This window comes from Streptomyces sp. NPDC059169, assembly GCF_042755225.1.
Taxonomy (GTDB): domain Bacteria; phylum Actinomycetota; class Actinomycetes; order Streptomycetales; family Streptomycetaceae; genus Streptomyces.
The window spans coordinates 114,371-165,057 of record NZ_JBHZCF010000006.1; the positions used below are offsets into that span (position 1 = coordinate 114,371).

Here is a 50,687-nt window from a genome sequence, read left to right on the forward strand (position 1 = left end):
TACTGGATGGGTCCTTCGATCTTCAGCTCGGGATGGCGCTCCCTGACCAACTTGGTCGCCTCGCGCACCTTGTCGACGTCGACGCCGGAGCCGGAGGTGCCCGTCGAGTACGACAGCATCGCGATCCGGGGCTCGACGCCGAATCGGGCGGCCGTGGCCGCCGATTGCACGGCGATGTCCGCGAGCTGCTCGGCATCCGGGTCGGGGTTGACCGCGCAGTCGCCGTAGACGAGTACCCGGTCGGCGAGGCACATGAAGAAGACCGAGGAGACGATCGAGGCCTCGGGCTTGGTCTTGATGATCTCGAAGGCGGGACGGATGGTCGCCGCGGTGGAGTGCGCCGAACCCGAGACCATGCCGTCGGCCAGGCCCTCCTGCACCATCAGGGTGCCGAAGTAGTTCACATCGGAGACGACGTCGTACGCGAGTTCCACGGTCACCCCGCGGTGCGCCCTCAGCTGCGCGTACCGCTCGGCGAACCCCTGGCGCAGCTCGGAGGTGGCCGGGTCGATCAGCTGGGTGTCGGCGAGGTCGATCCCGAGGTCGGCGGCCTTCTTGCGGATGGCGTCGGCGTCGCCGAGCAGGGTCAGGTCGCAGACGTTGCGGCGCAGCAGCACGTCGGCGGCGCGCAGCACCCGCTCCTCGGTGCCTTCGGGGAGGACGACGCGACTGCGGCGGGCGCGCGCGTGCTCCAGCAGGTCGTACTCGAACATCATGGGGGTGACGCGTCCGGTACGGGCGACCTCCACTCGGGCCAGCAGCTCCGCGGTGTCGACGTGCCGTTCGAAGAGGCCGATCGCGGTCTCCGCCTTGCGCGGTGTCGCCGCGCTCAACCTGCCTTCGAGCGCGAAGAGTTCGGCTGCGGTGGGGAATGAGCCACCGGAGACCGAGAGCACCGGGGTGCCGGGCGCGAGCCGGCTCGCCAGGGCGAGGATCGCGTCGTCGGGGCGCTCGTCGAGGGTGAGGAGCAGTCCGGCGATGGGCGGGGTGCCGGCCGAGTGCGCGGCCAGTGCTCCCACGACCAGGTCGGCGCGGTCGCCGGGCGTCACCACCATGCAGCCGGGGGTGAGGGCCTTGAGGAACTTCGGCAGCATCGCACCGCCGAACACGAAGTCGAGTGCATCACGGGCCAGCCCGGAGTCGTCCCCGAGCAGCACGGTGGCTCCCAGCGTCTGACTGATCTGGGAGACCGTGGGCGCGGAGAGCGCGGGCTCGTCCGGCAGCACGTAGCAGGGGACGGGGAGACGGGCCGCCAGTCGCTCGGTGATCGCCTCGCGATCCTCGGGTGCCACCCGGTTCACGACCATGGCGAGGATGTCGCAGCCCAGGACGTCGTAGGCCCGATGGGCGTTGCGGGCCTCCGCGCGGACGGACGCGGCGGTCTGTCCCCTGCCGCCCACCACGGGTATCACCGAGGCTCCGAACTCGTTGGCGAGCCGGGCGTTCAGGGCCAGCTCGTCGGGGAGCTGGGTGGCGTGGAAGTCCGTGCCGAGGACCAGTACGACCTCGTAGCCGCGGGCCACCTCGTGGAAGCGGTCGACCAGGTGGGACACCAGTTCGTCGGTGCCCTTCTCCGCTTGCAGGGCGGCCGCTTCGTGGTAGTCCATGCCGTAGACGGACGACGGGTCCTGGGAGAGGCGGTAGCGGACGCGCAAGAGATCGAACATACGGTCGGGTCCGTCGTGCATCAGTGGCCGGAACACCCCCACCCGGTCCACCTGGCGGGTCAGGAGCTCCATGACTCCCAGTTCCACCACCTGGCGCCCGTCCCCGCGGTCGATCCCGGTCACGTACACGCTGCGCGTCACGCGTGCTCTCCTGTTCCTGTTCGATCGGTCGAGCTCGTGCGCTCGGGAAAACTCGATAGGGTGAGATTGCCCCCTTGACAATACCTCCGCGGGTGGATAGGGCGCCCGCCAGTACGGCCGCACGGCGAGCGGGTCGGGGAGGGGTGTGGTCCAGACCACCCGGGTGGGCGTGGAAAAGGCCCACACGTATCGCAAGCGAGCAGGAGACACGGCACGATGCGCATCGGAATACTCACCGCAGGCGGGGACTGCCCCGGCCTGAACGCCGTGATCCGGTCGGTCGTGCACCGGGCCGTGACCGGTTACGGCGACGAAATCATCGGATTCGAGGACGGGTTCAAGGGACTCCTCGACGGCCACTACCGTCCGCTCGACCTCAATGCGGTGAGTGGCATCCTCGCCCGCGGTGGCACGATCCTCGGCTCGGCCAGGCTGGAGCGCGCCCGGCTGCGCGAAGCCGCCGAGAACTGCGAGGAGTTGGCCCGCAGGTACGGCATCGACGCGCTCATCCCGATCGGCGGCGAGGGCACGCTGACGGCGGCCAGGATGCTGGCCGAGGCGGGGATGCCGGTCGTCGGTGTACCGAAGACCATCGACAACGACATCTCCTCCACCGACCGCACCTTCGGGTTCGACACCGCCGTGACGGTCGCCACGGAAGCCATCGACCGCCTCAAGACCACGGCCGAATCGCACCAGCGGGTCATGGTCGTCGAGGTGATGGGCCGACATGCGGGATGGATCGCGCTGGAGTCCGGCATGGCGGGAGGTGCGCACGGCATCTGCCTGCCCGAGCGCCCCTTCCAGGTGGACGACCTGGTCAAGATGGTCGAGGAGCGTTTCGCCCGTGGCAAGAAGTTCGCGGTCGTCTGCGTCGCCGAAGGCGCGCACCCCGCCCAGGGCTCCATGGAGTACCAGCGGGGCGAGATCGACCAGTACGGTCACGAGCGCTTCCAGGGCATCGGTACCCGGCTCGCGGTGGAACTCGAGCGTCGGCTCGGCAAGGAAGCCCGGCCCGTCATCCTCGGGCACGTCCAGCGCGGCGGGGTGCCGACCGCCTACGACCGGGTGCTCGCCACCCGTTTCGGCTGGCACGCGGTGGAGTCCGCGCACCACGGCGAGTTCGGCGTGATGACGGCGCTGCGCGGCACGGAGGTCGTCATGGCTCCGCTGGCCGAGGCGATCGTCCGGCTCAAGACCGTGCCCGAGGACCGGATGCGCGAGGCCGAGTCCGTCTTCTGAACCCGGTCGCGGACGGGGCGCGTCGTGGCGGGAACCGCAGCGCCCCCCGGCGCCGTCCGCATCGCTCCCCCGACCGCCGGCGCCGTGCGCGCCGGCCCGGCGTGCACGGTGGACGGCGCGGGCCCGCCGGCGGTTGCGGACCGCCGCCGGAAACCGGCCGCGCGTCGCGCTGCCCGCGTCCGGTGCGGCCCGCGCGGGGGCGCCGGCCGCAGTGACCGCCCACCGACGGGGAAACCGAGGGGTGTCCGGCGGGCGGTCCGCTCGTCCGCGCGGTGTCAGGACAGCTTGCCGTCGTAGTCCGGCAGCTTGAACGTCCGCTCCGCGTGCCCGCCGACCAGGTCGCTCGGCCGGTTGCCGACGTTGGCGATGATCGTGTAGCCCTTCGCCTCGATCTCCGCGCGCTTGGCGGTCTTGTACTTGCTGACCTCCTCGAACAGGTCGGGCAGGTCGCGCACGTACAGCCCGTCGACCGGGTAGCCGACCTTCCGCAGGTTGTACGACGTCAGGGGCGCGATGATGCCCGGGCGGGCCGTCACGAAGAAGACGTCCACGCCGCGCGAGTCCGCATAACGTGTCAGGTCCAGCACCTGCCTGACCGCCGGGGTCGGGTACTCCCAGAAGTAGTGGAAGTCCGTTTCCAGCGAGGTGTTGTCGATGTCGAGGACCATCGCGAGCCGTTGGCCGGAGGCGTCGGCTGTGCGCTGCTCGATGTACGGACGTGCCGTGGCGACGACGTCGGAGACGTCGCGCTGCCAGGTTCCGTAGTCCACCCCGGCGAGGGCGGCGGCGGTGAGCCCTCCGGTGTGCGCCGCGGTCGAGGTCAGGCCGGCGGTGGTGGCCCCGGGGCGGACCGACGCGCTCGCCGCCGGTGCGGAAAGGGACGAGGCGAAGGCGAGTGCGGCGATCGAGACCGCGACCCGGTTTGTCCATCGGCGTGCATGCATGGGGGGTTTGCTCCTTGGGGATCCGGTGGGGGTGCGCCCTGGTGGTGACTTCCAGGGTGTTGGCATGCTCGCGACCAACTATGGCCGGAATGCTTCGTTCCCTCTACCGGCTGGTAGCAACGATGTTGCGAAAGGGCGTACTTCGGTGTCCTCCGGTGCGGCCGCACCGGACGGGACCCGGCTCCGCGCCCCGGCCGCGACCGGCGCCGGGGCCCCCAGGGCCCCGTCCGCGAGCCTGCTGCACGGTGAATCGCCGTATACCACGGTCGAGTTGAATGACCTGACCTGACCTGACCCGATCCGCCCGGCACGGCGTGCCGGTGTCCGGGCGCCTCGGCCCGAGTGCGGCCCCGCGGTGGTCCCCTTCGCGGCCGGTCAGTCCGGTATCAGCGCCCAGAAGTGTTCGGTGATCCGGTCGAGGAACTCCTTTCCCGCCTCACCGGAGCCTCCCGACGCACCCCAACTGGACGTCGCCGCCATCCGGGCCTGGTAATCCGCGTGCAACTGCCTCAGGACGGACTCCCCTTGCGACCGGGGAGTCGACAGGAGCTTCGTCAGCGGCTTGACGTACGCCTGCCAGCGGGTCGTCACCGCGCTGCGCAGCAGCTCGTCCAGTTCGGCCCCGCGGCCGGTCGCCGCCAGCAACTCGCGCGGGGACAATGCGAGGGCGTCGGCCAGCGCGGCGGTCTGCCGCTCGTTGCCGCTCCACCGGCCGGTGTCCTCCATGCGCCGGTACGACCCCGGGTCCACACCCACCCGGCGCGCCAGGTCATCGGCGGACACCCCCCGGGACAAGCGGTACTCCCGCAAGGTCCTGGGAGAGCCGAGCAGCTCGGCGGGCGAGCACCAGAGCACTCCGGCGAGGGCGTTCAACTCGCGGGAGTCCGGCGCGAGCAGGCCGCGTTCCCAGGCGATCACGACGTCCGGGCCGACGGCGAGTCCGTACTGGGCCCGGAGCCCGTAGGCGACGTGGCCGGGAGCCATTCCCAAGGCCTCGCGCAATCGGCGGGCGGCGGGTGCGTTGAAGGGCGGAGTGGAGTGCACGCGCACACGGTAGGAGCTGCGTGTCACCGGTGGCCACGGTGCGTTCGGACGACGTCACAGCTCGTAGGAAGGTCCAGGCGGGGCCGGGGCGCCCACTCTCCCCTTCGCACGGCGAGGTGGCGGGCGCACCCGTGGTGAGCGGCGGGGCGGCCCCGTCGTGCGGAACGGCCCCGCCGGCAACCGGTGCGTGCTCCTCGTACCGGGCCCGGCGGCGACCCGGCCCCGTTGCCGAAGGGTCCCGGCGCCGACCGGTCCCGACCGGGACGGCGGACGCGCTGGGCGGAGCGAGGCGGCTCAGCGGCCCGAGGGGATCCAGCGGTACTGCAGTTCTGGTCGCCCGACCTGTCCGTACTGCGGGCTGCGCGCGGCCCGTCCGGCGGTGACCAGGTGTTCCAGGTAGCGCCGTGCGGTGATCCGCGAGATGCCCACCGCGTTCCCGGCCCCGGTCGCGGTCAGACCGCCGGGGGCGTCGCGAAGGCTCCGGGACACGGCTTCCAGGGTGGGCGCGCTGAGCCCTTTGGGCAGCGCGGCGGGTTGCGGCGCACGCAGTGTCGCCAGCGCCCGGTCCACCTCGTCCTGCCCCGATGCCTCGCCCGCCGCGGCGCGGAATTCGGCGTAGCGCACGAGCCGGTCGCGGAGCGTGCTGAAGGTGAAGGGCTTCAAGACGTACTGGACCACCCCGAGGGACACTCCCTCGCGGACGACGGCCAGGTCGCGCGCCGATGTGACGGCGATGACGTCCGCCGAGTGACCGGCGGCGCGGAGCGAACGCAGCAACTGGAGCCCGTGGCCGTCGGGCAGGTAGAGGTCGAGCAGGATCAGTTCGACGGGCGTCCTGTCCAGCAGCCGGTACGCCTCGCCGCGGGAGTGCGCCACTGCGGCCGCGGTGAATCCCGGCACGCGCTCCACGTACAGCGCGTGGGCGGCGGCGGCCACGGGGTCGTCCTCGACCACGAGGACGCGAAGGGCTGCGGTTTCGGTCACGGGGCCACCCTGGCCGCGGGCACGGGTCTCCGGGTCATGGTGTCGTCTCCAGGGTGCGCAGGGGCAGTCGTACGGTGAACTCGGCGCCGCCGTCCGGCCCTCGGGCCAGCTCGACCGTTCCTCGCCCGCGGTGCGCGGCCTGCCGCACCAGCGCGAGCCCGAGTCCGCGCCCCGGCCCCCGTGTCGACCAGCCGCGCTCGAAGACGACGTCGGAGTCGCCCGGGCGCACGCCGGGTCCCGTGTCCGCTACCCGGAGGACGAGTTCGTCCTGGACGGTCCGGGCCGTGACGGTGACCCGGGGACGCGGGGCCGTCGGCCGGACGGTCCGCTCGCCGGCGTCCGGCCGGGGGGTTCCGGAGCAGGATTCCGCAGTGGCCTCGCCGTGCGGGACGTCACCAGCCGTGCCGTCGTGCGGGACGCCCCGGGCGGCCGGGACGGCAGGAGCGGGCCGGTCGTCGCCGGTGTGGGGCCCGGCCCCCTGCCCACCGGCGGAGCCGCGTGGAGGCGCACCCACCGTCCCCTCCGTCGTACCCGCGGCGCGGTGCCCGGCCGCGGCACCCGGAGCCGCACGCGGAGCGGGCTCGTGCCCGGCCTGCGGTGCGGACGCCGCCTCGACCGCGTTGTCGATCAGGTTGCCGAGGATCGTGACGAGGTCGCGCGGGGGGAGCCAGGGCGGCAGGACGCCGTCGTCGATGCGGCTGTCGTCCGCGAGGACGAGCTCCACCCCGCTTTCGTTCGCCTGGGCCGCCTTGCCCAGCAGCAGCGCGGCCAGGACCGGCTCGCCGACCGCCGACACCACGCGGTCGGTGAGGACCTGCGCCAGCTCGAGCTCCGCGGTGGCGAAGGCCACGGCTTCGTCCGTGCGGCCCAGTTCGATCAGGGACACCACGGTGTGGAGCCGGTTGGCGGCCTCGTGCGCCTGCGCTCGGAGTGCCTGGGTGAAGCCGCGCTCGGAGTCGAGTTCGCCCGTCAGGGCCTGGAGGTCGGTGTGGTCCCGCAGGGTCACCACGGTGCCGCGCTGTTCTCCGCCGACCACCGGCTGGGTGGAGACGACGAGCACCCGGTCCGCGGTCAGGTGCACCTCGTCGACCCGCGGCTCGCTGGCCAGCAGCGCACCGGTCAGCGCCCGAGGCAGGCCCAGCGAGTCCGCCGGTCGTCCCACCGCGTCCGCGCCGAGGCACAGCAACTCCCGGGCACCGTCGTTGATCAGCGCGATCCGCCGCCGTCCGTCCAGCATCACCAGCCCTTCGCGCACCGCGTGCAGGGTGGCCTGGTGGTAGTCGTGCATGCGGCTCAGCTCGGCGGCGTTCATCCCGTGCGTGTGCCGCCGCAGCCTGGCGTTGATCACGTACGTACCGGCCCCGCCGAGCAGCAGCGCGGCACCCGCCATCCCCAACAGTGCGATGACCTGTTTGCGCACTTGCTCACTGATCCGTTCGATCGTGATGCCCGCGCTGACGAGGGCCGTGACCCGCCCGCCGTCGTGCACCGGAGCCACGGTCCGCACCGACGGGCCGAGCACCCCCATGTGCGTCTCGGAGAAGGTCTCGCCCGCGAGGGCCCGGTCGATGTGGCCCAGGTACGTCCTGCCGATCTCGCCCGGTTCAGGATGGGTCCACCGGGTGCCGTCGGGAGCCATGACCACGACGAAGTTGACGCCGGCCGTCCGCCGAAGCTCCTCGGCGTACGACTGGAGCACCGCCGTCGGGTTCGGGCTCCTGGCCGCCTCGACGACCGTGGGCGACTTCGCCACGGCGATCGCGACCGACGTCGACTGGCGGCGTGCGGTCTCCTCCGCCTGATCGAGGTCCGTCAGATAGGCGAAGGCCGCGCATCCCGCCACGACCGCGGCGACCAGCACGACCTGCATCGCGAAGAGCTGGCCGGCGAGGCTCCGGGGGAGGGGTATGCGCATGGCGTAAGTCTGCCTGGCCGGTTTCGCGTGAACGAAACGCACGCAACGGTGACCGGGGTCACAGGGTGGTGGATAGTCGCGGCAGTCCACCGGGACGTGGACGTGTTCACCAGGCCGAGGAGGAATCCCCGTGGCAAGCACCGGAGCCGCAAGGCGGGACCGCACCCACTATCTGTATCTCGCCGTCATCGGAGCCGTCGTGCTCGGCATCGTCGTGGGCTTCGCCGCGCCCGGCGTCGCCGTCGAGCTCAAGCCGCTCGGTACCGGATTCGTGAACCTGATCAAGATGATGATCTCGCCGATCATCTTCTGCACGATCGTGCTCGGTGTCGGATCGGTGCGCAAGGCGGCCAAGGTCGGTGCGGTCGGCGGCCTCGCCCTCGGCTACTTCCTCCTGATGTCGACGGTGGCACTCGCCATCGGTCTGGTCGTGGGCAACATCCTGGAGCCGGGCTCCGGCCTCCACCTCACGGACGCCGCCAAAGCCGCCGGCGAGAAGCAGGCGGCGGGCGCCAGCGAGGGCACCGCCGACTTCCTGCTCGGCATCATCCCGAAGACGATGGTCTCCGCGTTCACCGAGGGCCAGGTGCTCCAGACGCTGCTGGTGGCGCTGCTGGCGGGCTTCGCGCTGCAGGCCATGGGCAGGGCCGGTGAACCCGTGCTGCGCGGGATCGGTCATGTCCAGCGGTTGGTCTTCCGCATCCTCGCGATGATCATGTGGGTCGCCCCGGTGGGCGCCTTCGGCGCCATGGCCGCCGTCGTCGGCGCGACCGGGGTCGACGCCCTGAAGTCGCTCGCGGTCATCATGATCGGCTTCTACATCACCTGCGCGCTCTTCGTCTTCGTCGTCCTCGGCACCCTGTTGCGCATCGTCTCCGGGGTGAATCTCTTCGCGCTGCTGAAGTACCTGGGGCGGGAGTTCCTGCTGATCCTCTCCACCTCCTCCTCCGAGTCGGCGCTGCCGCGGCTCATCGCCAAGATGGAGCACCTGGGCGTCTCCAAGCCCGTCGTCGGCATCACGGTGCCGACGGGGTACTCCTTCAACCTCGACGGCACTGCCATCTACCTGACGATGGCCTCGCTGTTCGTCGCCGAGGCGATGGGCGACCCGCTCTCGGTGGGGGAGCAGGTCTCCCTGCTCCTCTTCATGATCATCGCATCCAAGGGGGCGGCCGGAGTGACGGGCGCGGGGCTCGCCACGCTGGCCGGCGGACTCCAGTCGCACCGGCCCGAACTGGTCGACGGCGTGGGCCTGATCGTCGGCATCGACCGTTTCATGAGCGAGGCGCGCGCCCTCACCAACTTCGCCGGCAACGCCGTGGCGACGGTCCTCGTCGGCACGTGGACCAAGGAGATCGACAAGGAGAGGGTCGCGCAGGTGCTGGCCGGACGCCTTCCGTTCGACGAGCAGACCTTCGTGGACGACCACGCCGCCCCACCCGCGGACGTCCCCGTGCAGCGCGCCGACCGCCCCGGGGACGGGCCGGACCACGGGAACCCGGGGAGCGGGAAGACGGCCGCCCGGGTCTGACGTGCCGCGCCGCTCGTACGGGCCCCGGCTCCCCCCGGGGCCCGTACCCGTCGACCCCGTACGTCGTCGGCCCCGAACGTCCTATTCCGTGGGGAACGGGAACACGGCGCAGGTCGTCGTCCCGTGCGCGTAGAGCCTGCCGTCCTCGACGCCGATCACGCGCCCCTCCGCCGTGGCCGTCGTGCGGCCGACGTGCAGCACCGTGCCCGTCACCCGCAGCGCCGCGGTGTCCGCGAACAAGGCCGGATCAGGTTCAGGTTGAGCTGCGTCGTGGTGTACGTCGAGCCTGCCGGCAGCCTGCTCATCACCGCCGAACCGAGGACCGCGTCCATCACCGCGGCCAGGTAGCCGCCGTGCACGCTGCCCATCGGGTTGTAGAGGTGCTCACCGTGCTCGGTCTCGAACACCGCGAGTCCGTCCCGGATCTCGACGAAGCCGAAGCCGAAGCCGAGGGTGCTCATGATGGGCGCCGCGGGGAGGCGGCGGTCGACCGCCGCCTGGAGCACCTCGCGACCCGTCATCTTCAGGACCCCGGCTGTCGGACGCACGGGGGCGCACCACGTGTGCGTACAGGACCTGGTGGTCGTGGGGGTTCTTCCGGCTGCGGGCTGCTGGTGTTCATGCTCGTTGCGCGAACCTAGGATTACCGCGTGGTCGGCGCCGAGTGTCGTATCCGACGCACTTGATACGGTTCCCGACATGAAGGTGGCTGTTCTCGCTCTCGACGGGGTCTTCGGGTCCGGGCTCTCCGCGATCCTCGACGTCCTCCACTCGGCCAACGCCATGCGCAGCCAGCTCCCCAAGCCCCCACCCGAGTGGGACATCCGAACCGTGGGATTCCGCCGACGCGTCACCACCGGCGTGGGCCACACCGTGCCCGCCGAACCCGCGGCCACCGCCGCCGAGGCGGACCTGGTGATCGTCCCGGCGATCACCGAGCGGCGCCCCGACGCCCTCGTCGCGCACGTCTCCGGCACCGAGGCCCGTCCCGCGCGCAGCCTGCTCGCCCGGGTCCGGTCCGCGGGCACCCCGCTCGCCTCCGCCTGTACCGGCACCTTCCTGCTGGCCGAGTCGGGCGTACTCGACGGGGAGCGGGCGACGACCAGTTGGTGGCTGTCGCCCGTCTTCCGCGGACGCTACCCGGCCGTCGACCTCGACGAGACCTCGATGGTCACGGTCTCGGGCGGGATCACCACGGCGGGTGCGGCCTTCTCCCACCTGGACCTCGCACTGTCCGTGGTGCGTTCGGCCAGCCCGGCACTCGCCGACCTCGTCTCCCGCTACCTCGTCGTCGACGACCGGCCGTCCCAGTCCGCGTACACCATTCCCGCGGCGCTCGCCCAGAACGACCCGACCGTCTCGGCCTTCGAACGATGGGCCCGCGAGCACCTCCACGAGCCGCTCGTGGTCTCCGAGGCGGCCGACGCCCTCGGCATCAGCGAACGCACCCTGCAGCGGGCCGTGTCGCGGACCCTCGGGACCACCCCGGTGCGTTTCGTCCAGGACCTGCGCGTGGAACAGGCGAGCCACCTGCTGCGCACCACGTCCCTGCCGCTGCCCGTCATCGCCCGCCGCGTCGGCTACGAGAACCCGGGCACCCTGCGCCTCCTGCTGCGCACCCGCGCGGGAACGACGGTTACGCACCTGCGGAGCCGCTCCTGAGGACGCCTCTCGGCACCGCCCGCCGACGAGGTGCCTCCCGCGGCGGTCTCCGGATGGCCGAAGCGCGTCCGGTGCCCAAGGGTGAAACCGCGGCCGCACCCGCGGTGGCATCCGTTGAACGGGAGAGGCACATGCCGAAATACCTGGTCCAGGCCAGCTACACCGCGGAAGGAACCACGGGCCTGCTCGCCGAAGGCGGTACCGGCCGCAAGGAGGCCGTGGAACGCGTCCTGCGGTCCTGCGGGGGCACTCTCGAGTGGATGTACTACGCCTTCGGCGACGACGACCTCTACGTCGTCGTCGACATGCCCGATGACGTCTCCATGGTCGCGACCTCGATCGCGGTCCGCGCCACCGGGACCGTCACCTCCCGGTGCATCCCGCTGATCAGCCCGGAGGACATCGACGCCGCCACGAGGAAGCAGGTCGACTTCCGGGTGCCGGGAGACTGAACGCCCCGCCGGCTCGCGGCCGCAGGGGCCTGCGTGTTGTGGGCCGGGGACTCCCGCGTCCGACCGGTCCGTCCGACCGGTCCGTCGGATCGTGTCGTCGGGCCGGTGGCGGCCGGTCACAGTTCGGCGAGTGCGACGGCGCGGCGCAGTACGTCGACCAGCATGGGGAGGGTGAGCCGACCGGTGAAGGTGTTCCGCCGGCTGGGGTGGTAGCTGCCGAGCAGGTGGAGCGCTTCCCGGTCCGCCGTGGCCGGCAGGACGACGTGTGCGCCGTGCCCGAAGACGGGCCGCGGCCGGGGCGTCCGCCAGCCCGCGGCGTCGAGTGCGGGCAGCAGCGTCCGCCAGCCGAAGCCGCCCAGGACGACGACGACCCGAAGGCGCGGGCTGAGCAACCGCAGCTCCGCGGACAGCCAGCCACGGCACGTCTCCGCCTCGGACGCGGTCGGTGTGTTGCCGGGCGGGGCGCAGTGCACGGGCGCCGTGAGCCGGACGCCGCGCAGCTCCAGCCCGTCGCCGACATGGGTCGACGTGGGTTGCGAGGCGAGGCCGACGGTGTGGAGCGCGGTGAAGAGGAAGTCACCGGTGGCGTCCCCGGTGAACATCCGCCCCGTCCTGTTCGCACCGTGTGCGGCCGGCGCGAGCCCGACCACCGCCATCGCGGCATCCGCCGGCCCGAAGCCGGCGACCGGCCGCCCCCAATAGACCCAGTCGCGGAACGCGGCACGCTTGACCGAGGCGACTTCCTCCCGCCAGGCCACCAGCCGCGGGCAGGCCCGGCACCCGGTCAGGGCCCGGTCCAGTGTGTCCAAGCTGCTGCAACGGGCGGTGTGACGCAGCACGGACGCCGGGTCGCCCACGGGCGGGGCGGCACCGGGCCCGTCCGGCTGCTCCGGTCCTTCCACGCCCCCACGGTACGCCTGCACCGACCAACTGATCAGCAGTTCCAGGCGCGGAGCACCAGGGGGTGGCCGGCCGGGGCGGACCGGCCCCGACGCGTACACCGGGGCCGGTCCCGCGGTTGCGGGGGTCTGCGGAACGTCGTGCCGGACTCCCTCATCCGAACGGGATGCGGACCACGGACTGGTTCCCGGTGCCCAGCGTGCCGCTGCCGCTGCCGATCGCGCTCCAGACCTCGACGCGGACCCTGCCGTTCGTCAGGTTCGCGAGGGACCCGGTGGCGGACCTGAGGCCACTCGCCTGCGTGTAGTGCTCGTAGCCCGGTACCGGGTCGGTGGCGAAGTACTGGTACGTCTCCGTCCGGTCCCAGGTGCCGTCGCCGGTGTGGTCGTAACTCACCCTGACCTGCTGTCCGTTGGCCACGGTCGTCGCTGCGTCGACGAACAGGTCGAACCGGGTCGAGCCGCCGTCGTACGTGCGGGTGATCGGGCCTGAGACGAAGACCTGCGGGTCGTGCGGAGAACCGTCGTGGTTGGTGCCGCCCGCCGGGGCCAGCGTGAGCGTGGAGGCAGTGGCGGCCGCGTCCCCTGCGCCGCCGCCGCTTCGCAGGTACAGCTGCGAGGAGCCGGACGGGGGCGGGTCGGTCGGATCCGGCGGAGTGGTTCCGCCACCGCGCGTCCAGACGGCGACGTAGTCGACGAGCATCGGACGGCCGGGAACGGTCGCGGCCGTCGGGGTCTTCCCGCCGAGCGCGTCCGGGAACGCGCCGCCGACGGCGACGTTGAGCAGGATGAAGTAGCCGGCGTGCTCCGTCATGTTCGCCCAGGTGCCACTGTCGAACCGACTCTGGTTCACGCTGTGGAGGAGCTGGTCGTCCACGTACCAGCGCAGCTCGTTGGGGGTCACGGAGCGGTCCCACTCGAAGCGGTAGGTGTGGAACGCCGACTGGCAGCTCGCGCCGGGGCAGGTGCGGTGGTCGCCGATGCCGCTGGTTTCGTTGCACGGCCCACCGGGGTTCACACCGCAGTGGAGCACGCCCCAGACGGAGTTGATGCCGTTGACGTTCTCCATGATGTCGAACTCGCCGATCGCAGGCCAGTTCCAGTAGTTGCCCCGGTACGGCGCGCCGAGGGCCCAGAACGCCGGCCAGTAGCCGAGGGCCGCGTCACCGGTCACGTCGGGCATGCGGACCCGTCCTTCGATGCGCAGGGTGCCCGCTGCCGGTGCCCTGAAGTCCGCCCGGCGGGTCTCGATCCGCGCGGAGGTCCAGTTCCCCGCGCCGTCGCGGAGCGGGGTGATGCTCAGGTTGCCGTGGCCGTCGAGGCTGACGTTGTCCGGGCTGGCGGTGTAGTTCTGGACCTCGCCCGTCCCCCAGTCGGCGGGGCCGCCGGGGTAGCCGTGACCGGTGTCGATCTGCCAATCGGTGGGGGAGGGCAGGGTGCGGGCGGGCCCGGTGAAGTCGTCGCTCCACTGCAGGTTCCAGTCCGGAGCGGGCGGTACGGCTCCGCGTGCCGTGGTCGCAGCGCCGGAGGCGATGACGCCGGTGAGGGCGACGGTCACGGCGAGGAGTCCGGCGAACAGGGGGGTGCGTCGGATGCGGCTCGTGCTCAAGGAACACCTCCGGTGAGGGTGGTGCCGAGGGGGTTGTGAGAGCGCTCTCACACGTTTTGTAGATGGAGCCAGGGTGCCCGTCAATGACCCTGTCCGCTTAACTTCCCGAATGCACAAGGGATTCGGCCCAACCGGCGGGCTGCCGGCCCGGCCGTGTGCGGTGGGCGCACGTGGCGGGCGGGCGTGGTCACGACCCAGGGGCGGTTCGGGGACGGCCGGGCTTGTGCCACCGGCATTCCTTGGCGCGGAGGTCACGGCGTACGGTCCCGTTGATCTGCGCGGGCACCCCGACGAGCCGCAGATTCGCGGCGGGCAATGTGGCGGACAAACAAAATACCCCGGACCGGAATTGACGGCCGGGGTATTTCTCTGCGTATATTGATTGTTTCCGTGTCTGCCCATCATGAAGCGCACGGGGAAGTTGAATAAGGGCATTCTATCGCGTCAGGAGCTGAATTGTCAACCGAGGAAATGCGGCAGGAGCAGCAATTCGTTTCCTCCGCCCACGAGCGGCTCGACCAGCTCCGGGCGGAGGCCGAGGCTGCCATGCGCGCAACGATCGCGCAGGTCAGCACCGGGCGGCAGGCGCGTGTGGAGAGGGATGTCGGAGTGGCGGAGTACTCCGCGTCTCTCACCGCGCTGAATGCGGCCGACTCCGGACTCTGTTTCGGCCGCATCGACGGGCGGGACGGCGTCACCCATCACATCGGGCGCACCGGAATCCGCAAGGACGACGCGGAACGCACGCCCCTGCTCATCGACTGGCGGGCTCCCGTGGCGCGCCCGTTCTACCTCGCGACCGGTTACGAACCGCTGGGACTTCGCAGGCGCAGGCACATCACCACGGAGGGCCGCACCGTCACCGCCCTGCACGACGAACTCATGGATCTCCATGACGCCACCCGCACCGGGTACGAGTCGCACGACGCCGACGAGGTGTTGCTCGCCGCGCTGAACAGCGCCCGCACCGGCCGGATGGCCGACATCGTCTCGACGATCCAGGCCGAGCAGGACCACATCATTCGTGCACCGCAGCGCGGTGTCCTCGTCGTCGAAGGCGGACCGGGCACCGGTAAGACGGCCGTCGCGCTGCACCGGGCCGCGTACCTGCTGTACGCGTACCGGGAACAGCTCGCCAAGCGAGCGGTGCTGATCGTCGGCCCCAACCCCGCCTTCCTGGGATACATCGGTGAGGTGCTGCCTTCGCTCGGCGAGACCGGAGTGCTCCTGTCCACGGTCGGCGAACTGTTCCCCGGCGTGCACGCCACCGGCGCGGACAGCCCGGCTGCCGCTGCCGTCAAGGGCCGTGCGGACATGGCCGACGTGCTCGCCGAGGCCGTACGGGACCGGCAGCGGGTGCCCGAGAAGGACGCTCCCGTCGTCATCGAGCACGACGACGGGGACCTCGTCCTCGACTGGGACATGGCCGTCGAAGCGCGCCACAAGGCACGCGAGACCGGGTTGCCGCACAACCTCGCCCGGCCCACGTTCGTCTTCCGGATCATCGACGACCTCACCACCCAGCTCGCCGACCGCATCGGGGCCGACCCTTACGGCGGGCCCAATTTCCTCGGCCCCGACGACATCGCCCAACTCGGCAAGGGCATCGCTGCGAGTGCCGAGGTGCACGCCGCCGTCGCGGAGCTCTGGCCGCCGCTCACCCCTCAGCAGTTCCTCGGCGACTACCTCGCGGACCCCACCCATCTGCCCGCTGACGAAGCGGAGTTGATCCGCCGGGAGGGCGGGCCGTGGACCCCTGCCGACGTGCCCCTGCTCGACGAGGCCGCCGAACTGCTCGGCGAGGACAACTCCGCGGCGCTCGCCGCCGCCGAGGCCGAACGCGCCCGGCAGATCGCCTACGCCCAAGGCGTCCTCGACGTTTCGTACGCCTCCCGCACCTACGAGTTCGAGGACAAGGAGGACGTCGACGCGGACGCGTCCGAGGTGCTCGCCGCGCACGACGTCATCGATGCCGAGCGCATGGCCGAGCGGCACGAGGAGGCCGATCACCGCACCGCCGCCGAGCGCGCCGCCGCCGACCGCACCTGGGCCTTCGGGCACATCATCGTCGACGAGGCGCAGGAACTGTCGGCCATGGCATGGCGACTGCTGATGCGCCGCTGCCCGACCCGGTCGATGACCCTGGTCGGCGACCCCGCGCAGACGGGGGACCCGGCGGGGAGCGATTCCTGGCAGCAGATCCTCGGTCCCTACGTCCAGGACCGCTGGGGACTGGCGCGGCTCCGCGTCAACTACCGCACGCCAGCCGAGATCATGGACTACGCGGCGGAGCAGCGCCGGAGCACCGATCCCGACTTCGAACCGCCGCGTTCCATCCGGTCCACGGGTGCACTTCCCTGGCGGCGCACCGTTCCGCTCTCCGAGGTGGCGGCACTGGCGGCTGCCGAGGCGCCCCGGGAAGGCAGGCTGGCGGTGATTGCCCCGCGCGCGCTGCACCCCGAGCTCACGGGTCTCGCGGACGACGGACCGCTGGACCTCTCCCGGTCCGTCGTCCTGCTCGACCCGCGCCAGGCCAAGGGCCTGGAGTTCGACACCGTCCTGGTCGTCGCGCCCGAGCGGATGCTCTCGAACGACCTCTACGTGGCGCTGACCCGTGCCACCCAGCGACTCGGTGTGATCACGCCGGCTTCAGCCACACCGTTGCCAGCGGCGGCAGGGTGAGCTGGAGGCTCGTGCGGTGACCGTGGGCGGTGACGGACTCGGGCTTCAGCGGGTCCGCGTTGACCACGTCACCACCGCCGTACCGTGCCGCGTCCGTGTTCAGGACCTCCGTCCACGCGTGCACGGACGGCGGCACGCCCAGTCGGTACTCGTGGCGTACCACCGGGGAGAAGTTCGAGACGGCCAGCAGCGGGGCGCCGTGCGCGTCGAAGCGCAGGAACGCGAAGACGTTGTCGTCCGCGGCACCGCCGTCGATCCAGGCGAACCCCTCGGGGACGGTGTCCCGCTGCCACAGCGCGGGCGTCGCCGCGTACACCGTGTTGAGATCGCGCACCAGGTCCCGGACGCCCCGGTGGTCCGGCTCGGCGTCGTACGACGGGTCGAGCAGCCACCAGTCGGGGCCGTGACCCTCGGACCACTCCGCACCCTGGGCGAACTCCTGCCCCATGAAGAGCAGTTGCTTGCCCGGATGGGCCCACATGAAGCCGAGGTACGCGCGGTGGTTGGCGCGCTGTTGCCACCAGTCGCCCGGCATCTTCGACACCAGGGCCCGTTTGCCGTGCACCACCTCGTCGTGCGAGATCGGCAGTACGTAGTTCTCGCTGTAGGCGTACACCATCGAGAACGTCATCTCGTTGTGGTGGAACTTGCGGTGCACCGGTTCGTGCTCCACGTAGCAGAGCGAGTCGTGCATCCAGCCCATGTTCCACTTGAGCCCGAAACCGAGTCCGCCGAAGCCACCGTGCCCCACGTGGTGGGTGGCCCGGGTCACCCCGTCCCAGGCGGTGGACTCCTCGGCGATCGTGACGACGCCGGGGCAGCGGCGGTACACGGTGGCGTTCATCTCCTGGAGGAACGACACGGCGTCCAGGTTCTCCCGTCCGCCGTGCTCGTTCGGGGTCCAGTCGCCGTGCTCGCGCGAGTAGTCGAGGTAGAGCATCGAGGCCACGGCATCCACCCGTAGCCCGTCGATGTGGAACTCCTGGCACCAGTAGACCGCGTTGGCGACGAGGAAGTTGCGGACCTCCTTGCGGCCGTAGTCGAATTCCAGGGTGCCCCAGTCCGGGTGCGACGCCCGGGCCGGGTCCGAGTGCTCGTACAACGGGCGTCCGTCGAACTCCGCCAGTGCCCAGTCGTCCCTGGGGAAGTGCGCGGGGACCCAGTCGACGAGGACACCGATGCCGGCGCGGTGCAGCGAGTCGACCAGGAAGCGGAAGTCGTCCGGGGTGCCCATCCGGGCCGTCGGAGCGTAGAAGCCGGTGACCTGGTAGCCCCAGGAGCCCCCGAAGGGGTGTTCCGCCACCGGCATCAGCTCCACGTGCGTGAAACCCAAGTCACGTACGTATGAGGGGAGTTGGTCGGCAAGCTGTCGATAGGTGAGCCCGGGGCGCCACGACGGAAGATGGACTTCGTAGACGGAGAACGGCGCCTCGTGGACCGGGCGGTCGCCGCGGTGCGTCATCCATGCGTCGTCCCGCCACACGTGGTGGGCCTCGGTGACGATCGACGCGTTCGCCGGAGGGACCTCGGTGCGCCGGGCCAGCGGGTCGGCGCGCACCGTGCGAGAACCGTCCGGACGGGTGATCTCGAACTTGTAGAGCGCGCCCTCCCCGATGCCGGGCACGAACAGCTCCCACACGCCCGACGAGCCCAGGGAGCGCAGCGCGTAGGCCGTTCCGTCCCAGTAGTTGAAGTCGCCGACGACCCGGACGCCCCGGGCGTTCGGTGCCCAGACGGTGAAGCGGGTGCCGGTGACGCCCTGGTGGGTCATGAGCCGGGCGCCGAGCGCTTGCCACAGCTCCTCGTGCCTGCCCTCGCCGATCAGGTGGACGTCGAGTTCGCCGAGTGCCGGGAGGAAGCGGTAGGGGTCCGCGAACTCGATGGTGCTGTCCTCGTAAGCCACCTGCAGTGCGTACTCCGGAACCTTGCGCATCGGCAGCAGCCCGGAGAAGAAACCGTCCCCGTCGTCGTGCAACTCGGCTCGCAGCCCCTTCGCCAGCACGGTCACCGACCGCGCGTGCGGACGCAGCACGCGGATGACCACGCCGCCCCGGACCAAGTGCCCACCCAGCCGGGAGTGCGGATCGTGGTGCGAGCCGGCGAGCAGCCGCTCGCGGTCCGCGTCGTCGAGCGGCGCACCCGGGCGTACGCCGTGACTGGCCCCGGCGTCCTTCCTGGGCGCGGCCGTCCCTGTGCGTGCCGCTGTACCCCGGGCGTGCGGTGGCGGGGCGTCGGCGGCTGCCGCGGATTCCCTGGCAGTCCCGGCGCGGGGCGCCTGTCGGTCGTCTGGTGGCTGGGCTGACGGGGTGCGGGGGGTCACGGGGGCGGCCTCCTCGGTGCGGGTGTCGGCAGTGTGGTCGAACGTCAGGGGACTCGGGGCGTGCGGGGGAGCGGCCGGGGTGATGCGTTTCGGCACGGGGACGTCAGGACACCGGGCCGGCCAACCGTTCGATGGCCGACATCGGGACGGGCAGCCAGTCCGGCCGGTGCCGCGCTTCGTACACGACCTCGTACACCGCCTTGTCGGTCTCGTAGGCCCGCAGCAGTTCCGGCTGGCTGCGCGGATCCGCGCCCGCTGCGTCGGCGTAGCCCTCGCAGTACGCCGCTCGGCAGCGTGCCGCCCAGGCCGGGTTCCACGGGCGGTGGGAGCGGGCCGCGTAGTCGAAGGAGCGCAGTATCCCCGCGATGTCACGTACCGGGGGCTGCACCCGGCGGCGCTCGTCCAGCGGCCGGGCGGGTTCGCCCTCGAAATCGATGACCGACCAGCCGCCGTCGGGGGTGCGCAGGGTCTGGCCGAGGTGCAGGTCGCCGTGGATGCGTTGGGCGCGTCCGTCGCCGTTGGAGGCGGCGCCGGAGATCGCGTCGAAGGCGGCGCGCAGCCCCCGCACGTACGGGAGCAAGGCGGGTACGGCACGCACCGCGGCGTCCAACCGCTCGTTCATCATCATGGACAGGTGTTCGGTCTGTGGTCGGCCGAGGGGCACCGTCGGCAGGGTGGCCGCGAGGGCCGTGTGCACTTCGGCGGTCGCCTGGCCCAGCGCCAGCGCCTCGGTGGTGAAGTCGTGCCCGGCGGCCAGCGCCTTCAGAGCCAGCTGCCAGCCGTCCTGCGAACCGCGCAGGTAGGGCTGGAGCACCCCGAGGGTGCACGACTCCGGCGTCTCGGACTCGAACCAGGCGACGGGGGCGGGTACCCGTGCACAGCCGGCGCCGGCGAGCGCGAGCGGGAGCTCCAGGTCCGGATTGACGCCCGGGTACACCCGCCGGAAGATCTTGAGAATGTACGCATCGCCGTACACCAGCGAGGAGTTGGACTGTTCGGCGTCCAGCACTCGGGAGGGCAGGCCGCCGAGCACGGGCTCCGCCCGGTCGAAACGGAGGGGGCCCATGCGGCCGGGGGAGCGCAGCCGCTCCAGCAGGAGCGCGCCGAGCCGGGGGTCGTGCAGCCCTTCGTAGACGGTCCTGCCCGCGAGCGGTCCGCCGGTCGGGCGCCCGATCAGCGCGGACGCCAGGTACGGCGGCAGTGCCGTGCGGACGCCGAGCAGCAGCTGGTAGCAGTTCCCGCTGTGTCCGGCATCGCGCAGTCCCGCCGTGGCCCTGACGTGTCCGGATTTCCCTGCAGGCCCCTTCCCCGCGGTTGGCGCCGACGGCTGGACGCGGACGATCAGGTGCAGCAGACCGGGGCCGGCCGAGTCGGCCGGCAGCAGCTCGGTCGCCGAGACCAGGGAGAAGCCGGCGATCGGGCGCCCTTTGCCGGCGAACCAACGCTGCCGGGGCAGCCATTCGTGCAGCAGCGGTGACAGCGAAGGAAGCAGGGCGACGGGGGTCCGGGTGGATGCAGCCTCCGACATGGCATCGCGTCCTTTCCCCGGGCACACCACAGGATGCGAAGGATGTCCCGGATTGCGGTCAATATAGCTGTCCGGGCTGTGCGTGGGGGTCCCCCCGCCGGAGGCAGGGGGAGTGTCGGGTGAGGATGGTCCGTACGGACTCGATATGAGGGGGAGCGTGCCCCGTGCGGGGCGATGCAACCGCCTCGCACGCGACATGGCATGTGCCGGCAACACAACCCGGCAGTGGTGTGACGGAGCGTCAGGCCTTGGGCCCCGCAGCTGCCGTCGACGAGCTCGCCGGGACGGCCGCTGCGTCCTGCGGCAGGGCTTCCTTCGGTACGGAGTCCTTGCGCAGCCGGAACCAGTAGAAACCGTGCCCGGCCAGCGTGAGCAGGTACGGCCACTCCCCGATCGCCGGGAACCGCACCCCGCCGATCAGCTCCACGGGGTGCCGCCCGTTGAACCGCCGGAGGTCCAGCTCCGTCGGCTGCGCGAACCGCGAGAAGTTGTTCACGCACAGCACCAGGTCATCCGTGCCGTCCGCGCCCGGGGGCGCCTCGCGCAGATAGGCCAGCACCGCCGGATTGGACGACGGCAGCTCCGTGTACGAGCCCAGTCCGAAGGCACGGTTCTGCTTGCGGATCTCGATCATCCGCCGGGTCCAGTGCAGCAGCGACGAGGGCGAGGCCATCGACGCCTCGACGTTGGTGACCTGGTAGCCGTAGACCGGGTCCATGATGGTCGGCAGGTACAGGCGCCCCGGGTCACACGACGAGAAGCCCGCGTTGCGGTCCGGCGTCCACTGCATCGGGGTGCGCACCGCGTCGCGGTCGCCCAGCCAGATGTTGTCGCCCATCCCGATCTCGTCGCCGTAGTACAGGATCGGGGAACCGGGCAGCGACAGGAGCAGGGCCGTGAACAGCTCGATCTGGTTGCGGTCGTTGTCCAGGAGCGGGGCGAGCCGCCGCCGGATGCCGATGTTGGCGCGCATCCGTGGGTCCTTGGCGTACTCCGCGTACATGTAGTCGCGCTCCTCGTCGGTGACCATCTCCAGGGTCAGCTCGTCGTGGTTGCGCAGGAAGATGCCCCACTGGCAGTTCTTCGGGATCTGCGGGGTCTTGGCGAGGACCTCGGAGACCGGGTACCGGGACTCCCTGCGCACCGCCATGAAGATCCGGGGCATCACCGGGAAGTGGAAGGCCATGTGGCACTCGTCTCCGCCACCGGCGAAGTCGCCGAAGTAGTCGACGACGTCCTCGGGCCACTGGTTGGCTTCAGCGAGCAGGACCGTGTCCGGGTAGTGGGCGTCGATCTCCTTGCGGACGCGCCTGAGGAACTCGTGGGTCGCCGGGAGGTTCTCGCAGTTGGTGCCCTCCTCCTGGTACAGGTAGGGCACGGCGTCCAGCCGGAACCCGTCGATGCCGAGGTCCAGCCAGAACCGCAGGGCGGAGACGATCTCCTCCTGCACCACCGGGTTCTCGTAGTTGAGGTCCGGCTGGTGGGAGAAGAAGCGGTGCCAGTAGTACTGCTTGCGGACCGGGTCGAAGGTCCAGTTCGAGGTCTCCGTGTCGACGAAGATGATCCGGGCGTCCTGGAACTGCTTGTCGTCGTCGGCCCAGATGTAGTAGTCCCCGTACGGGCCCTCCGGGTCCTTCCGGGACTCCTGGAACCACGGGTGCTGGTCGCTGGTGTGGTTCATGACGAAGTCGATGATCACCCGCATGCCACGCTGGTGGGCCGCGTCCACGAACTCGACGAAATCGGCGAGGTCGCCGAACTCGGGGAGCACCGAGGTGTAGTCGGCGACGTCGTAACCGCCGTCACGGAGCGGCGACTTGAAGAAGGGCGGAAGCCACAGGCAGTCCACGCCCAGCCATTGCAGGTAGTCCAGCTTGGCGGTGAGGCCCTTGAGGTCGCCCACCCCGTCGCCGTTGCTGTCCTGGAAGGACCGTACGAGCACTTCGTAGAAGACGGCGCGTTTGAACCAGTCGGGATCCCGGTCCTTCGCGGGGGTGTCCTCGAACGTGTCGTGGACGGGCTCGTTGACGATCATGATGTGGGTGACCCTCCGATCGGCGGGGACGGTCGCAGGACCACGATGTGCGCAGGCGTGACGCCCGGCTCGAGGCGCACGTAGGCGGCCCTGCCCCAGTGATAGGTCTCGCCGGTGAGCTCGTCGCGCACCGGTACGGTCTCGTGCCAGTCGAGGCCGAGCTCCGGCATGTCAAACGAGACCGTCGCCTCCTGGGTGTGGTGCGGATCGAGATTGACGACCACCAGAACGATGTTCGAACCGGAGCGCTTGCTGTACGCGATCACTGCGTCGTTGTCCGCGTGGTGGAAGTGCAGGTTGCGCAGCTGCTGCAGCGCCGGGTGGCGGCGGCGCGCCCGGTTGAGCGCGGTGATCAGCGGGGCGATGCTGTGCCCCTCGCGTTCCGCCGACTCCCAGTCCCGGGGCCGCAGTTGGTACTTCTCCGAGTCCAGGTACTCCTCGCTGCCCGGACGCAGCGGGGTGTTCTCGCACAACTCGTACCCGGCGTACACGCCCCAGCTGGGGGAGAGCGTTGCCGCGAGCACCGCACGCGCCTCGAAGGCCGGACGCCCGCCCTCCTGCAGATAGGCGTGCAGGATGTCCGGGGTGTTCACGAAGAAATTGGGGCGCATGTACGCCGCGGTGTCCTGCGCGAGCTCCGTCAGGTAGTCGGTGAGCTCCTGCTTCGTGTTGCGCCAGGTGAAGTACGTGTACGACTGCTGGAACCCTACGGCGGCGAGCGTACGCATCATCGCGGGGCGGGTGAACGCCTCCGCCAGGAAGACCACGTCGGGGTCGGTGCGGTTGACCTCACCGATGACCTTCTCCCAGAAGACCACCGGCTTGGTGTGCGGATTGTCCACGCGGAAGATCCGCACCCCGTGCCTCATCCAGTGGCGCAGCACGCGCAGCGTCTCCCGCACCAGCCCCCGCATGTCCTGGTCGAAGGCGATCGGATAGATGTCCTGGTACTTCTTCGGAGGGTTCTCGGCGTAGGCGACGGTCCCGTCGGCGCGGCGGCGGAACCACTCCGGATGCTTCGACACCCACGGGTGGTCGGGGGAGCACTGGAGCGCGAAGTCGAGCGCGACCTCCATGCGCAAGTCCCTGGCGCAGCGCACGAACTCGTCGAAGTCCTCCAGCGTGCCGAGGTCCGGGTGGATCGCGTCGTGGCCGCCTTCGGGCGAACCGATCGCCCACGGCACGCCCACGTCGTGCGGCCCCGCCTCCAGGGCGTTGTTGGGTCCCTTGCGGAAGGTCGTGCCGATCGGGTGCACGGGGGGCAGGTACACCACGTCGAAGCCCATCGCGGCGATGGCGGGAAGCCGCCGGGCCGCGGTCCTGAAGCTGCCGGAGACCGACCTGCCCCCCTCGACCACGGCGCCTTCGGAGCGCGGGAAGAACTCGTACCAGGAGCCGAAGAGCGCCCTCGGCCGCTCCACCAGCAGCGGTAGCGGGGGAGAGGCGGTGACCAGTTCGCGCAGCGGATGGCGGGCGAGCACGGCGGTCAGGTCCGGTGCGAGCGCGGCGGCCAGCCGTTCCGCCGGCGGCAGCGACGCGTCGCGCACCGCGTCCGCGGCGCGCAGCACCGTCTCCCGGCCGTCGTTCTTGGGCACGCCCCCGGCGGCGCGGTCGAGGAGCTCCGCGCCCTCGGCGAGTACCGGGTCCGTGTCGATGCCGGCCGGGACCTTGATGCTGGCGTGGTGGCGCCAGGTGGCCACCGGATCGCCCCAGGCCTCGACGCCGTACGTCCACTGCCCCTGGGCGTCCGGGGTCACCTCGGCGCCCCAGCGGTCCGTGCCGGGCGCCAGCTCCCGCATCGGGGTCCACGGGCCGGTCCTGCCGGAGGGGTCCCGCAGGACGACGTTGGCGGCGACGGCGTCGTGCCCCTCGCGGAAGACGGTGGCGGTGACCTGGAAGGTCTCGCCCACCACTGCTTTCGCGGGCCTTCTGCCGCAGTCGACGAGGGGGTGTACGTCCAGGACGGGAATGCGGCCAATCAGCGGGTTCACGGCATCACCTGAGGGCTGTGCGGGCACGACGGGAAGAACGAGCGGGGCTGCTTCACGGGGCGTGGGTGTTCTTTGTAACTGCTCCGTCGACGGCTGGCGGGCTGCGGGCATGGCCGCTCCTGTCCGCGTTCACTCGAATGGCAGGGTCGCGAGTGCGCTCCGGTGCGTACCGGTGGAGCCTTCCCACGCTCTTCTGGTACGCAATCCGGTGGTTCGTTAACTACTAGGGCGTAGGCGGACACACAAGAACCAGGCGCACCTTTGAGCCGTCCGGGGGCTCCCGGGGCCCGTTCCGCCCCTCCGGCGGCGGAACGGGAGATCCGTCCCCGTGTCCGCAGGGTCGGTCCGTGGAAGGCTGCTGCAGGGTGCGTCAGCCGGTCACCTGCAGCAGCCGGTTCGGGGAGCCGGGCCCGGCGTCGGCCACGTTGCCGCGGGCGGCCCGAGCCAGGGCGCGACCCACCTCGGCAGGGGTCGCCCGGGGATGCCCGGCGAGGTACAGCGCGGCCGCCCCCGCGGCGTGCGGGGCCGCCATCGACGTGCCGGAGAGGGTGCGTCGTGCTGTGTCCCCGGTGTGCCAGGCGGAGTCGATGCCGACACCCGGTGCGAACAGATCCACCGACGTACCCCAGTTGGACGACGCCGCGCGGGCACCCCGGGCGTCTGCCGCACCGACCGTGATCGCCTCCCGCACCCGCGCCGGGGAGAACAGCGCTGCGGGCCTCCCCTCGTTGCCCGCCGCAACGGTGTAGGTCACCCCTGAGGCGATGGAGTGGCGTACCGCCGCGTCCAGTTGGTGTCCCGCCCGTCCGCCCAGGCTCAGATTGGCGACGGCGGGTTTCCTCGCGTGCTCCGTCACCCAGTCGATCCCGGCGATCACCCGCGACGTCGTCCCGGTGCCCGTGTCGTCGAGCACCCGCACGGCGACGACGTCCGCCTGCCGGGCGACGCCGTTCGCACCGCCCGCGGCGATCGCCGCCACGTGCGTGCCGTGGCCGTTGCCGTCCTGCGCGATGGCGTCGCCGTCCACGAAGTCCCAGCCACTGCGGGCCCGGCCACCGAAGTCCCGGTGTGACGTGCGCACGCCCGTGTCGATGACGTACACGGTGGCCCCCCTGCCACCGCCGCGCGGCCCGGGCGGGGCGCCGGCGGGTCGGTCGGGCCCGGTCGGGAGCCCCCGAGGCCAGGAGGCAACGGGCGGGGTGCGGTCCAGGCGCACCGTTCCGTCCGGGACCACCGACGCGATCCGGGGGTCGGCGGCCAGGCGTGCGGCGGCCGTCGCGTCGGCCTGAACCGCGTAGCCGTTGAGCACTGCGCCGTAGGTGTGGCGAATTCTCGCCCCGTACGAGCGCGCGAGGTTCCTGCCCGCCACGGACGGGGCCCGTATCCCCGCGCCAGGCGCCAGCGTCACGATGTAGCTGCTCGTCCCGCGGCCCGCGCCGGTGGCGGCGGCCGCCGAGGGCAGTGGAGCGGCCCGGTCGGGCTGGGTGACGGTCGGGAGGACGGCCACCGCCGCCACGGCGGTCAGGATCACGGGCAGCCGTCGGGACAGTCGTCGCGAACGTCTCATGGGCGGCGTTCCTTTCCCTCCCTCAACTGCACGTGCCCCGCGGTCAGTCGGACGGTGTCCGACCGCGCACCCCGGACTCCCCGTAGGCGTTCGGACGCGGACAGCAGCCTCTCGCGCGGTTCCGTGTGCCACAAGACCGCCGAAGGGGGCGGAATCGGTCGCACCGCCGCTGTCCGGCGCTCGAGTGTCGCCCCGCCCGCCGGCGCCGCCCCCGTGCGCGTCCCGGGCGGTCGGCCGAAAGGAGGCACAGCACGATGCGCCCTCCTCGCGCCGTGGTTGTGAATCGTGCGGCGCCACTACCGTCGAGGGGTTGGGCGGACGCACACCGTTGTGCGTCCCCGGATGAACCTCACTTCGAAGGTGGAACCCGTGAAGGCCGTTCGTCGATTCACCGTCCGCCCCGTCCTCCCCGAACCCCTCGCCCCCCTCCACGACCTGGCGCACAACCTGCGCTGGTCCTGGCACCCGGCGACCCGGCAGCTGTTCCGCGACGCCGACCCGGCCGGATGGCGCACGGCCGACGGCGACCCCGTACGGCTGCTCGGCTCGGTGTCCGCACCGCGGCTCGCCGAGCTCGCCGCGGACCCCGGCTTCCTGGACCGCGTCGCGGACACCGCGCGCGACCTCGACGACTATCTGAGCGGTCCCCGCTGGTACCAGGAACAGAGCGGTGAGGGTGCCTCTCTGCCCACTGCCGTCGCGTACTTCTCGCCCGAGTTCGGTATCACGGCGGCCCTCCCGCAGTATTCGGGCGGCCTCGGCATACTCGCCGGAGACCACCTCAAGGCGGCGAGCGACCTCGGCGTCCCGCTGATCGGGGTCGGACTCCTCTACCGCCACGGCTACTTCCGCCAGTCCCTGTCGCGCGACGGCTGGCAGCAGGAGCACTACCCCGTCCTCGACCCCGACGAGCTGCCGCTCACCCTGCTGCGGGAGCCCGAGGGAACCCCCGCACGGATCGCCCTCGCCCTGCCGGGCGGCCGTTCGCTGCACGCCCGCGTCTGGCAGGCGCAGGTCGGGCGCGTCCCCTTGCTGCTCCTCGATTCGGACGTCGAGGAGAACGCCCCCGGGGAGCGGGACGTCACCGACCGGCTCTACGGCGGTGGCAGCGAGCACCGGCTGTTGCAGGAGATGCTGCTGGGCGTCGGAGGGGTGCGCGCAGTGCGCACCTACTGCCGGCTCAGCGGCCACCCCGAGCCCGAGGTCTTCCACACCAACGAGGGCCACGCCGGATTCCAGGGGCTCGAAAGGATCCGTGAACTCCTGCCGTACGGCCTGGACTTCGCCGCAGCCCTGGAAGCGGTGCGGGCGGGGACCGTGTTCACCACCCACACGCCCGTCCCGGCCGGGATCGACCGCTTCGACAGCCGTCTCGTCGCCGCCCACTTCGGTGAGGACGGGGAGTTGGCGGGGGTGGACCCCGACCGGGTGCTGGGGCTCGGTACGGAGTCCTACTCCGGTGGCGAGCCGGGCTTGTTCAACATGGCGGTGATGGGGCTGCGGCTGGCACAGCGCGCCAACGGCGTCTCCGCCTTGCACGGCGCCGTCAGCCGGCAGATGTTCGCGGGCCTGTGGCCGGGGCTCGACGTCCCGGAGGTCCCCATCACCTCCCTCACCAACGGGGTGCACGCCCCGACGTGGCTGGCGCCCGGGGTGCGCCCGCTGGACGCCGCCACCGCGTCGGACGCCGAACTGTGGGAATTGCGCAGGTCACTGCGTGAGCAACTGGTCGAGGAGGTGCGGCAACGGTTGTACGCGTCCTGGCGCCAGCGGGGAGCGGGCAGCACCGAGCTCGGCTGGATCGACGGGGCACTGGACCCGGGCGTCCTCACGATCGGCTTCGCCCGTCGCGTCCCTGCGTACAAACGGCTCACCCTGATGCTGCGCGACCGCGACCGGTTGGCGCGGCTGCTGCTCCATCCGAGCAGGCCGGTGCAGATCGTCGTCGCCGGCAAGGCGCACCCTGCGGACGACGGCGGCAAGCGGCTGGTCCAGGAACTGGTGCGGTTCGCGGACGATCCGAGGGTGCGTCACCGGATCGTCTTCCTCCCGGACTACGGCATGGACATGGCCCGCCGGCTCTACCCGGGCTGCGACGTCTGGCTCAACAACCCCCTCCGGCCGTTGGAGGCCTGCGGCACCAGCGGTATGAAGGCTGCGCTCAACGGCTGCCTCAACCTCTCGGTGCGTGACGGCTGGTGGGACGAGTGGTACGAACCGGATTTCGGCTGGGTCATCCCCACCGCCGACGGCTCCGCCGCGCGGGACGAGGACCGCCGGGACGAGCTGGAGGCCACCGCCCTGTACGCGTTGGTCGAGGAACGCGTCGCACCGCTCTTCTACGACCGTGGTGCGGGCGGGCTCCCCGGCCGTTGGATCGACATGGTCCGGCGCACGCTCACTGCGCTCGCCCCCAAGGTGCTGGCGGACCGGATGGTGCGCGAGTACGTGGACCGGCTCTACGCCCCGGCCGCCCGTTCCCACCGCACCCTGGCCCTCGACGTGGGCGCCGCCCGTGAGCTGGCGGCCTGGAAGGCCCGGGTACGTGCGGCCTGGCCGGGGGTCTGTGTCGGGCACGTCGAGGCGGGTACGGCCGAGGGGACGGCCGAGCTCGGTTCCACCCTCGCCCTGCGCGTCCGCATCGACCTCGGCGGACTGCGTTCCGAGGACGTGGAGGTGCAGGCCGTGGCGGGCCGCGTCGACGCCGACGACACCCTCGCCGACGCCCAGGCCTTCCCGCTGAAGCCGGTCGGTGGCGGACCCGACCCGTCGGGCTGCTGGACCTACGAAGGCCCACTCGCCCTCGACCGGACCGGGCCGTTCGGCTACACGGTGCGAGTGCTGCCCGCCCACCGCCTGCTGTCCTGCGGCACCGACATGGGGCTCGTCGCCCTGCCGGCTGAGGCCACCGGTGAGGGGGCGGGGGTCCTGATGCGCTGAGCGCCCGCATAGGCAGCGGTCACGCGGAACCGCCCGGGAGGACGTGGTCCTCCCGGGCGGTTCCTGTGCCCGTCAGGTGCGTGCGCCCGTGCTTACGGGAACGTCAGCTTGAAGCTGTTGATGTAGCCGGTGTCCCAGGCGGCCTGGTCCTGGACCTTGAGCTTCCAGGTGCCGTTGGCGACCTCGCTCGACGCGTTCACCGTGTAGGTCTCGACCACGTTGTCCGCCGAGTCGCTGCCGCTGAAGTTCTTCAGGCGGTACGCCGTGCCGTCCGGCGCGATCAGGTCGATGACCAGGTCACCGCGCCAGGTGTGGGTGATGTCGACGCCGACCTTCAGAGCGGAGGGGGCGTTGCCGGTCACACCGGTGACGTTCACGGAGGAGGTCACCGCGGCGCCGTTGTCCGGGATGTTCACCCGGTCGGAGTTCTCGAAGACCTTGCCTTCGCCGCCGCCGCCGGGGCGGGAGCCGACGTTGATGGCCGCCCAGGCGTCGGTCACCGACTTGACCTCGGGGCTGCTCGCCCCGTAGAGCTCCGTCGCCACGGCGATGGTGCCGGTGCGGGCGGCCGCGTAGTTGGTCGTCGAGTTGAACTTCGTGGTGAGGGCCTTGAACCAGATCAGCGAGGCCTTGTCACGGCCGATGCCGGTGACCGGCAGACCGTCCGACGTCGGCGAGTCGTAGTTCACGCCGTTGATGGTCTTGGCGCCGCTGCCCTCGGAGAGCAGGTAGTACCAGTGGTTCGCCGGGCCCGAGGAGTAGTGCACGTCGATGCCGCCGAGACCCGAGTACCAGGAGTCCTTGGACCTACTGTCCTTGCTCGGCTTGTCCATGTAGCGCAACGGGGTGCCGTTGCCGTTGATGTCGATCTTCTCGCCGACCAGGTAGTCGCCCTTGTCCTTGTCGTTGTCGGCGTAGAACTCGACGGCGGCGGCGAAGATGTCGGACGTCGCTTCGTTGAGACCGCCCGACTCACCGCTGTAGACGAGCTTCGCGGTGGCGGAGGTGACGCCGTGCGTCATCTCGTGCGCGGCCACGTCGATCGAGGTCAGGGGCTTGGAGTTGCCGGAGCCGTCACCGTAGGTCATGCAGAAGCAACTGTCGGACCAGAAGGCGTTGACGTAGTTGTTGCCGTAGTGGACCCGCGAGTACGCGCCGACACCGTCGCCCTTGATACCGCTGCGACCCTGCACGTTCTTGTAGTAGTCCCAGGTGAGCGCCGCACCGTAGTGTGCGTCCGCGCCGGCCGTCTCGGCGTTCCCCGGCGTCCCGTCACCCCAGATGTCGTCGGAGCCGGAGAACAGCGTGCCGGTGCCCGATGAGCCGTGGTTGAGGTTGTACGTCTTGTGGTTGCCGCGGCCGGTGTCGGTCAGGGTGTACGACGGTGCCGTCCCGAGGGTGACCTGGCCGCTGTACTGCGTGTTGCCGGTGCCCTCGTTGATCGCCTGCCACTCGTAGAGCTTCTTGCCGTTGCTGGCGTCGGTGACGACGTGCATCTCGTTCGGAGTGCCGTCGTGCTGGAAGCCGCCGACGACGGTCTCGTACGCCAGGACCGGGGTGCCCTCGGCCATCCAGACGACCTTGCGCGGCGCGCGGTCGGCAGTGGCCTTCTTCGAGCCCTCGGTGCGCGCGGCGGCCACGGCCTGCTTCTCGGCGACGGCCGGTGCGACGTCGGCCGTGGTGTCGACGTTCTTCAGCGAGGCGCGGGACGCCTTGGTGACGGACTCGGTCCTCCCGGTCTTCGTCTCGGCGACGACGAGGTCACCGCCGAGGACGGGCAGGCCCGCATAGGTTCGCTCGTAGCGGGTGTGCGTGGTGCCGTCCTGGTCCTTGACGACATCGCGCACGACCAGCTTCTCCTGGGCCCCGAGGCCGAGTTCGGCTGCGGTCGCCGCCTTGGTGGCGTTGGCCTCGCGCAGGAGTTCGGCACGCTGGGCGGGGCTTAGCTTCGCGGGCAGGGCGCCGGGGTTGGCCGCGAGGGCGGCCTGCTGCTTCGGGGCGGCCGGGGATTCCGGGGCTGCGGCGGCGGTGCCGGACTGGATTCCGACGGCCAGGAGGGCTGCGGCGGCGAGCAGTGCGCCGGTCGCGGACGCGCGACGGCTGGGCGTGGGTCTCACGCGGACTCCTTCTGCGAGGGGGGTAACGGGTGGCTGGGTGGGCCACCCGGCAGAGCTGCGGAGCATGTAGTGCGTGGAATGTTGGAAGAGTGGCAGGAGAAGTCCTCTCCTGTCAGGAGCGCGTCAAAAGATTGGCCGGAAACCGTTCGTTCCCCGAAACGTCATGTTCGTTAAACGGACGTTTCGTCGACCGTTGCCGCGGCGCCGCCCGGCGGGTCTGCCAGGTCGAATGCGACGCGCGTGCCGGGATTGTGTGCGAAGCCGGCCCCTGCGGGGAGGGGGGTGGGCGGAGGGTACGCGCCATGCGTCGCGGCAACCTCGCTGCCTGGCCCGTTCTGGGGCGTCTGCTCGTCGTCGGGCCCGGCGGCGCCCGCCCCGCCGTGACCTCGTGGCCGTCGGCGGCGCTGTGGGTGGGGCGGGGTCGGGTGCCCCTGCTGCTGATCGGCAGCTCCCCCGTCGGCCGGGTGGGTGCCACGGGCAGGGGGACGGGTCGTCCCGCCCGCCCTGACAACGCCGCGCGCTACCCCTGCTCCCTCTGTTGGCGTGAAATAGACCGCTGTTGGCCGGACGTCCTCCGTGGCGGACCGCCGTTCCCGCGCCGCGCCCATAGCCGGGCTCGGCGGTCGGGTGGGGAATCCGGCTCGGGAGGAGCGTTCTGCACCCGCCTGTAGGCGGGTGGTGGGATGGGGCGAGGGGGGGCTCGGCGGGTCGAATGGGACGCGTGGCGGGCTCGGTGAACGGGCTTCGTGGCCCCCCGCGTTGCCCGCGGGCTTCAGGTGCGGTGGGTTTCTGCCGATGTCCCGGGTGTCGCGGGAACCTCGCTTTTCGTCCCGCACCCCGCCGCGCGCCCCTGACCACTCCGTACCGGAAGTCGACCGCCACTAACGGAGTACAACAAAACCGCACGTCAGAGCGGCACCACTACTGCATGTACGGAAAAAGCGGAATCTCGACTGTTACAGAAGACCCGCCCCCTGGACGCCCCACACCAAGGGTGTGCAGCCCGCGCGTGCGAGGAGCCCGCAACCGCTTGTCGTTGACCGCTCAACGGGTCGATGTAGCCGACAGCGACCCTCCGACGACACTCCCACCCGATAGATGACCGATACAGGAGACAGTTACCGAGATGTCCGCATTCTGTAATGCCGATGGATTCGCCCCACCACCACACCCCGACACCGACCACAGTGTGGGTCCTCGGCACCAGCCGGGAAACGACCGCCCACCACGCCCCAACCAAGGCCACGGGCACGTCCCTTGAGAGGCACCCACATGACCGCAAACAGCATCACCCGCCGCCTCACCGCCGCCGTCCTCGCCTCCGGCGCCCTCCTCGCCGCCACCGCACTGCCCGCCACCGCCCACGACCGCCACGGCCACGGCCACGACCGCCACGACAACCACCGCGCCACCGTCACCATCGGCCGGGTCCAGTACGACAGCCCCGGACGCGACGACTTCTCCAACCGCAGCCTCAACGCCGAATGGATCGAAGTCCGCAACCTCAGCCGCCACAACGTCAACCTCCGCGGCTACACCCTCAGCGACAACGACGGCAACCGCTACCGCTTCCGCAACCTCCACCTCAAGGGCCGCTCCAGCGTCCGCGTCCACACCGGATTCGGCCGCGACACCCGCACCGACGTCTACCAGAACCTCCGCACCTACGTCTGGGACAACCACCGCGACACCGCCACCCTCCGCAACGACCACGGCCGCACCATCGACACCAAGTCCTGGGGCCGCAACCGCGGACACCACCACCGCTGACCCCACCCCACCGCAACACCCCGCCACCCCCGACCCCTGCGCCGTACCACCCCGTACGCCGCAGGGGCTCCGGCACCCCAAGACCGGGACCACGGTCCAGCCGACGGGGGCCGACGCCGCCACGCGCAGCCGGTCGCAGGCGGGTTCCCGCGCCCCGGGCGCAAGCGCTTAACTCGTGCATACGGCCAGGTGGCGGGGCTGTTCCAGTCATTCGGCGGGGGCGGTTCCGGACATCTGCCGGATGGTTGTCGCACCCGGCTTCCCGGACCCTGGGACGTATGACGCCCGCTCTGCGGGCAGGCCGTCCCGCCTCGAGCGGGACAGCCGTCCGGGCCCGTCGCCCCGACGGTCCGAAGGAACCCTACCCGCCGGTAGTGGCTTCGCGTCCGTTTCAGCGGTCCGACCCCATCCGGCACCCTGCCGGGCGCTAAGGAGGTCAGCACGATGACGGTGAGCCTGATGTTCCTGTGTGCGACCGGGGACGCCACCCGGCACGGGGCCTTCGGTGACGGCCCGCTGAGCGAGCGCGGCCTCCGGGAAACAGGGGGCGCGGGAGCAGCGCTGCCTCCGTACACCATGGCCATCCGGGCGCCGTCGACCCGCTGTGCGCAGACCGCCGTCGCGCTCGGCCTCGGGTCGGTCGTCGAGCCGCTGCTGCGCGACATCGACTACGGGACGTGGCGCGGCCGGCGCGTCGACGACGTCGCCGCCACCGATCCGCACGGCTTCTCCGCCTGGCTCACGGACCCCGACGCGGTACCCCACGGAGGCGAGTCGGTGCGCCAGCTCTGCCGCCGTACCGCGCACTGGCTGAGCAGCCTCCCGCCCGACACGGGCCACATGCTCGTCATCACCGAGGCCGCCGTGGTGCGTGCTTCCCTCGTCCACGCCTTGTCCGCGCCCGTCAGGACCTTCTGGCACCTCGACGTGCCGCCCCTGTCCGTGGTGTCCCTCACCCTGCACGGTGGTTCCTGGAACGTCCGGCTCGGCCCTTCGCTCTCCGAGAGGGCCGGCAACAACACGGCGGCGGGGATCCAGCCGCTCGTGTACGTCCGTGCCGGACGGAACACCCGAGCGGGTGTGCGGCGGCGGGAAGGCCACCCGGAACTGCTCGGCGACCGATCCTGACCGCAGTCCGGTCCGGGGACGGCCGGTTCCACCCGGGCCGGTAGCCCTCCCGCGGCTGGCGCGGGTCGGATTTGCGGACCTACGATCGCGCGGGTTGGTTCGCGATCAGAAGGGTGCTGTCGGCGGGGCGGAAGCCGAGGCGTGCGTATATGCGTGCAACGACGTCTTCTGCATAGGCGAGGAAGATGGTGTTCACCCCGTGGTCGCGAGCGTGGTTGACCAGCGCGGTGGTGACGGCTGCCGCCAGGCCCCGGCGGCGGGCGGTGGGGAGGGTGCCGATGCCGCCGATCTCGGTGGTGCCGTGCGCTGGGTGGTAGTGGCCGACGGCCAGCGGGGTACCGTCAGAGCCAATCGCAGCGATGATCGTCTTGTGCCCGGCGCTGATCGTGGGGCGGACCGATGTCAAGCTACGTATCTGGGCACAGCGCGGGAAGGGTGGTCAGCTGTCCCGGAGCAGGCGCGCCGCGAGTGCGGGGGACAGACGGTGAAGGGCCACCAGGGCGCGGATCTTGCCCACGTGGACGACGGGGCGGTTGCGGTCGAGGCCGTCCAGCAGTTCCCTGGCGGCCTGTTCCGGGCTGATCTTGCCGCTGCCCCGGTCGGCCGTCATGGCTGTGTCCACCAGGGGCAGCATGGCCTCCGTCACCCGGATACCGCGTTCGTCGTCGGCGAGCTGGTAGCGCAGGGCGGTGGTGTAGCTGCGCAGTGCGGCCTTGGTGGCGCAGTACAGGGGTGCGCTGCGCTTGGGTGTCAGGGCCAGGGCCGAGGTGATGTTCACGATGGCGCTGCCGGGCAGCATCAGCGGCAGGACCAGTGCGGTGAGCTTGACCGGGCCGGTCAGATTCGTACCGATCTCCGTGTCCATGTCGCGCAGCATGTCGTCACGGTCGTGCTCGGCGACTCGATAACCGAACTGCACAGCCGCGTTGTTGACCAGCAGTCGGATGCCTCCTCGCGCGCGCAGCTCTGCCGCCAGGGAGGCGATGTCACTCTCCACCGTGAGGTCGCACCGCAGGGCCTCGATGCCCGGTACGGCGTCGACTGCTGCCACGCGGGTCCGGTCCCGCCCGCAGACGACGACCTGCTCACCCTGATGGGCGAGCCGGCGCGCCAGGGCCAGTCCCACGCCCGCGGTGCCGCCAGTGATCACAGTCAGTCCTGCCGGCACGGCTGAACCTCCTTCGTCGATTTAAATTACGGAGCAGTACTGTAATCTATTTCTCCTCGATTCGGTGAGATCCCGTGAAGGAGAAGAAGCGCCATGACGTACATCGTGATGAACATGCTGCGGTTCCAGCCCGCCTGGCTCCGGCTCGAGCGTGCGGAACGCGCCGCCGTCTGGGAGACGGTCAAGGCACTGGCCGTCCGCACCGAGGGGATCAGGCTGCGCTGGTTCGACGCGGAGGCATTCTGCGCCGAGTACAGCGACATCCTGTTCGTGGAGACCGAGGACCTCTCCGCCTACTACATGTTCTGGGAAGCGGTCCGGGACACCGACCTGTTCTCCGTGCCGTATGTGGAGGTGAGGCAGGTCGCGATGGGGATCGAGGACGGATTCGCCGCGTACGACAGGTCCGTCGCCGCTCGCGGGCCGGTGGTGGCCGGTGGCTGAGCGGACGTCCGCGCCGGGCCGCCCGCGCAGCAGCGAAGCCTCGGGGCGCATCCTGCGAGCGACTGTCGAACTGCTGGCGGAGGGCGGGGCGGCCGGGGTGTCGGTCGACGCGGTGGCCGCCCGCGCGGGCGTTTCCCGGCCCACGGTCTACCGACGGTGGAAGGACCGTACGGAGCTGATCGCGGCCGCGGTCCGGGAGGCTTTCGCCCAGGCCAACCCCGAAGCCCCCGACACCGCTGACCCGCTGGCGGATCTCGTGACCGTGCTGTCCAACACGATCCGGCTTCTCACCGGCACACCGCTGGGGCGGGTCATCGCCGGACTGGTCAGTGAACTGCCCCGATCGCCGGAGCTCGCCGCCGCTCTGCGCGAGGTGGAGCGGGAGCGGCGAGAGATCCTGCACGAGGTGCTGCGACGCGCCGAGGAACAGGGGCGGCTGCGCCTGACGGACGTGGGCCTGGCCATCGAAGTCCTGCTCGGTCCGGTCTACCTCAGACTGCTCGTTACCGGTGACCCCGTCCCATCCGATCTCGCCGCGGAACTCGCCGCGCTCGTGGTCGCACCCACCGGTTCCGGGCCACTGCCCGAAAGGCCGCAAGAGATCGAGAACGACGGCCACGAACCGTAGCGAATGCGCACCGAGCCCTGAGGTTGCGCATTCATTGCGCAACCTCAGCCGCCATTGCACCGAATCGCGGATCCTGGATTGCGGGGCCTCAGACCAGGCTCTCCCGCCAGGCCCGGTGCAGGTCCGCGAACCGCCCCGTGCCGCCGGTGAGTTCACCGGGCGACCCGTCCTCCACGATCCTGCCGTGCTCCATCACCAGAACCCGATCGGCGATCTCCACCGTCGACAGCCGGTGCGCGATCACCACTGCCGTACGCCCACGCAGCACCGTGTCCATGGCACGCTGCACCGCCTGCTCGCCCGGGACGTCGAGGGAACTCGTCGCCTCGTCGAGGATCAGCACCGCCGGGTCGGCAAGCAGCGCCCGCGCGAAGCCGACGAGCTGCCGCTGACCCGCCGAGATCCGGCCACCGCGCTTGCGCACGTCGGTGTCGTAGCCATCGGGCAGGCCGCAGATGAAGTCGTGGGCGCCGATGGCCTTCGCGGCCCGTTCGATCTCCTCACGGGTCGCGTCGGGGCGCCCGAGGGAGATGTTCTCCGCAACCGTCCCGGAGAACAGAAACGCCTCCTGCGTCACCATGACCACGCCGCGCCGCAGTTCGGGAGTGGCCAGCTCGCGCAGGTCGACACCGTCGAGGAGGACCCGTCCCTCCGTCGGGTCGTAGAAACGGGCCAGCAGCTTCGCGAGGGTGGACTTGCCCGCGCCCGTCGTGCCGACGACCGCGACGGTCTGTCCGGCCGGGATCGTCAGCCCGAAGCGGGGCAGCACCTCGCCGCCGGTGCGGTACGCGAACCGCACGTCCTCGAAGACCACGTCCCGGCCGGGACCGGTCGTCGCCGGCCGGGCCGGCAGCTCGACCGGGTGCACCGGCTCCGGCACGGACGGCGCCTGGGTCAGTAGACCAGCGATCTTCTCCAGGGACGCGCCCGCCGACTGGTAGGAGTTGAGGAACATGCCGAGCCGGTCGATCGGGTCGTACAACCGCCGCACGTACAGCGCCGCGGCGGCGAGCACACCGAGCGCCAGCGTCCCCTCGGCGACCCGATAGGCACCCCACAGCACCATCCCCGCGACTGCGGTGTTGGCCACCAGCCGGGAACCGACGACGTACCGGGCCATCTCCAGCATGCCGTCGCCGTTGCTGCGGGCGTGCCGGTCGTTCAGCTCCCGGAAGCGCTCGTCGTTCGCGCGCTCACGGCGGAACGCCCGCACCGGCCGGATCCCGTTCATCGTCTCCGTGAACTTCACGATGACCGCCGCGATGGCCGTGGACCGCTCCGCGAAGACGGCGGCAGCACGCCGGCGGTAGAGCCGGACGAGCAGGTACAGCGGAACGAAGCTGAGCACTGCAACGGTGCCGATACCGAGGTCGAGCCAGAGCAGCAGCGCCGAGATGTAGACGAAGGCGAGGACGACGCCGATGAGTTCCTGGAGGCCCTCTCCGAGCAGTTCCCGCAGGGACTCGACGTCCGTGGTGGACCGGGAGATCAACCGTCCCGAGGTGTACCGCTCGTGGAAGTCCACGCTGAGTGCCTGGGCGTGCCGGAAGATCCTGCCGCGCAGATCGAGGAGGACGTCCTGGCTGACCTGCGCGGAGGTCCGGATGAAACCGTACTGGAAGAGGCCCGACGCGAGCGCGCACACGGCGTACGCCACCCCGACCGCCACCAGCGGCCCCTGGGCGTCGCGCCGTAAGGCCGGCACTGCGGTGTCGATGGCGTACGCGACGAGCAGCGGCCCGGCTTGGGCCGCTGCCTGCTGCAACAACAGCAGCAGCGCGCTGAGCACGACCAGTGTGCGCCGCGGCGCGAGCAGGGAGCGCAGAAGTGCTCCCGTGGAACCCTCCGGAGTGGGCAGGGCATCGCGGTCGAACGGGTCGAGCCCCGAGTCGGCACGCGCGCCCGCGACCTCGTCGGCGTCCGGTGCTGACGGGGTGGTCGTCGACGACGTCATCGGGCGCGCTCCTCGGTGTTGCCGCCCGACATCAGCCAGGCGTACTCGGCGTGGTCCCGCAGGAGTTCACGGTGGGTGCCGACGGCTGCGATGCGCCCCCGGGACAGCAGTGCCACGCGGTCGGCGAGCATCACCGTCGAGGGCCGGTGCGCCACGACGAGGGCGGTCGTGTCCCGCAGGACGCGCCGCAGTGCCGCCTCCACCAGGGCCTCGGTGTGGACGTCGAGCGCCGACAGGGGGTCGTCGAGCACGAGGAAGCGCGGCTTCCCCACCACTGCGCGGGCGAGTGCGAGGCGTTGCCGCTGGCCGCCGGAGAGGCTCAGGCCCTGTTCCCCGACCTGTGTGTGGACGCCCTGCGGCAGCGCGTCCACGAAACCGGCCTGCGCCACGTGCAGCGCGTGCCGGAGCTCCCCGGTCCCCGTCGTCCCGGCGCCCATCAGGACGTTCTCGCCCACGCTCGCCGAGAAGAGGGTCGGCTCCTCGAAGGCCATGGACACGAGTCCGCGCAGCTCCGTGCGCGGCATCGCCGCGATGTCCCGGCCGTCGAGCGTGATCCGCCCGCCGGTCACGTCGTACAGTCGCGGCACGAGCGCGGTGAGCGTGGTCTTCCCGGATCCGGTCGCGCCGACCAGGGCCATCGTTTCGCCGGGTCTGACGTGCAGGTCGATCAGCTCCAGTACGGCAGGCGAGCCGGGACCGGCGTCCGGGTAGCGGAATTCGACGGCGTCGAAGACCAGTCCCTCGGCGGGGTGACGGTCCCGGCCGTGATGGCCTCCCCTCGACTCCGGCCCGGGTCCCGACTCCGGCCCTGGTCCCGACTCTGGCCCGGATCCCGCGGTACCCCGCGGGGGACGGTCGCCCCCCTCGCCCTCGTCGTCCGCCTCGGTGCCGTGGGGGGTGTCCGATTCCTCGGGGGCGTCGAGGACCTCGAAGTACCGGTCCGTCGCCGTTGCCGCCTCCTGGCTCAACGCGACGAGGAAACCGATCGAGTCGACCGGCCACCGCAGGGCGAGCGCCGTCGACAGGAACGCGACCAGCGTGCCCGCCGAGAGTTCGCCGTCGGCGACCTGGAGGGTGCCGAGAACCAGCGCCGCACCGATCGCCAGCTCGGGAATGATCATGATGAATGCCCAGATGCCTCCCAGGAGCCGGGCCTTGACCAGCTCCGTGCCCCGCAGCCGCTCGGCCAGCGCACGGAAGGCGGCGGCCTGACTGCGGTGCCGGCCGAAGCCCTTGACGATGCGGATGCCGAGGACGCTCTCCTCGACGACCGTCGTCAGATCCCCGACCTGGTCCTGGGCCGTGCGCGCGACGGCCGAGTACCGCGTCTCGAAGAGTGCGAGCAGGACCACCAGCGGTGCTACGGGGAGGAGCAGGACCAGTCCGAGCGACCATTCCTGGACCAGCAGGATCACCGCTCCCACCAGAATCGTCACCGCGTTGACCAGCAGGAAGGTCAAGGGGAACGCCAGGAACATCCGCAGCAGCATCAGGTCCGACGTGCCGCGCGACAGCAACTGCCCGGACGCCCAGCGGTCGTGGAAGGCCACCGGCATCCGCTGGAGGCGGCCGAACAGGTCGGCACGCATGGCCGCTTCGACCCCCGCCAGCGGCCGCGCCACCAGCCAGCGGCGCACTCCGAAGAGCGCCGCCTCCGCTATCCCGAGCAGCAGCAGGTACAACGCGCCCAGCCACACCCCGCCCGCGTCCCGCTCCGCCACCGGGCCGTCCACGAGCCACTTGAGGACGAGCGGGATCACCAGGCCGAGGCAGGACGCGGTGACCGCCACGGCGGCCGCAGTGCACAGCCGGGCCCGCACCGGCCGTACGTAGGGCCACAGCCGCAGCAGCGAACGTACGGCGGACCGCCCCTCGGAGCGTGCTTCTGTTGTCGACATCAGGCGCGAGCCTACGGTTCGCCACTGACACCGCCCACTGAGTTTTTCCGGGGCGGACGACCGTACGACGCAGTTCCGCCCGGGGAGCCGCGCTGAAACGGAGACTCTTCCGTCAGGCGCTGACGCGCAGGAGCAGCGCCGTTCTTGCCGGCACCGCCAGGGCCGTGCCGCCCGCATGGGCCGTGCCCGGGGCGTGCGACTGGTCCTCCAGCGAGGTGTCCACGACCAACTCGTACGTCTCGGCCCAGGGCGGGCCGGGCAGGTGGAAGTCCGTCGGCCGGTCACCCGAGTGCAGCACCGTCAGGAAGCTGTCGTCCGTCACCTGTGCGCCCAGGGCGTCGCGGCCCGGGATGTCCCGGCCCGAGAGGAAGAAGCCGAGGGTCGACGCGGGTGCGTACCAGTCCCGTTCGGTCATCTCCGTGCCGCGCGGGGTGAACCACGCCAGGTCCCTCAGCCCGTCGGTGGCCTGCGCCCGTCCGGAGAAGAAGGCGCGGCGCCGCAGCACCGGATGGGCGGCGCGCAGCGCGAGCAGCCGCGCGGCCAGGGCCAGCAGACCGCGCGGCCCCGGTTGTTCCAGCAGTGACCAGTCGAGCCAGCTGACCTCGTTGTCCTGGCAGTAGGCGTTGTTGTTGCCGTTCTGGGTGCGTCCCATTTCGTCGCCCGCGACGAGCATCGGGACCCCGGTGGACAACAGGAGGGTCGTGAGGAGGTTGCGGATCTGGCGGCGGCGCAATGCGTTGATCTGCTCGTCGGCGCTCTCGCCCTCGGCCCCGCAGTTCCAGGACCGGTTGTCGTTGGTGCCGTCCCGGTTGTCCTCCCCGTTCGCCTCGTTGTGCTTGCGCTCGTAGCTGACCAGGTCGCGCAGGGTGAAACCGTCGTGGGCAGTGATGAAGTTGACCGATGCGTAGGGTCGTCGGCCGCCCCACGCGTACAGGTCGCTGGAGCCCGCGAGCCGGTAGCCGAGGTCCCGCACGTCGGGCAGCGCACCGCGCCAGAAGTCGCGCACCGCGTTCCGGTAGCGGTCGTTCCACTCGGTCCACAGCGGGGGGAACGCTCCGACCTGGTAGCCGCCGTTGCCGATGTCCCAGGGCTCGGCGATGAGCTTCACGCGCCGCAGAACCGGGTCCTGGGCGATGACGGCGAGGAACGGGGAGAGCATGTCGACGTCGTGCATCGACCGGGCGAGGGCCGCGGCGAGGTCGAAGCGGAAGCCGTCCACCCCCATCTCGGTGACCCAGTAGCGCAGGGAGTCGGTGATGAGCCGCAGCACGTGCGGCTGGACGACGTGCAGGGTGTTCCCGCAACCGGTGTAGTCGGCGTACCGCCGGGCGTCGGGTTGGAGGCGGTAGTAGCCGCGGTTGTCGATTCCCTTGAGGCTGAGGGTGGGCCCCAGCTCGCCCGCCTCCGCGGTGTGGTTGTAGACCACGTCGAGGATGACCTCGATGCCCGCCGCGTGCAGCGCCCGCACCATCCGCCGGAACTCTCCCACCTGCTGCCCGGCGCTTCCCGAGGCGCTGTAGGCCGCGTGCGGGGCGAAGTATCCGATGGAGTTGTATCCCCAGTAGTTGCGCAGACCGCGGCGGAGCAGGTGGTCCTCGTGGGCGAACTGGTGCACGGGCAGCAGTTCGACCGCCGTGACCCCGAGTCCCACGAGGTGGGCGACCGCCGCAGGGTGCGCGAGACCCGCGTACGTGCCGCGCAGTTCCGCCGGGACGCCCGGGTGCCGCTGGGTGAAGCCGCGCACGTGCAGCTCGTAGATGACCGAGTCGGCCCAGGGCGTCTTGGGGCGCCGGTCATCCGCCCACTCGTCGTCCGGCGCGTCGTCGTGGACGACCACGGCCTTCGGAACGTACGCTGCCGAGTCGCGGTCGTCGCGCACGGTGTCGGCGACGTGCTGCTGCGGCCAGTCCCGTACGTGCCCGTACACCTCGGGCGCGCGCCCGTACGTGCCGTAGTCCCCGTCGACGGCCCGGGCATAGGGGTCGAGGAGCAGCTTCGCCGGGTTCCACCGGGCGCCGGTCCACGGGTCCCAGCGCCCGTGTACCCGGAAGCCGTACCGCCGCCCGGGCCGCACTCCCGGCACGAAGCCGTGCCAGATCTCGTGAGTGAGTTCGGTGAGCGCAACCCGGGTCTCCGCTCCCGCCTCGTCGAACAGACAGAGCTCGACGGCCTCCGCCCCGCCCGCCCAGAGCGCGAAGTTGGTCCCGGCGATCCCGTCGGGGCCGACCCGGAACCGAGCGCCGAGCGGCGTCGGCGTGCCCGGCCAGACCACGGGCACGGCGGCGCAGCTCTCCCGGCCGCCGACGGCGGGCCGCCCCTCCCCGGCGGGGGAGGGGCGGCCCCCTTCCCGCACTGTCCCCTGCTCGGCTGCGCTCGACACCGGTCGGCCTCCCGCGGCTCGTCGGGCCCCGCGCGGGTGCTGGCGCACGGCGTCCCGGCCGCGGCTCCCCGTGCATGGTCCTCCCACCTGTTCTGCCCGCGCCGGGCTCCTCCCAACATGACCCACACCCACGTTTCCCCTGGAGGGTGGCGGTCGTTGAGCGGGGCGTGCTGTGTCTTTGCGATCCCACGAGGTGGACTCTGTGAGCAACGTGGTGAGGCGGACGAGGGCCACGGTGGCCGTCGCGCTGCTGTGGACAGGACTGTTGACCGGGCTGGCCGGCTGTAGCGGCGGCGGTACGGACATCCCCGATCGGGCGGGGGCGTCGCGCGACGCCGACGACGGAGCGAAGGCGCCGTCGCCCGTCGACACCCTCCGGATCACGCCGCAGGACGGCGCGAAGGGCGTCTCCGCGGACGAGAAGCTGGAAGTCAGCCTGGCGGGAGGGCATCTGGAGCGGGTCACCGTGACGCGGATCGAGGACGCACAGCCCCAGCAGGTGCCCGGTGCGATCTCGGCGGACGGCCTGCACTGGCGGCCCGCGGCAGGCACCCGCCTCGCCCTCGCCGCCAAGTACAGCGTGGACGCGGTGGCCCTGGACGCGCTGGGCCGTCGTGCGGCCCGGCGCACGACCTTCACGACCGTCGTGCCCGAGCACCGCTTCATCGGTTACTTCAAACCGGAGAACCGCTCCACCGTCGGTACGGGCATGATCGTCTCCTTCGTCTTCAACCGGGGAATCCAGAACCGGGCCGCCGTGCAGCGCGCCGTGCGCATCACCTCCGAGCCTCCGGTGGAGGTCGTGGGGCACTGGTTCGACGGGCAGCGGCTCGACTTCCGTCCGCAGGAGTACTGGAAGCCGGGCACCCGGGTCACGGTCGACGCGCAGTTGCGTGACGTGGAGGGCGCGCCCGGGGTGTTCGGGATCCAGAGCCAGAAGGTCACCTTCACGGTGGGCAGGGAACAGATCTCCCTGGTCGACGCCAGGAAGCACACGATGGAGGTGCGCCGCGAGGGCGCGCTGCTGGCCACCCTGCCGGTCACGACCGGGGCGCGGAAGACGACCACCTACAACGGCAAGATGGTGATCAGCGAGATGCTGGACGTCACCCGGATGAACGGGGCCACGGTCGGGTTCAAGACCGACCAGGGCAAGAGCGAGTACGACATCAAGGACGTACCGCACGCAATGCGGCTCACCACCTCGGGCACGTTCCTGCACGGCAACTACTGGGTCGATCCCGCCATCTTCGGCAGGGCGAACGTCAGCCACGGGTGCATCGGCCTGCGGGACGAGAAGGGCGGCAGCGAGGACGCCCCGGCCGGCTGGTTCTTCGACCGGAGTCTGATCGGGGACGTGGTGGAGGTCGTCAACTCCCGTGACCGCCAGGTTGATCCCTGGAACGGTCTGAGCGGCTGGAACATGGACTGGAAGGAGTGGAAGGCGGGTTCCGCGGTGGGCTGATCCCGTCCGACCTGCATGGTCCGCACCACCACCGGGAAGATTTGCGACCGAACGGTGACATTCGCGGGAACCCCCGGAGACTCGCGGTGTGATTATCTTTCGCAGTGCGCGCGGGTCGAGCGCGTGGGGGTGCGGGCCGTGGCGGGGCCAGGCCGTGCGAGGGGAGACAGCGAACGTGAACGGGCAGCCGATATCGGGGGCATCGGTTCGGACCGGCCGCAGCCGCAGCCGTACCGCTCTGGCAGCCCTGACCATGGGGGCGTTGCTCCTGGTCTCGGCCTGTGGGGGCGGGGACTCCGACGACGGCGGCGGAACCGGTGCGGGCAAGGTGCCCGGCAACGACAAGCGCGGCACGACTGCCTCGCAGGCGGTGGTCACCGTGGCGCCGAAGGACGGTGCGGACTCGGTCGCGACGAGCGGAGCGCTCAAGGTCACCGCCGACAACGGGAAGCTGATCACGGTCGCGGTCAAGGACGACAAGGGCAACGCGGTCGAAGGCACGATCGGCGCCGGCGGCGCCAGCTGGGAGCCCCTTCAGCACCTCGCCGCCGCGACCAAGTACAAGGTGCACGCGGTCGCGAAGGACTCCGAGGGCCGTGAGTCGGCGAAGGACACGACGTTCACCACGCTCGTCCCGAAGAACACCTTCGTGGGCCACTACACGCCAGAAGAGGGCTCCACCGTCGGCGTCGGAATGCCGGTGTCCGTCAACTTCACCCGGGGCATCACCAATCCGGAGGCCGTCGAGAAGGCCATCAAGGTGACCGCGGAGCCGGCTGTGCCGATCGAGGGCCACTGGTTCGGCAACGACCGCCTCGACTTCCGTCCCGAGAAGTACTGGGCTCCCGGGACAAAGGTGACGGTCAGGCTCAACCTGGACGGCGTCGAGGGCCGGCCCGGGGTGTACGGCAAGCAGGCCAAGACGGTGAGGTTCACCATCGGGCGCAGCCAGGTCTCCACCGTCGACGCCGCCGCGCACACCATGAAGGTCGTCCGGGACGGCAAGGTCATCAAGACCGTCCCGATCACCGCGGGGGCGCCGTCGACGACGACCTACAACGGCCAGATGGTCATCAGCGAGAAGTACAAGGTCACCCGGATGAACGGCGCCACCGTGGGCTTCGGCGGCGAGTACGACATCAAGGACGTGCCGCACGCGATGCGCCTGTCCACGTCGGGCACCTTCATGCACGGCAACTATTGGGCCTCGTCCGGCACTTTCGGCTCGTCCAACGTCAGCCACGGCTGTGTCGGGCTGCGCGATGTGCGCGGTGCCTATGACGACGACACCCCGGCCGCTTGGATGTACGACAACTCCATCATCGGCGACGTCGTGATCGTGCGGAACTCCAAGGACAAGCAGATCGCCCCCGACAACGGGCTCAACGGCTGGAACCTGTCCTGGGCCGAGTGGACGAAGTAGCACGTGCACGACCCGGTCGGACCCGGTGCTGTGACCAACGGCACCGGGTCCGCCGTCGTTAACGCCCACTAACCTGCTCGCCATGACCGTATCTCTCGAAGTCTCCGAAGGCGTCGGCACCATCCGCCTGGACCGCCCCCCGATGAACGCCCTGGACGTCGCGACCCAGGACCGGCTGCGCGAGCTCGCGGCCGAGGCGACAGAGCGCGACGACGTGCGGGCCGTGGTCCTCTACGGCGGCGAGAAGGTGTTCGCGGCCGGTGCGGACATCAAGGAGATGCAGGTGATGGATCACGCCGCGATGGTCAAGCGGTCCAAGGCCCTGCAGGACTCCTTCACCGCCGTCGCCCGCATTCCCAAGCCCGTCGTCGCGGCCGTCACCGGCTACGCCCTCGGCGGCGGTTGCGAACTGGCACTGTGCGCGGACTTCCGGATCGCCGCCGACAACGCCAAGCTCGGCCAGCCCGAGATCCTGCTCGGCCTGATCCCGGGTGCTGGCGGTACCCAGCGGCTCGCCCGGCTGGTCGGGCCGTCCAAGGCCAAGGACCTCATCTTCACGGGCCGCCACGTGAGGGCGGACGAGGCGCTCACCATCGGTCTGGTCGACCGGGTCGTCCCCGCAGCGGAGGTGTACGAGCAGGCGCACGCCTGGGCCGCGAAGCTCGCCCAGGGGCCGGCGCTCGCCCTGCGCGCGGCCAAGGAGTCCGTCGACACGGGCTTGGAGACGGACATCGACACGGGGCTCGCCGTCGAACGGAACTGGTTCGCGGGCCTGTTCGCGACCGAGGACCGGGAGCGCGGGATGCGTAGTTTCGTCGAAGAGGGGCCGGGCAAGGCCAAGTTCCTCTGAGTGGCGTCCGAGGGGAGCCCGGTCGGACGGGAAGGCCGTCGCGTCAACGTGGGGCCCACCTTAATCGAACCTTAAATGAACCTTAAGGAGCTCGGGGTCGCTGCACATGGCGATCACCCGTAAGCGGTGCGTCATCGCAGGTCAGTCTGGTGTGGCGGGGTTCTTGATGTCACTGGCATATGTCAAATCGATACCCCGGGGCGTGGTTCCCGGGGGTATCGATTCCCCCGGAACGCCCGCGGGGGCGTTCCGGGGCGTCCATGATGGGGGGCATGGCGGGGCTTGAAGGTGCGGAGCAGCCGTGGGTACGCGGTGGTGCGACCGCCGCGCGGTGGGTGCCGGTCGTTGACGACGAGCGGGCGATCGAGGCTCTCGAGTCGTTCGGCGATCCGACGGAGCGGGAGGTCAACCTCCCGTCCCGTCCTGAATCCGCCGCCACGGCCCGCCGGCTGACGCAGTGCGTGGTGCTGCGCCACTGGGCGCTCTCCCCGCAGACGGCTGAGCATGCCATCCTGCTCGTCTCCGAACTCGTGGGGAACGCGGTGCGCCACACGGGGGCGCGGGAGTTCGGGTTGCGGATGTTGCGTCGTCGCGGCTGGATCCGGATCGAGGTGCGCGACCCGTCCCGCGGGCTGCCGTGTCTGATGCCGGTTCGGGAACTCGACACGAGCGGACGCGGGCTCTTCCTGGTCGACAAGCTCTCCGACCGGTGGGGGGTGGACCTGCTGCCGCGCGGCAAGACCACCTGGTTCGAGATGAGGGTGGCGGACCGCTGAATCCGGGCGTCGCCCCGGTCGTGCCGAAGCCCCCTGCCGCCGTGCCGTCCGACGGCACCGAGGGGGCTTCGCATGCGCGGTCGTGGACGTTGGGGGTGTATCCGTGACCGCTTCTTGGTGGAGCGACCGGGCCCGGGTCAATGGGGGTCGCGCCACTGACTATGACAGACCGACGGCTTGGCGCCAAAAGGGCATGCTGGGGCAAATCTCCCCATTGGTCATTAATTCTATATTGAATCAAAGGTGAATTGGGCCACTCGCCTGGTAAAGCGTGAATGAATATGGAGCCACTCGGGTGATTCATTGATCATTTCCCCTTGGTGGTGCGGGCTGCGAGTGGGGCGAAGTGTGTCAATCGTCATTTTTCACGCCTATCGGACCTACCGTGCTGTCGCGTGAACCGAATCGGCCGCCGCAGCGCTCTGCGCACCGGAGCCGGTGCTGCGCTCGCCGGGGCCCTCACCGCGGGATGCACGCACCCGGACCCGGCCCCCAAGCCTTCCGCCGCACCCGTGGTCACCGGGTCGCCACCGGTCCGCCCGGGGCCCGACCTGCCCGCACCCCCGCCCCTCCGCTTTCCCGGACTGCCCGTCGAGATCGTGCACGGTCCACGGAACCACCCGGCCGTCGCCCTCACCTTCCACGGCCAGGGCGACCCCGCCACGGCACGTGCCCTGCTCGACGAGGCCGAGCGGGCCGGTGCCCGGATCACCGTGCTCGCCGTCGGCACCTGGCTCGACGAGCACCCCGCGCTCGCGCGGCGCATCCTCGACGGTGGCCACGACCTCGGTAACCACACCCTGCGTCACCTCGACGTCTGCTCCCTGCCCGAGGCGGAGGCGTACGCGGAGATCACCGGCTGCGCGCAACGGCTCCGCAGGCTCACCGGTTCGATCGGCAGCTGGTTCCGCCCGTCCCGCGCACGGCACGCCACCCCGCTCGTCCAACGGCTGGCGACCCGCGCGGGCTATCCGCACACGCTCTCCTACGACGTGGACTCGCGGGACTTCACCGCCCCGGGAGCCCGGGCCGTCACCAGCACCGTCGCCGCGCAGGTGGAGCGCGGCTCGGTAGTGAGCCTGCACTTCGGCTACGCGGACACGGTCGCCGCGCTGCCGGCCCTCCTCGACGAACTGGACCGCCGCGGTCTGCGCGCGGTGACGACCACGGAGCTGCTGACCTGATGCTGCCTCTCACCACTCCACACACCGGACCCGTCACCAGACGGTCCGCCGCGCTGGTCGCTGCGGCGCTGCTTGTCCTGCTCGCGGGATGCGGTGCCGCCGCGGAACGGGGCGGAGCCGAGCCCGTTGCTTCGACCCGCGCCAAGAAGGCCGCCGTGCCCGACGGACTGCCCGGCATGCCACCCGTCCTGGACGCCAAGGACCTCTACGCCGCCGACCGCCCCGGTCTGCTGTCACCCGTGGTCAAGGGCTTCCCCTCCCGGGTGTACGTCCCGAACACCAACTCCAACACGGTCACGGTCATCGATCCGCAGACGTACCGGGTCGTCGAGACCATCCCGGTCGGCGCCCAGCCCCAGCACGTCGTCCCGTCCTGGGACCTGAAGACCTTGTGGGTGAACAACAACCGCGGTCACAGCCTCACGCCGATCGATCCGGCCACCGGCGCCGCGGGCAAGCCCGTCGAGGTGCACGACCCCTACAACCTCTACTTCACTCCCAACGGCCGCGCCGCCGTCGTCATGGCCTCCCTCGACCGCGAACTGGTCTTCCGCGACCCGCACACGATGGACCGGATCAAGACCACGCCGGTCTCCTGCTACGGCGTCAACCACGCGGACTTCTCCGCAGACGGCAGGTACTTCATCGTCTCCTGCGAGTTCTCCGGGGAGCTCCTCAAGGTCGACACGGAACGCATGGAGGTCGTGGCCCAACAGAAGCTGCCGCTGCACGGCGCCATGCCGCAGGACGTGAAGATCTCACCCGACGGACAGACCTTCTACATCGCCGACATGACCGCCCACGGCGTCTGGGTGCTCGACGGCGAAAGGTTCACCACTCCCGTCCTGCTGCCCACCGGCAAGGGCTGCCACGGCCTGTACGTGAGTCGCGACTCCCGGGAGATGTACATCACCAACCGCGGTGAGGGGTCCGTGTCGGTCTTCGACTTCGCGCAGGACCGGCTGACGAAGAAGTGGCGCCTGCCCGGCGGGGGCTCCCCGGACATGGGCGGGGTGTCCGCGGACGGCAAGGTGCTCTGGCTGTCCGGGCGCTACGACAACGAGGTGTACGCGCTGGACACCGCGGGCGGGAAGCTGTTGGCCCGCATCCCGGTGGGCAGTGGCCCGCACGGCCTCGCGGTCTACCCGCAGCCCGGCCGCTACTCGCTCGGCCACACGGGGGTCTTCCGCTGAGCCGCCCTCCCCTGGGGGCCACGGGCATCCCCGCCGGTGGCCCGGGGCCGTACGGCCGCAACACGCCCCCTCAGCCGGCCACCAGGAGCGCTTCGGAGCCGATCGGCCGGTACCCCGCCTGTTGGAACGTCCGCACGCTCCGGGCGTTCCCCGGCGACTGCTGGGCCCACACGTGCGCGTCCGGTACGAGATGGCGCGCCGCGTCCGCGAGGCGCGCCCCGAGCCCTGATCCGCGCGCCTCGAGGTCCACCTCGATCGCCGCCTCCCAGCGTCCGGCGACCCCGCGGCCGAGAACCAGCACCCCGCCGTCCGCCGACCACACCCGTACGTCATCGCGGAACTTCATCGCACGCACCACCCGTGGATGGTCCGGGTCCTCGATCTCGTCGAGCTCCAGCTCCGGGGGCCCGGGCCGGTGATCGGCGACGGTGAGCAGGTCGATCGTGTTCATGTGCCGACCGGTCCTGGCCATCAGCGCACTCAGGAAGCCGGGGTTCATGGACGCCGCCAGTGGGTCCCCCGACGCGGCCGCGAGGGTCGCTCCCACCCACGCCGGGTCCTCGTCCGTGAAGACCACCGAATGCGCCGTGAAGGCCAACACGCCGGCATCCCGCGGATTCGGTTGGCCGACGATCGTCGTCGTGCCGTCCGGCGGGGGGAACCGTCCGTACGCCGCACCTGCCAGGATCCTCGCCACCTCGTCGCCCATATCTCCATGGTCCACGAAGGCGCCCCGTTGTCCCGGTAGTGGCGCCCGCCGATAATCTGGCCTGCGTCAGTTATGCACCAAGAAGGGGTGGAACCCAGTGGCGGACATCGAGGCGGCCCGGAAGGCCTTCGATCGGTACGACCTGAACGGCGACGGGCTGATCTCGGCCGCCGAGTACAAGAGCGTCATGGCCCAGCTCGGCGACTTCAACGTGACCGAGACCGTCGCGGAAGCCGTCATCAAGTCCAAGGACAGCAACGGTGACGGCCAGCTGAACTGGGACGAATTCTGGGCGTCCCTCAACAAGGACTGACACTCCCGGCATGCGGTGGGCCCCGGACAGACTCTCCCGGGCCCCCCCCATTCCGGGCCTGGCCCGAGGCCCCCCCCCGTCCGGGCTCCCACCCTGTGTGTGCGGTGCCCTACCTGGGCCACCCACCGAAGACC

At 71.0% G+C, this 50,687-nt stretch carries 38 protein-coding genes (1 of these 38 cut by a window edge); 17 read left to right on the forward strand and 21 right to left on the reverse strand.

Going from position 1 to position 50,687, the window contains the following annotated elements:
- Window positions 1-1,808, reverse strand: the 5' portion of a protein-coding gene (gene pta, locus ACFXOM_RS13305) for a phosphate acetyltransferase (RefSeq protein ID WP_384938685.1). It extends 274 nt beyond the left edge of the window; the window shows 1,808 of its 2,082 coding nt (coding positions 1-1,808); it begins with the start codon at window positions 1,806-1,808; its stop codon lies off the left edge, out of view.
- A gap of 216 nt (window positions 1,809-2,024) precedes the next feature.
- On the opposite strand from pta, the gene ACFXOM_RS13310 reads away from it, so the two are divergent.
- Window positions 2,025-3,050 carry an ATP-dependent 6-phosphofructokinase gene (locus ACFXOM_RS13310; RefSeq protein WP_384938683.1) on the forward strand — a complete coding sequence of 342 codons (1,026 nt, stop codon included), beginning with the start codon at window positions 2,025-2,027 and terminating at the stop codon, window positions 3,048-3,050.
- 275 nt (window positions 3,051-3,325) lie between these two features.
- Here ACFXOM_RS13310 and ACFXOM_RS13315 read toward each other — a convergent pair whose 3' ends face one another.
- The 4 genes from ACFXOM_RS13315 to ACFXOM_RS13330 all read right to left on the reverse strand — a co-directional run bounded on the left by ACFXOM_RS13315 (window position 3,326) and on the right by ACFXOM_RS13330 (window position 7,937).
- Complete coding sequence (locus ACFXOM_RS13315; RefSeq protein ID WP_384938681.1) at window positions 3,326-3,994, reverse strand: HAD family acid phosphatase; 669 nt, start codon at window positions 3,992-3,994, stop codon at window positions 3,326-3,328.
- Window positions 3,995-4,369: 375 nt separating this feature from the next.
- Window positions 4,370-4,978: a helix-turn-helix domain-containing protein gene (locus tag ACFXOM_RS13320; protein ID WP_384938865.1), complete on the reverse strand. Its 609-nt coding sequence runs from the start codon at window positions 4,976-4,978 to the stop codon at window positions 4,370-4,372.
- A gap of 354 nt (window positions 4,979-5,332) precedes the next feature.
- Complete coding sequence (locus ACFXOM_RS13325) at window positions 5,333-6,022, reverse strand: response regulator (RefSeq protein ID WP_385037938.1); 690 nt, start codon at window positions 6,020-6,022, stop codon at window positions 5,333-5,335.
- A gap of 34 nt (window positions 6,023-6,056) precedes the next feature.
- Window positions 6,057-7,937: an ATP-binding protein gene (locus ACFXOM_RS13330; protein WP_385037940.1), complete on the reverse strand. Its 1,881-nt coding sequence runs from the start codon at window positions 7,935-7,937 to the stop codon at window positions 6,057-6,059.
- 130 nt (window positions 7,938-8,067) lie between these two features.
- Here ACFXOM_RS13330 and ACFXOM_RS13335 point away from each other — a divergent pair, with 130 nt between their 5' ends.
- Window positions 8,068-9,468 carry a cation:dicarboxylate symporter family transporter gene (locus tag ACFXOM_RS13335; RefSeq protein WP_384938676.1) on the forward strand — a complete coding sequence of 467 codons (1,401 nt, stop codon included), beginning with the start codon at window positions 8,068-8,070 and terminating at the stop codon, window positions 9,466-9,468.
- Window positions 9,469-9,549: 81 nt separating this feature from the next.
- On the opposite strand, the gene ACFXOM_RS13340 is transcribed toward ACFXOM_RS13335, so the two are convergent.
- Both ACFXOM_RS13340 and ACFXOM_RS13345 read right to left on the reverse strand, forming a co-directional pair.
- Window positions 9,550-9,708, reverse strand: coding sequence for a hypothetical protein (locus ACFXOM_RS13340; protein ID WP_384938674.1), 159 nt, complete (start codon window positions 9,706-9,708; stop codon window positions 9,550-9,552).
- A complete protein-coding gene (locus tag ACFXOM_RS13345; RefSeq protein WP_384938672.1) occupies window positions 9,678-10,016 on the reverse strand; it encodes a PaaI family thioesterase in 339 nt (112 codons plus the stop codon). Before ACFXOM_RS13345 ends, ACFXOM_RS13340 begins: the two co-directional genes overlap by 31 nt.
- Before the next feature lie 151 nt (window positions 10,017-10,167).
- Here ACFXOM_RS13345 and ACFXOM_RS13350 point away from each other — a divergent pair, with 151 nt between their 5' ends.
- Together ACFXOM_RS13350 and ACFXOM_RS13355 are read left to right on the forward strand one after the other, a co-directional pair.
- Complete coding sequence (locus tag ACFXOM_RS13350; protein ID WP_384938670.1) at window positions 10,168-11,130, forward strand: GlxA family transcriptional regulator; 963 nt, start codon at window positions 10,168-10,170, stop codon at window positions 11,128-11,130.
- Between the two features lie 131 nt (window positions 11,131-11,261).
- Window positions 11,262-11,582: a GYD domain-containing protein gene (locus tag ACFXOM_RS13355; RefSeq protein ID WP_384938668.1), complete on the forward strand. Its 321-nt coding sequence runs from the start codon at window positions 11,262-11,264 to the stop codon at window positions 11,580-11,582.
- A 116-nt stretch (window positions 11,583-11,698) separates the two neighbouring features.
- Here the strand turns inward: ACFXOM_RS13355 and ACFXOM_RS13360 are convergent, their stop codons facing one another.
- Both ACFXOM_RS13360 and ACFXOM_RS13365 read right to left on the reverse strand, forming a co-directional pair.
- On the reverse strand, window positions 11,699-12,439 hold the full coding sequence (locus ACFXOM_RS13360; RefSeq protein ID WP_384938863.1) for a uracil-DNA glycosylase: 741 nt from the start codon (window positions 12,437-12,439) through the stop codon (window positions 11,699-11,701).
- A gap of 196 nt (window positions 12,440-12,635) precedes the next feature.
- The gene (locus ACFXOM_RS13365; protein WP_385037943.1) at window positions 12,636-14,090 is read right to left on the reverse strand and encodes a glycoside hydrolase family 16 protein; all 1,455 of its coding nucleotides are present in this window, start codon (window positions 14,088-14,090) and stop codon (window positions 12,636-12,638) included.
- 471 nt (window positions 14,091-14,561) lie between these two features.
- Between ACFXOM_RS13365 and ACFXOM_RS13370 the strand changes: the two genes are divergently transcribed.
- Window positions 14,562-16,772, forward strand: a complete 2,211-nt coding sequence (locus ACFXOM_RS13370; protein ID WP_384938861.1) for a HelD family protein — start codon at window positions 14,562-14,564, stop codon at window positions 16,770-16,772.
- Here ACFXOM_RS13370 and glgB read toward each other — a convergent pair.
- From glgB to ACFXOM_RS13395, 5 genes are all read right to left on the reverse strand, one after another.
- Window positions 16,729-19,176 carry a 1,4-alpha-glucan branching enzyme gene (gene glgB / locus ACFXOM_RS13375; RefSeq protein ID WP_384938859.1) on the reverse strand — a complete coding sequence of 816 codons (2,448 nt, stop codon included), beginning with the start codon at window positions 19,174-19,176 and terminating at the stop codon, window positions 16,729-16,731. The two genes, ACFXOM_RS13370 and glgB, sit on opposite strands and share 44 nt — an antisense overlap.
- A 19-nt stretch (window positions 19,177-19,195) precedes the next feature.
- Window positions 19,196-20,620, reverse strand: coding sequence for a maltokinase (locus tag ACFXOM_RS13380; RefSeq protein WP_384938664.1), 1,425 nt, complete (start codon window positions 20,618-20,620; stop codon window positions 19,196-19,198).
- A 241-nt stretch (window positions 20,621-20,861) separates the two neighbouring features.
- A complete protein-coding gene (treS, locus tag ACFXOM_RS13385; protein WP_384938663.1) occupies window positions 20,862-22,655 on the reverse strand; it encodes a maltose alpha-D-glucosyltransferase in 1,794 nt (597 codons plus the stop codon).
- Complete coding sequence (locus ACFXOM_RS13390; RefSeq protein WP_384938858.1) at window positions 22,652-24,637, reverse strand: maltotransferase domain-containing protein; 1,986 nt, start codon at window positions 24,635-24,637, stop codon at window positions 22,652-22,654. Before ACFXOM_RS13390 ends, treS begins: the two co-directional genes overlap by 4 nt.
- Window positions 24,638-25,016: 379 nt before the next feature.
- The gene (locus ACFXOM_RS13395; RefSeq protein WP_384946928.1) at window positions 25,017-26,213 is read right to left on the reverse strand and encodes a S8 family peptidase; all 1,197 of its coding nucleotides are present in this window, start codon (window positions 26,211-26,213) and stop codon (window positions 25,017-25,019) included.
- 369 nt (window positions 26,214-26,582) lie between these two features.
- On the opposite strand from ACFXOM_RS13395, the gene glgP reads away from it, so the two are divergent.
- Window positions 26,583-29,153, forward strand: a complete 2,571-nt coding sequence (gene glgP / locus ACFXOM_RS13400) for an alpha-glucan family phosphorylase (protein ID WP_384946931.1) — start codon at window positions 26,583-26,585, stop codon at window positions 29,151-29,153.
- Between the two features lie 92 nt (window positions 29,154-29,245).
- On the opposite strand, the gene ACFXOM_RS13405 is transcribed toward glgP, so the two are convergent.
- On the reverse strand, window positions 29,246-31,270 hold the full coding sequence (locus ACFXOM_RS13405; protein WP_384946933.1) for a M4 family metallopeptidase: 2,025 nt from the start codon (window positions 31,268-31,270) through the stop codon (window positions 29,246-29,248).
- A gap of 1,272 nt (window positions 31,271-32,542) precedes the next feature.
- Between ACFXOM_RS13405 and ACFXOM_RS13410 the strand changes: the two genes are divergently transcribed.
- Window positions 32,543-33,040: a lamin tail domain-containing protein gene (locus tag ACFXOM_RS13410; protein ID WP_384949417.1), complete on the forward strand. Its 498-nt coding sequence runs from the start codon at window positions 32,543-32,545 to the stop codon at window positions 33,038-33,040.
- Between the two features lie 444 nt (window positions 33,041-33,484).
- Window positions 33,485-34,168: a histidine phosphatase family protein gene (locus ACFXOM_RS13415; RefSeq protein ID WP_384942457.1), complete on the forward strand. Its 684-nt coding sequence runs from the start codon at window positions 33,485-33,487 to the stop codon at window positions 34,166-34,168.
- A 79-nt stretch (window positions 34,169-34,247) separates the two neighbouring features.
- Here ACFXOM_RS13415 and ACFXOM_RS13420 read toward each other — a convergent pair whose 3' ends face one another.
- Entirely contained in the window at window positions 34,248-34,574 is a 327-nt protein-coding gene (locus ACFXOM_RS13420; protein ID WP_384949195.1) for a GNAT family N-acetyltransferase, read from the reverse strand.
- Between the two features lie 33 nt (window positions 34,575-34,607).
- Entirely contained in the window at window positions 34,608-35,336 is a 729-nt protein-coding gene (locus tag ACFXOM_RS13425; RefSeq protein ID WP_384942460.1) for an SDR family NAD(P)-dependent oxidoreductase, read from the reverse strand.
- A gap of 93 nt (window positions 35,337-35,429) precedes the next feature.
- On the opposite strand from ACFXOM_RS13425, the gene ACFXOM_RS13430 reads away from it, so the two are divergent.
- On the forward strand, window positions 35,430-35,780 hold the full coding sequence (locus ACFXOM_RS13430) for a darcynin family protein (RefSeq protein WP_384949192.1): 351 nt from the start codon (window positions 35,430-35,432) through the stop codon (window positions 35,778-35,780).
- Complete coding sequence (locus tag ACFXOM_RS13435) at window positions 35,773-36,408, forward strand: TetR/AcrR family transcriptional regulator (protein ID WP_384949191.1); 636 nt, start codon at window positions 35,773-35,775, stop codon at window positions 36,406-36,408. Before ACFXOM_RS13430 ends, ACFXOM_RS13435 begins: the two co-directional genes overlap by 8 nt.
- A gap of 88 nt (window positions 36,409-36,496) precedes the next feature.
- Here ACFXOM_RS13435 and ACFXOM_RS13440 read toward each other — a convergent pair whose 3' ends face one another.
- The 3 genes from ACFXOM_RS13440 to glgX form a co-directional block, all read right to left on the reverse strand.
- Window positions 36,497-38,362, reverse strand: a complete 1,866-nt coding sequence (locus ACFXOM_RS13440; protein ID WP_385037947.1) for an ABC transporter ATP-binding protein — start codon at window positions 38,360-38,362, stop codon at window positions 36,497-36,499.
- On the reverse strand, window positions 38,359-40,260 hold the full coding sequence (locus ACFXOM_RS13445) for an ABC transporter ATP-binding protein (protein ID WP_384942468.1): 1,902 nt from the start codon (window positions 40,258-40,260) through the stop codon (window positions 38,359-38,361). The genes ACFXOM_RS13440 and ACFXOM_RS13445 overlap by 4 nt, the downstream gene beginning before the upstream one ends.
- A 112-nt stretch (window positions 40,261-40,372) precedes the next feature.
- Window positions 40,373-42,640, reverse strand: a complete 2,268-nt coding sequence (glgX, locus tag ACFXOM_RS13450; RefSeq protein ID WP_384942470.1) for a glycogen debranching protein GlgX — start codon at window positions 42,638-42,640, stop codon at window positions 40,373-40,375.
- A gap of 202 nt (window positions 42,641-42,842) precedes the next feature.
- On the opposite strand from glgX, the gene ACFXOM_RS13455 reads away from it, so the two are divergent.
- The 6 genes from ACFXOM_RS13455 to ACFXOM_RS13480 all read left to right on the forward strand — a co-directional run bounded on the left by ACFXOM_RS13455 (window position 42,843) and on the right by ACFXOM_RS13480 (window position 49,531).
- Window positions 42,843-44,105 (forward strand): Ig-like domain-containing protein, encoded by a 1,263-nt coding sequence (locus ACFXOM_RS13455; protein ID WP_384949188.1) that lies wholly within the window; start codon window positions 42,843-42,845, stop codon window positions 44,103-44,105.
- Window positions 44,106-44,280: 175 nt separating this feature from the next.
- Window positions 44,281-45,528 (forward strand): Ig-like domain-containing protein, encoded by a 1,248-nt coding sequence (locus tag ACFXOM_RS13460; RefSeq protein ID WP_384949186.1) that lies wholly within the window; start codon window positions 44,281-44,283, stop codon window positions 45,526-45,528.
- 82 nt (window positions 45,529-45,610) lie between these two features.
- On the forward strand, window positions 45,611-46,378 hold the full coding sequence (locus tag ACFXOM_RS13465) for an enoyl-CoA hydratase/isomerase family protein (RefSeq protein ID WP_384942475.1): 768 nt from the start codon (window positions 45,611-45,613) through the stop codon (window positions 46,376-46,378).
- Between the two features lie 260 nt (window positions 46,379-46,638).
- Window positions 46,639-47,154 (forward strand): ATP-binding protein, encoded by a 516-nt coding sequence (locus tag ACFXOM_RS13470; protein WP_384949183.1) that lies wholly within the window; start codon window positions 46,639-46,641, stop codon window positions 47,152-47,154.
- A 395-nt stretch (window positions 47,155-47,549) separates the two neighbouring features.
- Window positions 47,550-48,338, forward strand: coding sequence for a polysaccharide deacetylase family protein (locus ACFXOM_RS13475; RefSeq protein WP_384949182.1), 789 nt, complete (start codon window positions 47,550-47,552; stop codon window positions 48,336-48,338).
- Window positions 48,338-49,531 carry a YncE family protein gene (locus tag ACFXOM_RS13480; protein WP_384949180.1) on the forward strand — a complete coding sequence of 398 codons (1,194 nt, stop codon included), beginning with the start codon at window positions 48,338-48,340 and terminating at the stop codon, window positions 49,529-49,531. Before ACFXOM_RS13475 ends, ACFXOM_RS13480 begins: the two co-directional genes overlap by 1 nt.
- A gap of 70 nt (window positions 49,532-49,601) precedes the next feature.
- Here the strand turns inward: ACFXOM_RS13480 and ACFXOM_RS13485 are convergent, their stop codons facing one another.
- Window positions 49,602-50,240: a GNAT family N-acetyltransferase gene (locus ACFXOM_RS13485; RefSeq protein ID WP_385037950.1), complete on the reverse strand. Its 639-nt coding sequence runs from the start codon at window positions 50,238-50,240 to the stop codon at window positions 49,602-49,604.
- A gap of 97 nt (window positions 50,241-50,337) precedes the next feature.
- On the opposite strand from ACFXOM_RS13485, the gene ACFXOM_RS13490 reads away from it, so the two are divergent.
- Window positions 50,338-50,553, forward strand: a complete 216-nt coding sequence (locus tag ACFXOM_RS13490) for an EF-hand domain-containing protein (protein WP_384942484.1) — start codon at window positions 50,338-50,340, stop codon at window positions 50,551-50,553.
- The last annotated feature ends 134 nt before the right edge of the window (window positions 50,554-50,687 follow it).

Excerpts from the sequence above, each read along its gene's own strand:
- ACFXOM_RS13310 (WP_384938683.1), top strand. The coding sequence starts at position 2,025 with ATGCGCATCGGAATACTCACCGCAGGCGGGGACTGCCCCGGCCTGAAC.
- ACFXOM_RS13315 (WP_384938681.1), bottom strand. The coding sequence starts at position 3,994 with ATGCATGCACGCCGATGGACAAACCGGGTCGCGGTCTCGATCGCCGCA.
- ACFXOM_RS13320 (WP_384938865.1), bottom strand. The coding sequence starts at position 4,978 with ATGGCTCCCGGCCACGTCGCCTACGGGCTCCGGGCCCAGTACGGACTC.
- ACFXOM_RS13330 (WP_385037940.1), bottom strand. The coding sequence starts at position 7,937 with ATGCGCATACCCCTCCCCCGGAGCCTCGCCGGCCAGCTCTTCGCGATG.
- ACFXOM_RS13350 (WP_384938670.1), top strand. The coding sequence starts at position 10,168 with ATGAAGGTGGCTGTTCTCGCTCTCGACGGGGTCTTCGGGTCCGGGCTC.
- ACFXOM_RS13355 (WP_384938668.1), top strand. The coding sequence starts at position 11,262 with ATGCCGAAATACCTGGTCCAGGCCAGCTACACCGCGGAAGGAACCACG.
- ACFXOM_RS13370 (WP_384938861.1), top strand. The coding sequence starts at position 14,562 with ATGCGGCAGGAGCAGCAATTCGTTTCCTCCGCCCACGAGCGGCTCGAC.
- ACFXOM_RS13380 (WP_384938664.1), bottom strand. The coding sequence starts at position 20,620 with ATGTCGGAGGCTGCATCCACCCGGACCCCCGTCGCCCTGCTTCCTTCG.
- treS (WP_384938663.1), bottom strand. The coding sequence starts at position 22,655 with ATGATCGTCAACGAGCCCGTCCACGACACGTTCGAGGACACCCCCGCG.
- ACFXOM_RS13395 (WP_384946928.1), bottom strand. The coding sequence starts at position 26,213 with ATGAGACGTTCGCGACGACTGTCCCGACGGCTGCCCGTGATCCTGACC.
- ACFXOM_RS13410 (WP_384949417.1), top strand. The coding sequence starts at position 32,543 with ATGACCGCAAACAGCATCACCCGCCGCCTCACCGCCGCCGTCCTCGCC.
- ACFXOM_RS13415 (WP_384942457.1), top strand. The coding sequence starts at position 33,485 with ATGACGGTGAGCCTGATGTTCCTGTGTGCGACCGGGGACGCCACCCGG.
- ACFXOM_RS13430 (WP_384949192.1), top strand. The coding sequence starts at position 35,430 with ATGACGTACATCGTGATGAACATGCTGCGGTTCCAGCCCGCCTGGCTC.
- ACFXOM_RS13440 (WP_385037947.1), bottom strand. The coding sequence starts at position 38,362 with ATGACGTCGTCGACGACCACCCCGTCAGCACCGGACGCCGACGAGGTC.
- ACFXOM_RS13445 (WP_384942468.1), bottom strand. The coding sequence starts at position 40,260 with ATGTCGACAACAGAAGCACGCTCCGAGGGGCGGTCCGCCGTACGTTCG.
- ACFXOM_RS13465 (WP_384942475.1), top strand. The coding sequence starts at position 45,611 with ATGACCGTATCTCTCGAAGTCTCCGAAGGCGTCGGCACCATCCGCCTG.
- ACFXOM_RS13470 (WP_384949183.1), top strand. The coding sequence starts at position 46,639 with ATGATGGGGGGCATGGCGGGGCTTGAAGGTGCGGAGCAGCCGTGGGTA.
- ACFXOM_RS13480 (WP_384949180.1), top strand. The coding sequence starts at position 48,338 with ATGCTGCCTCTCACCACTCCACACACCGGACCCGTCACCAGACGGTCC.
- ACFXOM_RS13485 (WP_385037950.1), bottom strand. The coding sequence starts at position 50,240 with ATGGGCGACGAGGTGGCGAGGATCCTGGCAGGTGCGGCGTACGGACGG.